At 42.5% G+C, this 57,671-nt stretch carries 48 protein-coding genes and 1 pseudogene (1 of these 49 running past the window's edge); 23 read left to right on the forward strand and 26 right to left on the reverse strand.

Annotation, left to right across the window (positions count from 1 at the left end; translation table 11 throughout):
• Positions 1 to 198: 198 nt before the first annotated feature.
• Positions 199 to 1,260: a 1-acyl-sn-glycerol-3-phosphate acyltransferase gene (locus V7K27_RS22305; protein WP_334950258.1), complete on the reverse strand. Its 1,062-nt coding sequence runs from the start codon at positions 1,258 to 1,260 to the stop codon at positions 199 to 201.
• 1,018 nt (positions 1,261 to 2,278) lie between these two features.
• Between V7K27_RS22305 and V7K27_RS22310 the strand changes: the two genes are divergently transcribed.
• Entirely contained in the window at positions 2,279 to 2,533 is a 255-nt protein-coding gene (locus V7K27_RS22310; RefSeq protein WP_334950259.1) for a helix-turn-helix domain-containing protein, read from the forward strand.
• On the opposite strand, the gene V7K27_RS22315 is transcribed toward V7K27_RS22310, so the two are convergent.
• The gene (locus tag V7K27_RS22315; RefSeq protein WP_334950260.1) at positions 2,530 to 2,769 is read right to left on the reverse strand and encodes a hypothetical protein; all 240 of its coding nucleotides are present in this window, start codon (positions 2,767 to 2,769) and stop codon (positions 2,530 to 2,532) included. The two genes, V7K27_RS22310 and V7K27_RS22315, sit on opposite strands and share 4 nt — an antisense overlap.
• 113 nt (positions 2,770 to 2,882) lie before the next feature.
• Between V7K27_RS22315 and V7K27_RS22320 the strand changes: the two genes are divergently transcribed.
• Positions 2,883 to 6,638, forward strand: a complete 3,756-nt coding sequence (locus tag V7K27_RS22320; RefSeq protein WP_334950261.1) for a hybrid sensor histidine kinase/response regulator — start codon at positions 2,883 to 2,885, stop codon at positions 6,636 to 6,638.
• 216 nt (positions 6,639 to 6,854) lie between these two features.
• On the opposite strand, the gene V7K27_RS22325 is transcribed toward V7K27_RS22320, so the two are convergent.
• Positions 6,855 to 7,394 (reverse strand): hypothetical protein, encoded by a 540-nt coding sequence (locus V7K27_RS22325; RefSeq protein WP_334950262.1) that lies wholly within the window; start codon positions 7,392 to 7,394, stop codon positions 6,855 to 6,857.
• A 446-nt stretch (positions 7,395 to 7,840) separates the two neighbouring features.
• Here V7K27_RS22325 and V7K27_RS22330 point away from each other — a divergent pair, with 446 nt between their 5' ends.
• Positions 7,841 to 9,055, forward strand: coding sequence for a ScyD/ScyE family protein (locus V7K27_RS22330; RefSeq protein WP_334950263.1), 1,215 nt, complete (start codon positions 7,841 to 7,843; stop codon positions 9,053 to 9,055).
• 294 nt (positions 9,056 to 9,349) lie between these two features.
• Here the strand turns inward: V7K27_RS22330 and V7K27_RS22335 are convergent, their stop codons facing one another.
• The 6 genes from V7K27_RS22335 to V7K27_RS22360 all read right to left on the reverse strand — a co-directional run bounded on the left by V7K27_RS22335 (position 9,350) and on the right by V7K27_RS22360 (position 13,553).
• The gene (locus tag V7K27_RS22335) at positions 9,350 to 9,745 is read right to left on the reverse strand and encodes a type II toxin-antitoxin system VapC family toxin (protein WP_334950264.1); all 396 of its coding nucleotides are present in this window, start codon (positions 9,743 to 9,745) and stop codon (positions 9,350 to 9,352) included.
• Positions 9,742 to 10,026: a hypothetical protein gene (locus tag V7K27_RS22340; RefSeq protein WP_334950265.1), complete on the reverse strand. Its 285-nt coding sequence runs from the start codon at positions 10,024 to 10,026 to the stop codon at positions 9,742 to 9,744. Before V7K27_RS22340 ends, V7K27_RS22335 begins: the two co-directional genes overlap by 4 nt.
• A 112-nt stretch (positions 10,027 to 10,138) precedes the next feature.
• Positions 10,139 to 11,344 (reverse strand): aspartate aminotransferase, encoded by a 1,206-nt coding sequence (locus V7K27_RS22345; RefSeq protein WP_334950266.1) that lies wholly within the window; start codon positions 11,342 to 11,344, stop codon positions 10,139 to 10,141.
• On the reverse strand, positions 11,341 to 12,531 hold the full coding sequence (locus tag V7K27_RS22350) for an iron-containing alcohol dehydrogenase family protein (protein WP_334950267.1): 1,191 nt from the start codon (positions 12,529 to 12,531) through the stop codon (positions 11,341 to 11,343). The genes V7K27_RS22345 and V7K27_RS22350 overlap by 4 nt, the downstream gene beginning before the upstream one ends.
• A gap of 31 nt (positions 12,532 to 12,562) precedes the next feature.
• Entirely contained in the window at positions 12,563 to 12,730 is a 168-nt protein-coding gene (locus V7K27_RS22355; protein WP_334950268.1) for a hypothetical protein, read from the reverse strand.
• Positions 12,731 to 13,031: 301 nt separating this feature from the next.
• Positions 13,032 to 13,553 (reverse strand): Ycf51 family protein, encoded by a 522-nt coding sequence (locus V7K27_RS22360; protein ID WP_334950269.1) that lies wholly within the window; start codon positions 13,551 to 13,553, stop codon positions 13,032 to 13,034.
• 191 nt (positions 13,554 to 13,744) lie between these two features.
• On the opposite strand from V7K27_RS22360, the gene V7K27_RS22365 reads away from it, so the two are divergent.
• Both V7K27_RS22365 and V7K27_RS22370 read left to right on the forward strand, forming a co-directional pair.
• Positions 13,745 to 13,921: a DUF6888 family protein gene (locus V7K27_RS22365; RefSeq protein ID WP_334950270.1), complete on the forward strand. Its 177-nt coding sequence runs from the start codon at positions 13,745 to 13,747 to the stop codon at positions 13,919 to 13,921.
• A complete protein-coding gene (locus tag V7K27_RS22370) occupies positions 13,914 to 14,102 on the forward strand; it encodes a DUF6887 family protein (protein WP_334950271.1) in 189 nt (62 codons plus the stop codon). The genes V7K27_RS22365 and V7K27_RS22370 overlap by 8 nt, the downstream gene beginning before the upstream one ends.
• Positions 14,103 to 14,235: 133 nt before the next feature.
• On the opposite strand, the gene V7K27_RS22375 is transcribed toward V7K27_RS22370, so the two are convergent.
• The 3 genes from V7K27_RS22375 to V7K27_RS22385 form a co-directional block, all read right to left on the reverse strand.
• Positions 14,236 to 14,754 (reverse strand): hypothetical protein, encoded by a 519-nt coding sequence (locus V7K27_RS22375; RefSeq protein WP_334950272.1) that lies wholly within the window; start codon positions 14,752 to 14,754, stop codon positions 14,236 to 14,238.
• A gap of 523 nt (positions 14,755 to 15,277) precedes the next feature.
• Entirely contained in the window at positions 15,278 to 16,630 is a 1,353-nt protein-coding gene (locus V7K27_RS22380) for an O-antigen ligase family protein (protein WP_334950273.1), read from the reverse strand.
• Positions 16,612 to 17,454, reverse strand: coding sequence for a YaaW family protein (locus V7K27_RS22385; RefSeq protein ID WP_334950274.1), 843 nt, complete (start codon positions 17,452 to 17,454; stop codon positions 16,612 to 16,614). Before V7K27_RS22385 ends, V7K27_RS22380 begins: the two co-directional genes overlap by 19 nt.
• Before the next feature lie 116 nt (positions 17,455 to 17,570).
• Between V7K27_RS22385 and V7K27_RS22390 the strand changes: the two are divergent.
• From V7K27_RS22390 to V7K27_RS22420, 7 genes and pseudogenes are all read left to right on the forward strand, one after another.
• Positions 17,571 to 17,701: pseudogene (locus tag V7K27_RS22390) on the forward strand (NAD(P)-binding protein); the annotation flags it as partial.
• 193 nt (positions 17,702 to 17,894) lie between these two features.
• Positions 17,895 to 18,314 carry an STAS/SEC14 domain-containing protein gene (locus tag V7K27_RS22395; RefSeq protein WP_334950275.1) on the forward strand — a complete coding sequence of 140 codons (420 nt, stop codon included), beginning with the start codon at positions 17,895 to 17,897 and terminating at the stop codon, positions 18,312 to 18,314.
• Positions 18,315 to 18,568: 254 nt separating this feature from the next.
• Positions 18,569 to 18,898 carry a lecithin retinol acyltransferase family protein gene (locus tag V7K27_RS22400; RefSeq protein ID WP_334950276.1) on the forward strand — a complete coding sequence of 110 codons (330 nt, stop codon included), beginning with the start codon at positions 18,569 to 18,571 and terminating at the stop codon, positions 18,896 to 18,898.
• A 938-nt stretch (positions 18,899 to 19,836) separates the two neighbouring features.
• Positions 19,837 to 20,772, forward strand: coding sequence for a bestrophin family protein (locus V7K27_RS22405; RefSeq protein WP_334950277.1), 936 nt, complete (start codon positions 19,837 to 19,839; stop codon positions 20,770 to 20,772).
• 100 nt (positions 20,773 to 20,872) lie between these two features.
• Positions 20,873 to 21,709, forward strand: coding sequence for an alpha/beta fold hydrolase (locus V7K27_RS22410; protein WP_334950306.1), 837 nt, complete (start codon positions 20,873 to 20,875; stop codon positions 21,707 to 21,709).
• 56 nt (positions 21,710 to 21,765) lie between these two features.
• Entirely contained in the window at positions 21,766 to 21,921 is a 156-nt protein-coding gene (locus tag V7K27_RS22415) for a hypothetical protein (RefSeq protein WP_334950278.1), read from the forward strand.
• Positions 21,922 to 21,927: 6 nt separating this feature from the next.
• Entirely contained in the window at positions 21,928 to 23,649 is a 1,722-nt protein-coding gene (locus tag V7K27_RS22420; protein ID WP_334950279.1) for a serine/threonine-protein kinase, read from the forward strand.
• A gap of 257 nt (positions 23,650 to 23,906) precedes the next feature.
• On the opposite strand, the gene V7K27_RS22425 is transcribed toward V7K27_RS22420, so the two are convergent.
• From V7K27_RS22425 to V7K27_RS22445, 5 genes are all read right to left on the reverse strand, one after another.
• Positions 23,907 to 24,281 (reverse strand): hypothetical protein, encoded by a 375-nt coding sequence (locus tag V7K27_RS22425; RefSeq protein WP_334950280.1) that lies wholly within the window; start codon positions 24,279 to 24,281, stop codon positions 23,907 to 23,909.
• A gap of 168 nt (positions 24,282 to 24,449) precedes the next feature.
• Complete coding sequence (locus V7K27_RS22430; RefSeq protein WP_334950281.1) at positions 24,450 to 25,238, reverse strand: ABC transporter permease; 789 nt, start codon at positions 25,236 to 25,238, stop codon at positions 24,450 to 24,452.
• A 57-nt stretch (positions 25,239 to 25,295) separates the two neighbouring features.
• The gene (locus tag V7K27_RS22435; RefSeq protein WP_334950282.1) at positions 25,296 to 26,288 is read right to left on the reverse strand and encodes an ABC transporter ATP-binding protein; all 993 of its coding nucleotides are present in this window, start codon (positions 26,286 to 26,288) and stop codon (positions 25,296 to 25,298) included.
• Between the two features lie 254 nt (positions 26,289 to 26,542).
• Complete coding sequence (locus V7K27_RS22440; protein ID WP_334950307.1) at positions 26,543 to 28,189, reverse strand: ABC1 kinase family protein; 1,647 nt, start codon at positions 28,187 to 28,189, stop codon at positions 26,543 to 26,545.
• Positions 28,190 to 28,451: 262 nt separating this feature from the next.
• Positions 28,452 to 29,516 carry a mannose-1-phosphate guanylyltransferase gene (locus V7K27_RS22445; protein WP_334950283.1) on the reverse strand — a complete coding sequence of 355 codons (1,065 nt, stop codon included), beginning with the start codon at positions 29,514 to 29,516 and terminating at the stop codon, positions 28,452 to 28,454.
• 116 nt (positions 29,517 to 29,632) lie between these two features.
• Between V7K27_RS22445 and V7K27_RS22450 the strand changes: the two genes are divergently transcribed.
• From V7K27_RS22450 to V7K27_RS22460, 3 genes are all read left to right on the forward strand, one after another.
• On the forward strand, positions 29,633 to 31,153 hold the full coding sequence (locus V7K27_RS22450) for an LCP family protein (protein ID WP_334950284.1): 1,521 nt from the start codon (positions 29,633 to 29,635) through the stop codon (positions 31,151 to 31,153).
• Between the two features lie 172 nt (positions 31,154 to 31,325).
• The gene (locus V7K27_RS22455; protein ID WP_334950285.1) at positions 31,326 to 31,832 is read left to right on the forward strand and encodes a pentapeptide repeat-containing protein; all 507 of its coding nucleotides are present in this window, start codon (positions 31,326 to 31,328) and stop codon (positions 31,830 to 31,832) included.
• A gap of 304 nt (positions 31,833 to 32,136) precedes the next feature.
• Entirely contained in the window at positions 32,137 to 32,751 is a 615-nt protein-coding gene (locus V7K27_RS22460; RefSeq protein ID WP_334950286.1) for a Uma2 family endonuclease, read from the forward strand.
• A 113-nt stretch (positions 32,752 to 32,864) separates the two neighbouring features.
• Here V7K27_RS22460 and V7K27_RS22465 read toward each other — a convergent pair whose 3' ends face one another.
• Positions 32,865 to 35,882 (reverse strand): GAF domain-containing sensor histidine kinase, encoded by a 3,018-nt coding sequence (locus V7K27_RS22465; RefSeq protein ID WP_334950287.1) that lies wholly within the window; start codon positions 35,880 to 35,882, stop codon positions 32,865 to 32,867.
• Positions 35,883 to 36,626: 744 nt separating this feature from the next.
• On the opposite strand from V7K27_RS22465, the gene murJ reads away from it, so the two are divergent.
• The 3 genes from murJ (at position 36,627) to V7K27_RS22480 (ending at position 39,594) form a co-directional block, all read left to right on the forward strand.
• On the forward strand, positions 36,627 to 38,231 hold the full coding sequence (gene murJ, locus V7K27_RS22470) for a murein biosynthesis integral membrane protein MurJ (RefSeq protein WP_334950288.1): 1,605 nt from the start codon (positions 36,627 to 36,629) through the stop codon (positions 38,229 to 38,231).
• 235 nt (positions 38,232 to 38,466) lie between these two features.
• Positions 38,467 to 38,979: an outer membrane beta-barrel protein gene (locus V7K27_RS22475; RefSeq protein ID WP_334950289.1), complete on the forward strand. Its 513-nt coding sequence runs from the start codon at positions 38,467 to 38,469 to the stop codon at positions 38,977 to 38,979.
• 318 nt (positions 38,980 to 39,297) lie between these two features.
• Positions 39,298 to 39,594, forward strand: coding sequence for a hypothetical protein (locus V7K27_RS22480; protein WP_334950290.1), 297 nt, complete (start codon positions 39,298 to 39,300; stop codon positions 39,592 to 39,594).
• Between the two features lie 677 nt (positions 39,595 to 40,271).
• On the opposite strand, the gene V7K27_RS22485 is transcribed toward V7K27_RS22480, so the two are convergent.
• The 5 genes from V7K27_RS22485 to V7K27_RS22505 all read right to left on the reverse strand — a co-directional run bounded on the left by V7K27_RS22485 (position 40,272) and on the right by V7K27_RS22505 (position 45,479).
• The gene (locus tag V7K27_RS22485) at positions 40,272 to 42,968 is read right to left on the reverse strand and encodes a DUF3769 domain-containing protein (RefSeq protein WP_334950291.1); all 2,697 of its coding nucleotides are present in this window, start codon (positions 42,966 to 42,968) and stop codon (positions 40,272 to 40,274) included.
• Between the two features lie 384 nt (positions 42,969 to 43,352).
• Positions 43,353 to 43,469 carry a photosystem II reaction center protein I gene (locus V7K27_RS22490; RefSeq protein ID WP_334950308.1) on the reverse strand — a complete coding sequence of 39 codons (117 nt, stop codon included), beginning with the start codon at positions 43,467 to 43,469 and terminating at the stop codon, positions 43,353 to 43,355.
• A 497-nt stretch (positions 43,470 to 43,966) separates the two neighbouring features.
• Positions 43,967 to 44,668 carry an acyltransferase gene (locus V7K27_RS22495; RefSeq protein WP_334950292.1) on the reverse strand — a complete coding sequence of 234 codons (702 nt, stop codon included), beginning with the start codon at positions 44,666 to 44,668 and terminating at the stop codon, positions 43,967 to 43,969.
• Positions 44,661 to 44,831: a hypothetical protein gene (locus tag V7K27_RS22500; RefSeq protein WP_334950293.1), complete on the reverse strand. Its 171-nt coding sequence runs from the start codon at positions 44,829 to 44,831 to the stop codon at positions 44,661 to 44,663. Before V7K27_RS22500 ends, V7K27_RS22495 begins: the two co-directional genes overlap by 8 nt.
• 483 nt (positions 44,832 to 45,314) lie before the next feature.
• The gene (locus V7K27_RS22505) at positions 45,315 to 45,479 is read right to left on the reverse strand and encodes a hypothetical protein (RefSeq protein WP_179063512.1); all 165 of its coding nucleotides are present in this window, start codon (positions 45,477 to 45,479) and stop codon (positions 45,315 to 45,317) included.
• Between the two features lie 444 nt (positions 45,480 to 45,923).
• Between V7K27_RS22505 and V7K27_RS22510 the strand changes: the two genes are divergently transcribed.
• The 3 genes from V7K27_RS22510 to V7K27_RS22520 all read left to right on the forward strand — a co-directional run bounded on the left by V7K27_RS22510 (position 45,924) and on the right by V7K27_RS22520 (position 50,961).
• On the forward strand, positions 45,924 to 46,247 hold the full coding sequence (locus V7K27_RS22510; RefSeq protein ID WP_334950294.1) for a hypothetical protein: 324 nt from the start codon (positions 45,924 to 45,926) through the stop codon (positions 46,245 to 46,247).
• Positions 46,248 to 46,909: 662 nt separating this feature from the next.
• Complete coding sequence (glgP, locus tag V7K27_RS22515; RefSeq protein ID WP_334950295.1) at positions 46,910 to 49,477, forward strand: alpha-glucan family phosphorylase; 2,568 nt, start codon at positions 46,910 to 46,912, stop codon at positions 49,475 to 49,477.
• 641 nt (positions 49,478 to 50,118) lie between these two features.
• Entirely contained in the window at positions 50,119 to 50,961 is an 843-nt protein-coding gene (locus V7K27_RS22520; protein ID WP_334950296.1) for a zinc-dependent peptidase, read from the forward strand.
• Positions 50,962 to 51,055: 94 nt separating this feature from the next.
• Here the strand turns inward: V7K27_RS22520 and V7K27_RS22525 are convergent, their stop codons facing one another.
• Complete coding sequence (locus V7K27_RS22525; protein WP_334950297.1) at positions 51,056 to 51,700, reverse strand: class I SAM-dependent methyltransferase; 645 nt, start codon at positions 51,698 to 51,700, stop codon at positions 51,056 to 51,058.
• A gap of 121 nt (positions 51,701 to 51,821) precedes the next feature.
• On the opposite strand from V7K27_RS22525, the gene V7K27_RS22530 reads away from it, so the two are divergent.
• The gene (locus V7K27_RS22530) at positions 51,822 to 53,480 is read left to right on the forward strand and encodes an ArnT family glycosyltransferase (protein WP_334950298.1); all 1,659 of its coding nucleotides are present in this window, start codon (positions 51,822 to 51,824) and stop codon (positions 53,478 to 53,480) included.
• Positions 53,481 to 53,592: 112 nt separating this feature from the next.
• On the forward strand, positions 53,593 to 54,552 hold the full coding sequence (locus V7K27_RS22535; RefSeq protein WP_334950299.1) for a ribonuclease Z: 960 nt from the start codon (positions 53,593 to 53,595) through the stop codon (positions 54,550 to 54,552).
• A 46-nt stretch (positions 54,553 to 54,598) separates the two neighbouring features.
• On the opposite strand, the gene V7K27_RS22540 is transcribed toward V7K27_RS22535, so the two are convergent.
• Positions 54,599 to 55,810: an RNA-guided endonuclease InsQ/TnpB family protein gene (locus tag V7K27_RS22540; RefSeq protein WP_334950300.1), complete on the reverse strand. Its 1,212-nt coding sequence runs from the start codon at positions 55,808 to 55,810 to the stop codon at positions 54,599 to 54,601.
• A 726-nt stretch (positions 55,811 to 56,536) separates the two neighbouring features.
• Positions 56,537 to 57,671, reverse strand: partial view of an RNA-guided endonuclease InsQ/TnpB family protein gene (locus V7K27_RS22545; RefSeq protein ID WP_334950301.1) — the 3' portion only. It continues 383 nt past the right edge of the window; only the last 1,135 of its 1,518 coding nucleotides appear in the window; its start codon lies beyond the right edge, outside the window — the gene reads right to left on this strand; it ends in the stop codon at positions 56,537 to 56,539.

Raw genomic sequence — 57,671 nt, forward strand, 5'->3', positions numbered from 1 at the left:
GTTTCCCCCCTTATAAAGGGGAGGGAACCGGATTTTCTTGTTTCCCCCCTTTATAAAGGGGAGGGAACCGGATTTTCTTGTTTCCCCCCTTATAAGGGGGAGGGAACCGGATTCTCTTGTTTCCCCCCTTTATAAGGGGGGATTAAGGGGGGTAATCATTCGATTAGTATCACTACATACCACTTTTCAAACAACCTCTTACAGCGTGGATTTATTTACCATCAAAGTAATTTTAGTTTGCAGTTTTTCTCGTAATTGTTGCGCCTGTTGATAGATTGCTGCACGCCCTTTAGCGGAGTGAGTTTTTAACCCTACTTGTTCCAAAGGCTGAATAAAGTAACGTAGGCGAGTTCTCATTGCCCAAATTCCCATTGAAGGAAACAGAATTAAGACAAACATTAAAGGCGAGAAAGGTAAGAATGGTAATTTGACTAGTCGTTGCAATTTGGTGAAATTAACAGCCCAAGGATGTAAAGATTCACTACCGATGCAAACTACTGGCAGAATGGGAGTTTGATAGCGATCGCTCAACTTAATAAAACTCACATCAAACTTTTCTAGTTGATAGCGTCTTTTCCAACCTTTCAGAGGGCCGCGGATACCTTCGGGTGCATATAAGAGAATTTTACCTTGAGGGTTTGCTGTTGGCGTTGGCACTGCGATCGCTACCTCAAAATCATCTAATTCGGCTCGCACACCACCCAAAACCTGCGACCATTTAGGTGGTAGCCACCAAATCACCCAAGGATGCTCAAATAATGCTGGACTTGCTACGGGTTGGACTGTCCATTCTCTAGCTTCACTTAATAAATAACCCAAGGTCAAAAAATCCCAAGGAAAACACATCCCGGCGTGATTCATTGCCACAATCAATGGCCCTGTTGGCGGTAAGTTTTCGACTTGTTGCAATTCTCCCCGAAAATAGTATTTAACGATGGGGCTGAGAACTTCTTCGCTAAAAGCTTGTTGATATTTGGGATCAAATTCACCAACTTCTTTTCGGGGTGAACGAAAACCAAGACGCAACCAACGACTCAGCAACGCCAGATAAAATCCGCCTGGAATTAAAAATAATCCATATTCTGGCCAATTCCAACCATCTGGATCGGTTTGATAGTGCTGCCAATGGCGGTTGAATAAAATTAGCCAGCCTGGAGGATACCAAAGACAAAACCAATCAAACCAGCTAAATATATAACCTTTACTTCGTGCATTTTCAAGTTGAGTGTTTAGGGGCTTTTCAGAGTGTTGATTAATCAAAATAGTGATATGAATTAGGCAAAAATTTTATTTAAATATTATCATATTTTTACAGCTTTGCCATTGACATCTTACCTGAGAATTAAAATTAACTACATATTTTTTTGATAAAAATTTTAGATAGTGTTGCCAAAATTAGCGAGGATTTGGAAAAGCTTATAAATGCCAAGTATTAAACAGGACTTACGCAAACAATAGCCAAAACCCTTATTTTCAGGTAGGGGCAATTCATGAATTGCCCCTACAGCGTGTAGTTTTGCGTAAGTCCTATTAAATAAAACCTCACCCCCAACCCCTCTCTTTGGTAAGGAGAGGGGAGATAAAGCATAACCCCTCTCTTTGGTAAGGCTACGGTGTACACAAGTTTCTCTTGACGCAATTTACAGTTTATCGAATAGCCCAAAGAAACCTCACCCTGGTTCTGCTACGCAAAACCTGTCCCTCTCCTTAGTAAGGAGAGGGATGTTAGTAAGGACTCTTTGAGGTTTTGTTTTGGGTTAAGCATTTCTTCCTTTTCTTCCTTTGCGTTCTTTGCGTCCTTAGCGGTTCGTTAAAAAAATTGACTTTGAGAAAAAGTTAAGTGGGAGATAAAACACAATCCCCTCTCCTTACTAAGGAGAGGGAAGATAAAGCACAGCTTTATCGGGGTGAGGTTAAACTGTACAATGTAATGCACCACCCATAAATTGTTGGCGGTGTGTGATGGCTGAAAATTATCAAATCGCCTTGCATAATACTATTGTGGCATCATATACCAGACAAAGTTTAATGGGAGCATCTCAATGAGTGTAAAAAGCCTTATAAAACCTCACCCCAACCCTCTCCTTGGTAAGGAGAGGGAGCAAGAATTTTATTTCTCTTCTGGTATATTTGCTTTCACTGAGATACTCCCACAGTAACTAATGAAAACTGATATCGGTATTCCACCAAAAGATGAAATTGATAACTACTGATGACTGTTTAAATTCTTCCTCAAGCTGGAGACAAATGGCGAGACAACTGTCCTAATCTTCTTATTATGGAACTAGGAAAGCCACTAAAAACTTCAGATTTAATCCGTGAACTTCGGCAGCAACTCGATCTTTCTCAGGAAAAGTTTGCAGCTAAGTTGGGAGTTTCGGTGCGAACAGTCAATCGCTGGGAGAACGGATCTACATTGCCTTCACAGATGGCACTTAAGCTAATTGAAGAAATGTTACACAAGATGGGCAAAGCAGGCAAAAAACTAGTGAACGAGTATCTCCCAAAAGCAGAGCAACGGGAGGACTTCTAAAATGATCGTGAAAGTACCCGAAAAAATTTTGATGATGCGTTCTCGGTTAACGTGTCGCGGAAGTCCCTACCTTCAATGTACTCAGAAGGTGGGGATTGTGAGCGGGGGATGAGGATTTCATCTGGAATTGATTTAAAACTCAAGTAAAAACTTTCTTCCAGATGTATGACGAATCCCCACGATTTTCTGGTAGGATAGTGAATATCTTGACCATCAATGCCACAAGCGAAAACCATTAGCTTTTAGGTATATGTCGCAAGAGAAAGATTTGGGTCTTGGGAACCAGGACTCCTGCCCTTGGAGGGAATGTCAGACCAAAAAAACTACGGAGTTTTTGAGGCTATTCCCAATGAATTGGGAAGCCCCGTCCGTCTTAGGTTGGGGTAGTTCACTAGCTTATGGTGTGATGATTCTGGCAGTGATAGCGGCGCTGCTGCTGACGCGATTGTTGTTGCCAGTCTTCGATCCGAGCGTATTTACATTATTTTATGCTGCTGTGGCAATCAGTGCGTGGTATGGCGGCATGGGACTTGGAGTGCTAGCGATCGCCTTATCTGTTACAAGTGCCTTTTACTTTTTTATCGAGCCAGTCTACTCGTTTGATATTGTTAGCCTGAGCGTCTTGGTACGATTAACCACATTCTCACTAGTCTCTTTCTTAATTACTGCCCTCTCTTCAAAGTTGCGAACTGCTAGACGCAAGGCAGAGACAAGCCTGAAGTTGTTGCAAAATAGCGAAATGCGGTTTAGCCGACTGGCAGAATCTAACATCATTGGGGTGATTGTAACTGATATGAACAACGGCTCGATCATCGAAGCTAATGATGCTTTTCTGAAGATGGTCGGCTATACGCGAGAAGATTTGTCTGCTAACCAAATGAACTGGCGCAAGATTACCCCACCTGAGTATCTTCTTTCAAGTGAACGTTCAGTAAAAGAACTGAAAACTACCGGAGTCTGTAAGCCCTTTGAGAAGGAATATATTCGTAAAGATGGCGATCGCATTCCCGTTTTGCTCGGTTCTGTCCTTGTGGGAGATACTCAAGAAACAGTCATTGGCTTTGTTGTAGATTTAAGCGAACGCAAACAAGCAAAAGCGGCATTACAGCAAGCCAATGAGCGGAACACGCGCACTCTGGAAAACATGAGTGATGCATTTGTTACTCTAGACAGGGACTGGCGAATCATCTACCAAAATGCTGAAGCAGAGCGAATTAACGGCAAACCCCGGACAGAGGCGATCGGTAAGTCGCACTGGGAGGAGTGGCCTGCATCAGTAGGTACGAATGTAGAACGCCAGTACCGACGAGCGATCGCCGAACAGATTCCCGTCCACTTTGAGCATCACTACTACTTCCCAGCCAAGTATGACCTGTGGCTGGAGATTCACGCCTACCCCTGTGAAGATGGTCTGGACATTTTCTACCGTGACATCAGCGAACGCAAGCAAGCAGAGAAGACAATCCAAGCAAGCGAAGAACGCCTCAGAAGTTTTGTGAAAGCAAATGTAGTTGGCATTCTCTTTGGTGATGTGAATGGTGCGATCGCTGAAGCCAATGACGAGTTTTTGCGAATTGTCGGCTATACTCAAGAAGATATCCAAGCAGGTAGATTAAGCTGGAGTCAGATCACGCCTCCTGAGTACCAATATTTAGATGAGTTGGCTATTGCCGAGGCCAAAGCTAAGGGAACTTGTACTCCCTATGAAAAGGAATGTATTCGCCAGGATGGTTCCTGTGTTCCGGTTGTAGTTGGCTACTCTCTATTAGGAGAATCTCGCCAGAACTCAGTTGTATTCATTCTCGATATTAGCGATCTTAAACAAGCTAAAAAAGCGCTGAATCAGAGTCAAGAGCAATTTCAAGCTTTTATGGACAATATTCCAGCCGCAGCCTGGATTACAAATGCAGACGGACGCGTACTTTATCTCAGTCCAACTTATCTAACCACATTTGATTTAGCAACAAATAAGGCGATTAATAAAAACATTTTTGACCTCTACCCAGCCGAAATCGCTCAACCTTTGCTGGATAACATTAGAATGGTTGCCGAGACGAATCAGGTTGTGGAAACGATCGAATCTGCCCCACGCACAGATGGCACACTGGGGGAATTTTTGGTATATAAGTTTCCCATTGCAAATGCATCTGGACAACGTTTGGTAGGAGGGGTTGCAGTTGATATCACCGAACGCGAACGCGCCCTTCGTGAACGCCAGCTTGCAGAACAAGCCCTGCAAGAGCGCAGTGAAAGACTGAAACTTCTCTCTGAAACAACCAGCGATTTGCTTTCAACCGAGCGCCCCTTGGATTTAATGAACAGCTTGTTTAGCAAACTCTCGGCGCAGATGGATTTGCATTTTTACTTCCACTATCTAATTGATACACACGAAAATAAGCAGAAACTTCGGTTAGTAGCTTGGAACGGGATTAGTGATCAAATATTTCAAGCAATTGAATACCTAGAATTTAATCAAGGGATGTGCGGACTAGTGGTGCAAGAACGCCGTCAAATCGTCGTTAATGATGTGCTGCACTCTACTCATCCAAATGCCCAGATCCTCAATGATTTGGGAATCACAGCCTATGCAGGTCAACCGTTAATTGCTCAGGGAAAACTGCTTGGTGTCCTCTCCTTTGCCAGTCGCACCCGTACACACTTCACTTCTGGGGAAATTGCTCTATTACAAGCAACCTCCGATCAGGTGGCGGTTGCTCTGGAACGCGCTCAATTAATGGCTTCGTTACAGCAGCAAAAAGAGCAATTAGTCCAAGCTAACCGGATCAAAGATGAATTTTTGGCGGTTCTTTCTCACGAACTTCGCACGCCGCTAAACCCGATTTTGGGATGGTCGAAGTTATTGCAAACTAAAAAGTATGATGAAGCAACTACCACTCGCGCTCTTGAAACCATTGAACGCAACGCCAAGCTTCAGACGCAATTAATTGAAGATTTGCTGGATGTCTCTCGGATTTTGCAAGGTAAACTCAGTTTAAATATTGCTCCTGTAAATCTGGAAAGTGCGATCGCCGCAGCAATAGAAACTGTACGTTTAGCTGCTGAAGCCAAATCGATCAATTTGCGATTGACGATTTTAGACTTTCCTGCGGAACGCTACGCGAACGGCTTGGCTCAGTCGAACGGCTTCGGCTTGGCTCAGTCGAACGATTTTGGATTAGGAAATCCTCACGATTTTAACAAGGAACCTGACAATCTCAAATCCGAAATTTCAGTTGCGCTGGAAGCAGACCAAAAGGGCGACTCCAAATTTCTAGTAACAGGTGATTCCGGTCGTTTGCAGCAAGTTATGTGGAATCTCCTTTCCAATGCGATTAAGTTTACGCCCCAAGGTGGACAGGTAGAAATCAGTTTAGAGTCTGTTGGTTCTCAAGTTCAACTTCGAGTCAATGATACAGGTAAGGGAATTAGCCCAGATTTTTTACCATTCGTATTTGACTATTTCCGACAAGCTGATGGTGCAACTACCAGAAAATTCGGCGGACTGGGATTAGGATTAGCTATTGTCCGTCACATCGTAGAGTTACATGGCGGCACAGTTAAGGCAGAAAGTTTGGGCGAAGAACAGGGAGCAACCTTTACAGTCATACTACCACTGATCAAGATTCATCTAAATAGCCAGCAGAATGTCTATCAAGCTGATGATTTGCCTGATTTAAATGGGGTGAAAGTTCTGCTTGTGGATGATGAGCGTGATACGCGAGAGTTAATTGCTTTCATTTTGGAGCAATCTGGCGCCATAGTAATCCAGGCTGCATCGGCTGTGGAAGCACTGCGAGTTATGCCTGAGTTCCAGCCAAATCTGCTGTTAAGCGACATTGGAATGCCGGAAGTAGACGGTTATATGCTGATGCGTAAAATTAGGGCTATGTTACCAGAACTGGGAGGGGAAATTCCCGCGATCGCCATAACCGCTTATGCAGGTGAGGCTGATTACCAGCAGGCAATTGCCGCCGGATTTGGGCAGCATATCACCAAACCTGTGGAGCCAGCGAAATTAATTCGAGCGATCGCTAACCTGATTTGTGATTGTAGCGATTTGAAAACTAACTTACAACCCTTGGAAGCTCGAAAAAAACATAATTAAAGAAGTCGGAAGTCGGAAGTACAGTTTTGTAACGGGGATAAAGACTCATTGCCACAAAACTTGCGGCTTCTTTTGTAGCCGGGGACTTAAACCCACCGAATGAAAGTTAACGATGAATGGCACGCTTGAAAAGCCAAAACCCTTGTGCTTTAAGCAATGACAAATGACAAATGACAAATGACAAATGACTAATGACAAATGACTAATGACAAATGACTAATGACTAATTTTGCTTAACCAAATCACTAAATCATCTGCATCAATTGCTATCTCATGTCCTAAAGTTTTGACATACAGAATTCCATCACTAATGATTAAATCTCTGATTGGATACCATGAATCTCTTGTCTGGATTAAAAGATCCGATTGAATTCCTAGTTGTAAAGCATTCTTGCGATATTTCCACCAAGTTCGCCATAAAATGACAGATTTAGTACATTGCAACCTATAGTTATTAGGGATTTGGCAGTGTTGATAGTGATAGAAACCATGACTATCTATGTTTCCTTTTAAAATATAATTAGATTCTGGCAAAGTCTGATTCAATAATTCCCAATGGGATGAGTTAGACAAAATCAAGAATTCAGTTAGTGGGCTATTTAGTTGGACAGTGGCGATTACGCCTTCAGCCTTTGTTGCCAGATTGCTAATGTTATGAACTGTTTGTGCTGTTAAAGAACGATTTGCCAATAAAATATCTTTTTTCTGGATAGAGCTGCCGACAAATTCTCGAACTAAATCTAAATTAGATAACATAAAATTATTTATACTAAATTAACTACTGGTGTAATTTCTAGAACACTCTGTAGATTAGTAAATACACTGCTGTTATCCGCAAATCAGGATAGTTTTTCAAATCGTCATAAATCTTGCTCTTTTCAAACCTCGTTTCCAGCCAGAGGCTGGAAATGCTGCTCGTTGCGGCTCTGCCGCAAGTCTTGAGGCGGCAGCCCTCTCGGAATGCATTCCCAGTCGGAGACTCTTGACGAGACAATCTTAAAAGCTGCTTAGAGACTGGCTTTCACGTTAAGTTGACACGCATGCCCCATGCCCCATGCCCAAAAACTCAATTCCCTTGAGTGGGTGGAGTTTTTCATGTGTTGCAAAAATTTTTATCAATGGTATAATGCAACTGAAAATTAAGAAATTCAGATTTCAACTGGTATATTCTATTACGCAAATTTAATTTTCGGACGGGTTTAATGAAACTAAACCAATTTGGGATTACATTTTTGAGTCTTTGTATTGCGGCTTTTTCGGGAATGAAAGCAGCAGAGGCGGCATCGTTTTCGGTAATTGCCGATGGTCTTAATAATCCACGGGGTCTAACTTTTGGACCTGACGGCAGCCTCTACGTCACAGAAGCAGGAACAGGCGGAAATGGAGCTTGTGTTCCTTCACCGAGCGTTGAAAACCAATCTTTATGTTATGGCACAACTGGTGCAGTGACAAAAATTGGAGATGGTACGCAAAACCGTATACTTACAGGACTTCCTTCTTTAGCACTATCAGATGGTACTGATACTTCTGGGCCTCAAGATATCAAATTTGATGCTACTGGTAAGCCTTATATTGCGGTTGGGTATGGTTCAAATCCCATATTTCGCGCCAGATTAGGTAACACTGACTTAGGAAAAATCATCACTGCTAATTTCAATACAAATTCCTGGACTAGTGTAGCTGATTTAGCTAATTATGAACTTGCAAATAATCCTGATAAAGGCGATGTAATTAGTAATCCCTTCTCTCTTCTTTTACAGGGAAATAATATTGTTGCAGTTGATGCCGGTGCCAATGACTTATTCAGTGTCGGGACTGATGGAAGTAATCTGAAGGCGATCGCCACAATTCCCCGGCAGACATTAACTAATCCAGTTTTTCCCTCTGGTGCATCGTCATCGCCATTTGAAATCCAAGCAGTACCCACAAATGTCGCCAAAGGCCCAGATGGTGCTTATTATATTAGCGAATTAACTGGTTTTCCTTTTCCAGAAGGTAAAGCAAAAATCTATCGAATTGGTTCTGATGGTAAACCAACAGTCTATACTGATGGCTTTACCCAACTTACTGACTTAGCTTTTGATCCTGATGGTAATTTATATGCTTTGCAATATGCTAATCAGTCACTCTGGAAAGGTAATCTAGATGGTTCTGTGATTAAAATAGCGACCGATGGAACTCGCACAACTATTCTTAGTGGCAATGGACTAGAGTCTCCTACTGGTTTGACTATTGGTGCTGATGGTGCTATTTATGTGGCAAACCGAGGCGATCGCCCTGGACTTGGACAAGTTCTCAAAATTGAGAATCCCACGTCTGTTCCTGAATCTAGTTCTACTTTCAGCTTATTAGCGCTTCTTGGCACTGCAAGCGTTACTTTGTTGCACAAGGGTAAAGCCACTGGACTTAAGAACTAATTAATACAGGACTTACGCAAACAATAGCCGAAACCGTGATTTTCTTCTTAGGGGCAATTCATGAATTGCCCCTAGAGGATGTAATCTTGCGTAAGTCCTATAATAGTAAAGCTGAAGCTGCGATCGCGCTCTCGTCCGCCTACGCGGAGTAAGGGAAATCAAGGGTTTTGAAGCCTGGGTCGGCAGGCTTTGTTCAGGTAGCCGCGATTTTAATCGTTAGGTGCAAGATATGAGTTTACCAATTTTTGAGCGTAACGCCTACACTATAAAATTAGCAATCGACGCACTTAACATTCAGGGGAGAATTCTTTTTACATCAGAATAAGCAAGTATTTTTTCATCTACACTCACCAAAGGAACATTATAGATTCTTGCTGTTGAAACGATAATTCTATCAGCTGGATCTTTATGAAAATTACCTGGAAGTGAGTAGGAATCAATGGCAATTTGGGGAGTGATTGATAGAAGAATTACTCCCTCTTGTGCCAAAGCAATATTAAACCATTCTTGAATCGAACAGGGAAGAATTAACTTATTTTGGGTAACAAGTCTGCTAATCTCTAACAAACTGATGGAGCAAACACCTAAACCATGAGGTCTTTCCCTATTTATTGCTTCACGGTGGGGAGGAGTCAACTTTGAATCATTGTGATTCCACCAAACCCAAATATGAGTATCAAGAACGATCACAAATCATTCACTTCAAAATTGAGATTCATTTCCCAATCATCAGGAGAAATAACGGGTTCATTCGGATCTGCTAAATAAGCGTAGGGTTGCATTTTTACAAGCGGATTAATGGCAAATTTGCCTTGATTCTTAGAAGAATAGCTAATTTGCCCAAACTTTTCTTGAATACTTTCCCTCAAAATAGAAGAAGCTAGTTCTTCAACAGATATTTCTTTTAAAGCCGCAGCTTTAATTAGAGATTCTTTAGTTTCCTGACTGATGTAAATATTAGTACCAATCATTTTCCACTCTATCTACTTTTTTACATGATATCAAACATCATCAGCAAAAATTTTAGTTATGCAATGTTGGGTTTCCTGACTCTAATCAACTGACAAGATCAGCGATCGCTTCTCAAGTAGAAACTACAGCTTCAGGTTGATAGCGAATGCCAGCTTGCTTGAAGCGATGTAAAGCTTCACCCAAGCGATCGCAGTCGGCAATCAAACTGATCCTGACATAACCCTCACCCGCAACCCCAAAGGCATTACCTGGAGTCAGCACAACGCCTGTTTGTTGCAACACGTTCAGGGCAAAATCTGTGGAACCAATGCCAACGGGACACTTCATCCAAAGATACATTGTCGCCTTAGTTTTGGGGATATCCCAACCCAACTCTCCTAATCCTTGAATCAGGAAATCGCGGCGGGTACGATAGCGTTGTTGTACCTCGTGCAAATACACATCTGGCAGTTGTAAAGCTGTTTCGGCTGCTGTTTGCAATGCGGCAAAAATGCCGTAATCCAAGTTAGTTTTCAGCGTCCGCAAACCTTGAATTACATGGCGATTACCCACCACAAACCCAACGCGCCAACCAGCCATATTATAGGTTTTAGATAAGGTGTGAAATTCCACACCAATATCTTTGGCACCAGGAATTTCTAACAAGCTAGTGGGTTGATAACCATCAAAAGCTAACTCGGCATAACACAAGTCATGCACCAACAAAATTTCATATTTCCGGGCGAAAGCGACGATTTCTTCAAAAAATTCGCGGGGTGCGGTGGCAGCAGTGGGATTGCTGGGATAGTTAAAATAGAGAATTTTAGCTTGTTTTGCAATCTCGTCAGGAATCGCAGCTAAATCAATTAACCAGTCATTTTCTGGTTTGAGAATCAAGCTGTGGATTTTCCCGCCTGCGATCGCAGGGCCGCGAAAATGTGCAGGATAAGCTGGGGAAGGAACCAGAACTAAATCACCAGGGTTAACAAAGGCGATCGCTAAATGGGTTAATCCTTCTTTAGAACCGAGTAGCGGTAAAGCTTCACTATCAGGATCGAGAACCACACCATAGCGGCGATGATACCAGTTGGTGATCGCACGGCGGAAACTAGCAGTCCCCTCAAAAGGAGGATAACCGTGATTAGCGGGATCTTTCAAGGCTGCGATCGCCGCTTCTACCACTGGTGCTGGTGTTGCACCATCGGGGTTTCCCATACCCAAATCAATTAAATCTAACCCTTGTTCCCGTGCTTTCGCTTTTAGTTCATCTAAACGGGCAAATACATAAGGTGGCAGTTTTTGTATGCGTTCTGCTGGCACAATCCAATTTAAACTCATAAAACCTCGTCACTGATTCCCTGGGGCGAAACTCGATTTATAGTATCTCTACTATCTATAGGTGCAGTGGTAGAAACCATTGCCGCCATCAACTGTTCTGGCGCGACTTTAAATGGTAGTCGATGGATGTCAGAATTAGGAACTAGAGCAATTTCAGTGGCTGTTTGCAACTGCCCTAATGTAATATTGCCCAATCCCAAATCGCTTAATTTTTGGGGTAGTCCAATTTCTGTGTAGAACTTTAACAACTGTTGTCGTGCTGATGCTGCTAGTTGATTGCCTTGTAGCATTTCTTCTAAACGCAGTTGTACCAAAATTCCAAAAGCAACCTTTTCGCCATGAATACTCTCATGTCCCGAAATGTGCGTTAAACCATTATGCACCGCATGGGCCGCAACTGTACGACACTGCGCCCCTCCAAGTCCCCCAACTACCCCAGCTAATAAAACAGTGGCGTCTACGACTTCTCGCCAAACTTCACTACCTGGTTCTTTCAAGGCGGCGGCTGACTTTTGCAAGAGGATATCTCGCAAAACTCGCGCTTGTTGCACCGCCGCAATAATTAAAGTATCTTGCAAATGCCCACTGCTAACTGAGGCTTCATACCACTTAGCGATCGCATCACCAATTCCAGCTACTAAAGTACGTTGTGGTGCAGTTTTAATCAAGTCATAATCGAGTATCAATAAATCGGGACAACGAGACAGCCCCACATCGTAGAGAAACGCCCCATCTTCGGAATAAACATTCGACAAAGCACTCCAAGCTGCACAGGTAGCCCCGGAAGTCGGAATTGTCACCACTGGTAACTGTAACTGCTGCGCGACTAATTTCGCTGTATCTAGGGCTTTGCCGCCACCAACACCGATAATCACATCAGTTTTATGTTCTTTTGCCGTCTTCTGTAAAGATTTCAGGCTAGCTTCGCAGCAATCTGCACCATAGGAAGCTTCGACAGTATGTAACTGTTGCGTTTCTAAAACTGGTTGCAAATTCTTTCGGCTGATGGCGAGAGTAGACTCACCTGCCACAATTAAGGGACGACTTCCCAAACAGGCGATCTCGGCTGCGGCTGCTTGCAACACCCCAGAACCACGGATTACTTTTGCTGGGGAAACTGTGAGGGTAAAAAATGAACTAGAGGTTTGAGTAGACAAAGAAGGTTCAGTAGAAAATTTATTAGGCATATAATCTAGTTTGCCAAAACCTTGATATTTCTTAAACTAATAGACAGGCGATCGGGGATACTTGTTGCCAAGCTGGTTTTTGGATGGCTCCAATCTTACACCCGGTTGATTTGGATTTGAGCCAAGCAAGGAAATAGACAAAGCTTGTTGCCGACTGATTGAGTAGTTTCACGACCTTGCTTGAATCTATGATGCCCATTCACCTGAAATTCCGAACTATCAAAGTTTTGAATAACCGTATTAATTAATTAACATTACCATTGTCAGATTCTCAAGAAAAGCGATCGAGAATTGATCATCTGTAGATAGTCATGCTATTTCAGACAATCCTTAGCTATAAATACATAGGTAGGGGCGTGCAAATATACGCCCCTCTGATCCTCTTAACAAACTCCGTGGGTTTAAGTCCCCCGGTTCTATAACCGGTAAGTTTTGGGTCGGGGTCAAATCCCCGTCCCAAAACTTTACTTCCGACTTCCGACTTCCGACTTCCGACTTCTTTAAGCGGTAGGTTTTGGCAATTGGGCGAAATTGTCTGTATAAATTTCGACTGTGATTGGGGAATTTTGATGAGAAGCGAGCGATCGCTTCACCTCACCCAAGTAAACTGGTACAGAGATCCCTGTTTCCGGGTGGACAATGGTACGGGCGCGAACTGTCAACTTGTCGTCTTCCTGTGTACCTGAGCGACCATAAGAAAATAGATTACTAGCTGCTTGACGTAAAGTTGCTTCTAATTGTGTGGGTGTAATTTGGGGTGATGTGGCAATCACCGCTTGTGTTGAGCCATTGTCATAAACTAGAGTGTAGCGGACTGCTCCGGGAATCACAGTCCGACTCAAAGGAACTATCGAGAGTCCAAATAAACCAGCCGTCACCACTAGCATAAAGCCAGTTGCACCCACCAGCCGAAAGCGGATGCCCCATTTGAAAATAAAAGCCAAAACTACTAAGGCAGCAAATACCAAGGTAGCTATACCTGACCATTGGGTGTACTGAAGAAAGTTAGCTGTTGTGAGCATAAGTTGGTTAGTGAGGCGTATTTTTTTCGTTACCGACACACCTATTTTACCGAAAGCTTACACCATAAGGGTTATCGTAGTCTTTGATGCCAATCAGAAATATTGGGCGCGTAGACGCAGAGCGGCTTGTCGTCAGACATCGCAGTCATAATAAAGTTTAAACTTGCGTTTAGCCTAAGTTTAGGGGTGAAATGGAGCCAACCTCAGAACAATTGAAACAGTTATACAGAGTCTTGACTTGGCTAACGCGAATGTATCTCCCGGTTTATTTAGTTACCTTAGATGAGCGAACAGATAACATCGTAGTAATAGCAGGTGAAGAGACAGTTGTAGTAATTAATCCAGAAGCAGACGTTGATTATGAATAAGCCTAACTTTAGAGAAATGACACGCAAGCAATTGCGAGATTATATCTTACAAAATCGTGGCGATACCGAAGCAATTCACGCCCTAGCATTACACGTTCAGTCTAATGGCAAACGTCTCAATTCAGTAGAAGAGCTACAACAAGTCATTCAAGAAAAACGCCGCCAAGGTTTAGAGCCTTAACTTGCTTCCCGGAGGGTAACTGAGCGGAGTCGGAGCCACCCCGCCTCCGAGCTAGGTGTTGATGTTGCGGGTCTTCAACCCTTTAATTTACGATAGCTAAAACTGGTATTACTTTTCCAAATTCCTCAGTTATTCAGAACAGTATTGGCTCACCAGAGACGATATGAGAATTTTTAGATGTCTGCAACTTAGTTTGAACACTATCAATGATTGCTAGCCAGTCAGCATCTTTGTTCCATTTGGAGTCAATCCGGGTTTTAGTCGCCGCGTCGTAGACGTTACAAAAAACTACATTTTCTTCTCCAGCAGTTGCAGCGATAATCAGGGGCTTGGAAAAGTCCTGGATTAGCGATACAGCTAAAAGGAAACTTTTAGCAAAGTTCGTTTCTATTCCAGTCCTAATAATATAAATTTCATCGGCTCTCACAACAATGTCTAATTTAATGTTGTCCCTTTCTCTAAATTCTTTCGTCGTTAATTTAAGTTCTGATATATACCCAGTCAGACCTGTCTGTTGCACAGGAATAGTGATTTTATTATTTATATCATAGTTATACCACAGGTAGGATTCCCCGCTTAATTCTCCTTTCTTCACATACAAATAGATTGGTTCTGGCGGGTTACAAAGACCTAGTTTAATTTCAGCAATCATCTTCAATGTTCCTTTATGAAAGATAGAATTTTTGTAGATATTCCATCAAATTGAATATTTTTTACAATTGTGCTTAACTGAAGAAAAATAATACAGCAGAATTCAGAATTCAGGGGTCAGAATTCAGAAGTAAAACAGCTTTTACACCAGGGTTTGAGACTTTGGTTGTGTACCTCACCAACTTGAAATGCGCTGTAAATATACAAAAGGGCATCTACAAGAGATGCCCGTCATGCAGGAAAAACCGAAAAGGTTCTCCCTACACCTTCCCAACAATCAGCAACTGTGACTAATTAAGTATTAGCCACGCTGTATAGTAATATTATTTACTCAAAAATTCCGAATGTCCTGAGTGTATACACTGAAAAGTAACTAATAGCTACTCTCAGTGCCTAACTGACTTGAATCAAAAGACCTCTAAGAGGAAGGGAGCATCTCAGTGGGTGCAAATATACCAGATGAGAAACCTCACCCCAGCCCTCTCCGAACCCACGGAGAGGGTTGGGGTGAGGTTTTACCCCCGTTACAAAACTGTACTTCCGACTTCCGACTTCCGACTTCCGACTTCTTTAAAACGATGTACTACTCCACAAATGGCAGCCAAAATTAACCATGAGAGCGCATTTAAACGCAACTCGAATATAGTTACGTCTACTGTATTGAATAGAACCCACGCCACAAAAGCCAGAAGATAACTGAAAAATATCAATCTGTCTTGTGTATTGATATATTTTGACTTTCGCAGTAATTGGACACCTATAATCAAAATCCAAGCGAGTAAGCCACAAAATAAAAAAGTACTCGGAAAACCAGTTTCAGCAGATAACATCAAAAACAAGTTATGGGGATGACCCAAGGGAATCTGCATCTGTGCTTTGTAGAGTCCACTAAAACTGCGTAAGCCCCAGCCAGTCCAAGGATGTTCCTCAGCTAAAGACCAGGCAAACTCCCACTGAGTTTTTCGCATTAAAGCGACTGGTCTATCTGGATACATATCGTCATTTAACCTTGCCCAAAAGAAGGCAGGAACGTACTGACGAAAAAATTGAGCGACTGGCGAGGGCGCAAAAGCTGCCAAAAGCACGCTAGAGACGATCGCAGCGACGCCACCCACAAGAATGCGCCAACCTTGGTAGAGTGCATAAGCTAAACAGGCAAAAATAGCGATCGCCCACCCATTGCGCGAGTTGGTGAAAATCAAGGCAATGAAATTCGCAATCACCGCCACGGTTAGGAAAAGAAAGGGGAGTGGCAAGTGGGGAGGAAATGACTGTTTATTCTTGACTTTTAGTTGCTGGTAGTTTTCTAGCCACAATCCTAGACCAAGGATGAAAACTATCGCTAGATAAGCAGCGAAGGTGTTAGCGTGCATGAAGAGTGAAGCGATGCGACCTGGCGGATTTCCTCCTGGTCTGATCGTCCAAGCAAAGACAATCCACAAAATCTCGAACTTCAAACTCCAGCCCAAAAATAACTGTCCCAAACCGATAATTATCACTGGCATGGAACCGATCACCAAAATCCAAGCCATTTGTCGCAATTGGGCAAATGTTTGAATCAGAGTGCTATGAGCAGCGAAAACTAAAAAGAATGGTAATAAATTAAGTAAGCCGACGAAAGCTGTTGTCTTGTCTTGGGCAAACCCAGCAGTCACGATTAGCAACACACTCAAAAGGGCAAATCCCCAGTTGAGGGGGCGGCGACTAATTTTGCGGTATTGTTTAATCCAAGTTATTAATGAGACAAAACCTATAGTCACCGCCCCCAATAAAGGACTCACTGAGAAGATTAACAGTCCCCATAGAGAGTAGTTCCAAGAAGATTGCCAAGGAGACTTGAAATAGTAAAAAACCTTGTTCAAGCTGGCTCCCAACATTCCTCACGAGTGAGGCGAATTTGAGCTAAGGCGAAGATGGTAGGGATGATCCGACCATAGTTAGTGGCGATCGCTCTCCACCCCAAATCTGCAAAAAACCAAGTCCACATTATCGGCCCAATCACGGCAAACATCGTGCGGGCTGCCCCATAACGAGCTGCACTCACAGTCATACCCCGTCGAGCCATTTGCATAGCTACATAGCTTTGAAATTGCGTTGTAGCGGCTTCTGAGCCTGTAATCACTGCTTGTTTGGCTACTTCATAGGTAGCAAAGTGGATGGCAAATTGACGGGCAATTTGCTTAAGTACAAGTGGTTGGAGCATCGAAGTCACAGCGATCGCACTACCGCCTTTGAAAAGTAACCCCAAGGGGTCACGTTGCAATAAAAGTGGTAGCGGTTGTTTTAGTTCTGATTTGAGCAGCTGACGCTGCACCTGTACAGTCAATTTTTGCTTTTCCTCTTTAGGCAATTTTTTCCACACCTGTCCTAGCAGATGCAAAAATACTTCTGCTTCTAAATCAATAGTTGCCAGTTGATTAGAATAGGGAATTTTTAGATACTTACATACTTGAACTAACGCTTGTCGATAAGTTACCTGGCTTGTGCGTCCCCGCAATACCGTCATCCCATCTGCCGCCAAAAAGCGAAAGCGACCCTCTAGTGAGTCTAGCCAAGCTTTGCGGTCTTGGCTTTGTATTTCGATAGGTTCGGGTGTGTGTACATAGTCTAGGGGATTGAACTTACGACTAAATAGAATTGCCGTTAAGTCTTGTAATTCTTCTTCGGTCGCTAACTCTAGCGCCACCCTCATTTCATCCAATTTCCCATCCTCCCTTCCGTGCAGCTTTCTGTACCTTATTCTATTATTAGCTTTCAGCAGTCATTAGTAGTAATTTTGTCCTTTGATAATAACCAATAACTAGGGACTATTGAATCATGACTGATATTGCAGTCATTGGTGCCGGAATAGCCGGTTTAGTCTGCGCCAGTTAAGTCAAGCTGGATATTCGGTGCTAGTGGTGGAAAAGTCCTGTGGTTTGGGAGGAAGACTGGCTACAGGCCGCTTGGATGAAAGATTAAGTATCCTGCTCTTGGGGTGTAAACTTTGACAAGTACTAAGTTCAAATTATATTACCTGGCATCGCACTTTCATTTAGTCAAGATTAGGAGTGCGATCGCTTAACTATTTTGCCTTGCAAACACTCACTGTTATGAGTCAGTTGATAGAATATCAATAAGTTAGCTGGTGAAATCTCAAAAATGTCAACAGTGAAAGTTGAAGTACAACTATCTTCTGAAGAACTACTAAAGGCAGTTGAGCAGTTAAATCAACCAGATTTAGAGCGATTTGTATCTCAAGTTATCGCCCTACAAGCGCAACGAAAAGCTTTTATTTTGCCACGACGCGAGGCTGAATTGGTATTCAAAATTAATCAAGGTATTCCTTCAGATACTCAGAAGCATTACAACGAATTAATTGTTAAAAGAGAGGCTGAAAATCTTACAAACAATGAGTATAGAGAGTTATTACACTTAAGTGAACAAATAGATAAACTGCAAGTACAACGCATTGAATATTTAGCATATTTGGCGCATCTGCGGGGGATTTCACTGATTGTTTTGATGGAAAATTTAGGAATTCAGACGCAAATGTATGTCTCGGTTGAGTCGAATGAATAAGGATAGGTGCGATCGCACTTCTTATTTACTTCATATTTTGCAACTTTCTCTCTATAATATTTCATATTTTTCTCTTGATATAACCCAAAATTTACTTAGATAAAATTCTAATTGTTATAACTGTATACTTAAATATTCTTACTCTAACTTTATCGGAAACTTTTACGGCTTTTACTACTGACAAATAAATTATTATCCTCATAATCTGTATCTAAAGGATTACAAAGAATGTAGTCCGATAGAAGAGGTAAATCATGGCTAAAGGGGATCATATCTACGTCAGTTTTTGGATTGACGGCAATCCTTTGACTCATCATGGAATTGATAGCGGTAATGATACTGTTATTCATTATGATGGTAAAAAAATTTGCAGAGTATCTAAGACTGAGTTTGCTAAAGGCAAGACGATTTATACCAAGGAGTATGGAAATTGCGATCCACCTGATGTTGTACTTCAAAGAGCAAAATACAATTTGTATGAGGAAAAGTACAAGCTAATTTTAAACAACTGTGAGCATTTTGCCTCTTATTGCAAGACAGGTAAGCATAAAAGTGAGCAAGTGAATAGGGTTGCAGTGTGTTAGGTTTCCGAGGCTTTGATGTTACGAAAAATACTTTTCAAACATCCTCTTAGACTAGATTGCTGATTTTAAACTCCAATAATTAAAAAACTCCAGAAATGTTTGTGGCAAATCTGGAGTCAGGAAAGATACGCATATACCTGTATCAACTTTTAACCATCAGATAACCCTACGTCATCAGGGTATACACTCAAATCTAGATAAAGGTGTCTGAGGATAAGCCACTGTGCTTCTGGTTTACACACCTTCTGTGTTGGAAGTACGCAAAACAGCCCCAGTTCATCTGAGGCTGTTTTGCGAGAGTTGTTTGGCAGGAGGGGTATATCAATAAGTGATGCCCCATGTTAGATATAGATAATTCAGTATGTATCCCTATTCAGCCGTGTTCTAGCACATCCGGCTGATTTGCAAAATTCTGATTGCTTTTTCCAAAAAGAAACTCCAGATGCGCTTAAGGCATTCTGGAGTAGTAACAGGTTTCTAACATCAATCTATTCTTACCTATGCGATCGCCAGATGTCGTTGGGGTATATACTCAAATGTATTTTATGTCGGATCATCCGCCAATTGAACAGCAAGTCAACTTAACGTTAAATCGGCGGTTAGAAACCGCACGCCAGTCGTCTCTCCCTTTGGAGAAGGGAAGACGCTACGAGAACAACAGGGGAAATACGCACAGCGCTGACTCGTCTACACGAGGCTTTACCCACCTCCGTGGGTTTCAAACCCTTAATTTTTCCTTAGTCCGGCACAGAGAGAAGTCTGAGCGCCGGAAGCCCTCGCTCAAAAATTCTCCTATGGTCGATGTTGCGCGAACGGAGCTAACTTCGTTTGTGTAGCTGCGTACTCCTAGGTCGAAGCAAGCTACGCGTCAGCGTGCCGGAGGCTCTATTCTATTTGTCCAGGCTCAATTTGACTAAATATTCTCTAAGGGTGATTGTATGACAGCCGAAAAAATCACATGGCTACGCACAACATTACAACTTAAAGGTTCGGTGATTAAAGCAATTTATAAACATATTTTATGGTGCGGAGCTTTCGGATTTTTGATTTCTCTACTTTCCCATTTTGATGTCCCTGTATCGCAACCGATTTTAGGAAGTGTTATTCCTAGTATTGTATTAGGTTTGTTACTTGTATTTCGGACAAATACTGCTTATGAGCGATTTTGGGAAGGGAGAAAATGCTGGGGTTCTCTAGTAAATAACATCCGAAATCTGGCCCGGCAAATTTGGGTATCAATTGACGAAATTTCTCCAGAAGATAAAGAAAATAAAATTACAGCATTAAATTTATTGGTAGCTTTTGCTGTGACAACTAAATTACATTTGCGGGGAGAAGCAGTCAATAGCGAGTTAGAAGATTTAATGCCATCTAGTAAGTATATAAAACTGAAGATTATGAATAATCCCCCCATAGAGGTTGCCTTTTGGATAGGAGATTATTTACAGGAGCAGTATCATCGCAATTGTCTTAATAGCTACCAGTTAACATCTATGCAAGAATTATTGAATAATCTTGTGGATAATTTAGGTGCTTGCGAACGTATTTTAAAAACACCTATGCCATTAGCTTATTCTATTCATCTGAAGCAATTATTGTTACTATATTGTTTCCTGTTTCCATTTCAAATAGTGGAGAGTCTGGGTTGGTGGACAGGTTTAATTGCTGCGTTCGTTGCTTTTACAGTATTTGGGATTGAAGCTATCGGCTTGGAGATAGAAAACCCCTTTGGTTATGACCCTAATGACTTACCTCTAGATGCGATTTGCGAGACAATGAAACGCAATATTGACGATTTAATTACTCTAACTCCAAATGCGCGATCGCATCCAGCTAATTTGACTGACCGATTGAGAAAAGAGCATCAGGTTTGAATTTTAAGGCTTGGTTATAGCTGTCAACTCCCATCTCACCATCTTTTTTCGCAGTATTATATAAACGCGAAACTATCTCTTCATTGGTGGATGTGCAATGATGCCTGTACGTCAAACATTATCAAAGCCTGATATCCAACTTTCTTACTTAGAGTGGAACCAAGGTCAAGAACCTTTACTGCTGTTACACGGCTTAGGCGACCATGCTCTAGTGTGGTCTAATTTAGGAGATTACTTAGCGGCAGACTACCACATAGTTGCACCAGATATGCGGGGACATGGCCAAAGTAGTAAGCCTGAGAGAGATTATAGCTTTGAAAGTGCGATCGCAGACCTCGAAGCACTAATGGATCATCTCGGATGGACTTTTGCCCATATTGTCAGTCACTCGTGGACAGGCAAATTAGCCGCTATCTGGGCAAGGCAAAACCCAAAGCGTTTGCAGAGTATAATTCTAGTCGATCCGATTTTCATTTGGAAAATGCCCAGCCTTTTCAGGCTAACTTTTCCGATGTTGTATCGCTTCTTGCCTTTTCTCAAAAGCATGGGCCCCTTTGCCAGCCATGAAGAAGCCGAACAACAAGCACAGCAGTTAAAGCAATATCAAGGATGGAGTTCCTTACAGCAGCAAGTTTTCCAAGCTGGAATAGAACAAAAACTCGATGGTAGTTGGGGCAGCAAATTTACTATAGCCGCCCGCGACGGTATTTTTGAGGAAGTCATGCAAGTGCCTGGTTTTACAATCCCCCTTGATACCCCTGCCCTCTTTGTCCAACCAGAACAAGGTCTAAATCGCCAAGATTGGCAAATCAAACCCTACAAAACCTATCTCAAAAACCTCCGCATCTGCCAAGTTCCCGGCAATCATTGGCCATTTTTGACACAACCAGAGGCATTTAACCAAACTGTAGCAGCTTTCTTAGCAGAACACAGATAGAAAATCTGATATTAGACGGGATTATCATTACGACAACAGAAGAATTAATAGGAGCGATGTCTAGGGGAATTGGGCATGGCGCAATTCCATTTTGGATTTTGGATTTACGATTTTGGATTAAATTTCAATCTAAAATCTCAAATCTCAAATCTCAAATTCTTACTCCCTCATCTCCCCCACTCCCCACTCCCCATTCCCCACTCCCCAGTTAGCCACTCATGAGCCTTTGTATCAATCCCGTTTGCCCTAAACCAAATCACCCGAATAATCATCAAAACCGCTTTTGTCAAAGCTGTGGTTCCCATCTGGAATTGCTAGGGCGTTATCGGGTGACGTGCTTATTGAGTGACAAAACAGGGTTTAGTAAAGTTTATGAAGCATACGAACAAGATACCCCTAAAATCCTCAAGATACTCAAAGAGAATCTATCAGGCGACGCCAAAGCAGTAGAACTATTTCAGCAAGAAGTAACCGTATTGCGACAACTCAAGCATCCCGGCATTCCCAAAGAAGATAGTTACTTCCAGTATCAAACCCGAAATGGTTTAGTTTTGCATTGCATTGCAATGGAAAAAATCGATGGGTACAACTTAGAACAGTGGCTACAGCAGCATAATCAGCCTATTTCTCAAGAACAAGCGATCGCCTGGTTAAAACAGTTAATAGAAATTTTGGATTTAGTGCATAGCAAACATTACCTGCATCGAGATATTAAGCCATCTAATATCATGATTAGATCCCCCCTTGGGAAGAGTTGGGGGGATTTGGTACTGATTGATTTTGGCACCGCCACTGAAATTGACAGAACCTACCCAGACCAACTCAGCAACGGCGACGGGATGACAGCACTTATGTCATCTGGCTACAGCGCTCCAGAACAAATGAATGCTCAAGCAGTACCGCAATCAGATTTTTTTGCCTTGGGACGCACCTTTGTATTTTTACTCACAGGATACCATCCCTTAGATATGTATGATATGCAGCACAATTTGTTACACTGGCAAAATCATGCTACCCATATTTCACCCTTACTATTGAATTTAATTGATTGGCTAATAGCAACTGATATAGAAAAGCGTCCTGCGAATACTCAGGAAATTTTACACCGCCTAGAAGAAATTGAAACCCAACTAACAGAAACTACTTCTACAAATATTAATTTAGCAGGCAATCTTAACACCGAGCAGTTGTCCCCGCCAATTACTAAAACTTTGTCGCCTCCAGATAAACAGCCAGAAGAAGTACGACTACTGGCATTTTTTGCAGCCCTGCTAGTGATATTAGGATTACTTAGTATAGTGGCTTTAGCAACGCGGACATCAAAATTTACTTTGATGGCAAATTCCGAACAATCTCCAGATAAAAAAGGTAAGATTGATTATTTTCCTTATAAAGAAGGTAGGGACAGTCAGGGGAAGGTAGCGGAATTTAATATAGCTGTTTTATCACTAGAATATAAATGGCTTTTAGGTAGCAATTTTCAAATTAAATATAATGATGAAATTATTAGCCTAGACCTTTTAAAGTTGAACTTAGAACAAGAAGGTATACAAAATATAATGGAAGCTCCCAGTGAGATTATCTCTGTAGGTACAGCTTCTTGCAAAGGTAATACAGCAGTTCAAGAACGTGTGGCTTTAGAACGTTCCAAACAAATACAATATTTAGTGAAAAGTTTATTTATTAATACACCAAGCGTCAAAGGTTATCGGATATTAAATTTGGGACAATTTCAACGGAGTGATTGTCAGGCAAATCAAGATTTAACTAAATATCAGAGAAGTATTATAATAATTGGGGTTAAAAAACAATCAGCAGGTTTAATTCTGGATGAGGCATTACGAGATAGGTTGGAAAAGAAACCTTTTGCTGATTTTAAGTTAGAAGATTATTCTTTGGGGTCGGCGGAAAAATTTAAGACGATACCAAGTAATTTATAAAATCTCTCGCAAAGTATATAGGACTAGTATTTGATTTTTGAAATGCACGTAGTGGACCCTCTAGGCTAAAATAGTGGATTAGACGTAGACGTAGGTTGGGTGGAGCGGAGCGCAACCCAACATATATATGTCAGGTATATCAGGATGTTGGGTTACTCAAAGCCTCCACCCAACCTACAATTTTTTGGAACTTACGAATAATTGCAATTTCACTGTTTATAGCTTAACCGAACCGTATTGGGAGATTGGAGATTGGGCTAAATATCAAAACTTTTTGTAAGATGAGCTTTTAACTGTTCTCGATAATCATCTAAGCTTTTGGATTGACACGATATAGGATGAACTTGTATCATCCCTCTCCAATACTTTATTTCTTGGTCGTCCAGTAACATCTGAGGTTTTGGCAAAAATGCCTCAAAAATATCTAAAATTCCAAGTTCCCTTGCAGTATTCTTCGCATACTCTAAACCACCCGAACTCCAGCAATAGAGTTTAGCCCCCTGTTTTTTAAGTTCTTTGACATGTTTTATCGTTGCAGTAATTGGTATTCTTTTACCACCATAACTTCGGACTAACGTGTCATCTATATCAACATAGATATAAAATTCTTGTGGTGAGTTGCTACTTTGCATGGATTTTTTTGCTAGCTTCGTATTAGAAAGCGCTTGAGTTCAGCAAATGATGAGGTGAGATATGTCAGTGTTCGAGAAATCTTCTTTTATCAGGAAATTTTTCAACAGGCACGGGAAAAAGCGATATGAGAGGAGAGGCTATTGACCATTGAACTGGTTTTGGAGTATTTAAGCTCCCATCCCAGAATACCGCTTCAAACCCGCACGCCAAAGCAAGCGATTCGCACCCAAAAATACTAATATCCATCCCAGTATTGACCAAAATCCCCGCCCTATATCCACGGGTAGCCCTACCAAAAGACTCGCAGGAAAATTAATCAAATAGGGAAAAGGCGTAAACATCACTATTTTCTGCACAGGTTCTGGAAAGACCTCTAAAGGTGCTATCAAACCAGATAAAAATAAATAAAACAACAACCAGAAATTTTCTAAAGCGCTAGCCCGTTCTGTCCAAAAGGCGAACATGGCAAAGGTGTACTGAATCATAAACCGCAAAGCAAAAGCTAGCACTGCGGCCAATGTAAATAGCAAAAATCTACTCAAACTTGGTACCCAAAAAGCCTGGGGATAGAGAATAAAAAACAATGCCACTAAGAGAAAAGCAAACATTAGGCGGGCAAATCTTTCAGAAATATGCCCCGCAACATGATGCCATACTGGGTCAAGTGGTTGTAGCAACCTGGGTGAAAGCTTGCCTTCCACTACCTCTCTTTCAAAGTCCCAAATTACCCAAACAACTGTGAGTTGTCTAACAATGAAAACCGTGATAAAGTAACGGGCAAAATCCACAGGTGATAGCCCAAACTGTCCCCCTTGTGCCGCCTGTATCCAGACACCCATGAGGATAATCGGTAAAGACCCAGCTAAAACCCATAAGATTAGTTCTGCCCGATATTCAACCATATAGGCGTAGTATACTAACAGCAAAGTTAGAGCTTTTCTAATTATCCGCTTCATTTATTCACTTCCCGCGACAAAAATTACCCAGAATTATCCACTCTTGTACAGACGCGATTAATCGCGTCTCTCCACAACACCTGCCTGAAAAACTCGTCCAATTACTTCCTCTACAGGCGGCTCGGTGACAGTTAAATCAATTACCTCCAAATCCGCCAAAATCTGAGAAACGGTGCGGGTGAGCGCCTCTCTCGACACCATAAAACGCACCGATCGCCCTTCTAAAAGTTGTACATTACCATAGGTCATAAGTTTTTCTATCGGTAGAGGTTGGGCTAACTCTATATGGACTTCCCGATAAGGAGCAAAACTTTCCAGCAGTCCATTTAAGCTACCGTCATACATCAGCTTCCCCTGGTGAATCAACAGCACCCGTTGACACAAAGCTGTGATGTCAGCCATGTAATGACTCGTCAACAGCACTGTAGCTTGATAACGCTGATTGTAGTCGCGCAAAAAATCGCGCACTGCTGCTTGAGCATTTACATCCAATCCTAGCGTTGGTTCATCTAGGAATAATACGTGGGGACGGTGCAAAAGTGCTGCTAGCAATTCCGCTTTCATTCGCTCACCCAAAGAGAGTTTCCGCACTGGTTGGGTAAGTTTGCCTTCTAGAGAAAGCATCTCTGTTAATTCCCCTACCCGCCGTTGGAACTCTTTATCAGAGATGTCGTATACAGCAGCGTTAATTTTCAAAGAATCCAGCGCTGGCAAGTCCCAAATTAGCTGCTGCTTTTGCCCCATTACCAAGGTAATTTTTTGCAAAAATGCTTCTTTACGATGAAACGGAATTTGTCCAGCGACTGTGACTGTACCGCTAGAAGGATGAATCAGCCCTGTGAGCATTTTGAGTGTGGTGGTTTTACCAGCACCATTTGGCCCCAAAAACCCCACTACTTCACCAGGGGCAATTTCAAAGGAAACATCCTGAACTGCTTTAATTGAGCGGTAGGTGCGGTGAAAAAAGTGGGTGATTGTACCTTTAATACCCGGACTTTTAACTGCTACTGGATAAGATTTACTCAGATTTTCAGCAATGATGATTGACATATTTTTTATATTAGAATCACAGATGTAAGTAAGTGGGCAAGAATAAATTAAACGATGTTACGTAATATAAGTTTAATTAAATTGGCTATTAGTAAGGACTGGAGCCGCTTACTACAGTGAGCATCTCAATGAGTGTAAAAGCCTTGTAAAACCTCACCCCAACCCTCTCCTTGGTAAGGAGAGGGAGCAAGAATCTTGTTTCTCATCTGGTGCTAGTGACAGCGTTCATGATTTCCTAGCACAACATATAGGTTTTACCGTAAACGTCCCGATCGCAATGTACTGATAATTAACCACAAACCCAATAAACTAGCGACTGCAAATAGAATGCTGCTTAAAAAAGATAGCTCTGTTGTCTGCGCTCTGGTGGAAATAATTGCTGCACCCATAATCAGCGAACCCACTAAAATACTAAAAGATAGTCGGTTAGCTGCATCGTCCATAGTCCGCCGCACACCATCTAATCCTCGCAGCGATAGATTCCACTGTAAGGTTTCTGAGGTAACTCGGTCTAATAATAGTTCTATTTGCCGGGGAGATTGGAGAGACAGGCTTTTAATATCCAAGGCTGTTCTGAGGAGCGATCGCACTGGATTATCGCCTAGTAATTGCCGACGAAACAAGTCTGTAATTAATGGTTTAACTTCATCAAAAAAATTAAGCTCCGGGTTGAATGTCCGCGCCACACCTTCTAAATTCGCTAGGGTTTTGGCATACAAACCCATATTACTAGGCAGCCTAATTTTATTGTTGCGGGCAACTTGTAAAACTTCATAGATTATCTGACTGAAGTTTATTTGCGTTAGGCTGACGTTGTGATATTTTCGTAACATGCGATCGTAATCATTTTCTAACCGCGATAAAATTACTGGTTGAGCAGAATCTGAGAGCTGTAAAGTTAACTGAGCGCACCTTTGAGCATCTAAATCAACGATCGCTAACAACATTTCTGTTAATATCTGCTGTGTACGCGGATCAAGTCTTCCCACCATGCCACAGTCTAAGAGGGCAACACGACCATCTTTGAGATAAAACAAGTTCCCCGGATGGGGATCAGCGTGAAAAAAGCCATCAATATATAGTTGCTGAAAAAATACCCGAAATAACAAAGTAGTTATTTCTTTACGCTTTGCGGCAGGGTCTTTAACGTTGGCGTCACTTTCCAAATCCGCCGACAGGAACGGCACTCCATCCAGCCATTCCATGACCAGTAATTTTTCTGTGGTCAATTCCCAGTTAATTTCCGCAACCACTATTTGTGTCGGATCAAACCAACGACTTTTAGATAAGTTACGCCGCAGTTGGTCTGTAAAACCCGCTTCCCGTTTAAAATCTAATTCAGCTTCTAGAGCTTTGGTAAATTCTTCGGCGATAGATTTGATTTCGTAGGTTTGCCCAAACTCAGTACGAGCCACTAAATCGGCAATCCCTTGAATTAAGGCAATATCTTGAGCAATAGTAATATCAATTCCCGGACGTTGCACTTTCAGAGCGACTTCTCGACCGTCTGCTAATGTAGCGCGATGTGTCTGAGCAATTGATCCTGCCGCTACGGGGATTGGGTTAATTGTGCTGAAGGTTTCTGCTAGTGAAAGTTTTAATTCTTTGCGGAGGACTATTTCGATCTCTGACCAGGGAACTGCTGGTACTTCATCTTGAAGAGTTGACAGTTCCTCAATGTAGGCGGCGCTAAGTAAATCTGGACGGGTGGAGAGTAGCTGACCAAGTTTAACATAAACTGGCCCCAAGTCTACCAGGATATTTTTTAAAACCGCAGGTGTAGGTAGCTGGGGTTCATCAGCTTTGCCACCAGTAAGTAGCCTTCGCATATAGTCCCAGCCATTGCGAAGGAATACTTCCAGGATTTCTCTTTGACGGGGAACAGTTTGGGTGAGGAACATTTTGGGGAGTGGGGAGTGGGGAGTGGGGAGTGGGGGAGATGAGGGAGATGAGGGAGATGAGGGAGATGAGGGAGATGAGGGAGATGAGGGAGATGAGGGAGATGAGGGAGATGAGGGAGATGAGGGGGACAAGGAAAGAATTTTCCCAATGCCCCATGCCCAATGCCCCATGCCCCATGCCCAATATCCAATGCTCTGCTTTTGGACAGTCAAGTTATAATGGAAAAATAGACTTTTTCGCCTCTGCCAGGGGTTTTAACTTTTATAGCAGGTCGGTAAATCGGGAATCGTTTTGGAGAATTTTGAGGATCTGCTTGATTTCCTGGGTACGTTCTTTTTTAACAATAAGGGTGACATTGCGATCGCGCACAATCACCACATCCTCTAAACCAATAGTAACAACTACGTCTTCTGGATTTGAGGCATAAATAATCGCCCCCTGCGTATCCAACCCTATGTGAGTAGCCAGTTCGACATTGGGAGTTTCTTCTGTCTTCAGTAAGCGTTCGATCGCATTCCAATCTCCTAAATCATCCCAACCAAAATCAACTGGCAAAACGTATGCTAGAGTTGTCTTTTCCATTAGCGCATAGTCTATACTTTTCTTAGGCAACTGGGGATAGATATCAGGACCATGTTGCTCTAAAGGTTCGATAATTTCTGGAGCATGGGTATGTAGTTCCTTGAGAACAACCCCTGCCCGAAAAACGAACATTCCACTATTCCAGCTAAAGCGTCCCGTAGATAAAAAAGTTTCTGCTGTTTCACGGTCGGGCTTTTCAGTAAAACGGTTGACGTAATAAGCTGGCAACTCATTAAAGCTACCTATTTTTTCACCTTGTTCAATGTAGCCATAACCGGTTGATGGAAAAGTAGGCTTGATCCCCAGTGTAACGATCGCTGCTGTGCTTGCTGCCAGTTGCGTAGCCGCGCTTAATGCGTCTGCAAACGCTTTTTGGTCAGCAATCCAGTGGTCAGCAGGGAAAAAGCCAATCACAGCGTCTTCTCCATAGCGCTGTTTGATTTCTAAACTTGTCCAAGCAACGGCGGCGGCTGTGTCTCTTCCTTCCGACTCGATCAGTAAGTTTTCAACTGGTAGATCAGGTAATTGTTGTCGTACCCCTTCAGCTATCTGACTAGAAGTGATAACCCACAAGGAATCCCAACCACCTCCGAGTGCTAACAAGCGATCGGCGGTTGCTTGTAATAAGCTTCTAGAGCTACCATCAAGACTTAAAAATTGTTTGGGTCGGTCTTTGCGACTCAGAGGCCAAAAACGTTCACCTTTACCACCAGCAAGGATTACGGGGAACAATAAAGTATTCATGTTGTCATACACGCTTACCGAAGAACATTACAAGTTTACAGTGACCTTTTCCACTGGCAATATTTGTAGCTTGGATTAACATAACTTTTAGGGAGTGGTTGAGTGGGGAAATAATTGTGATAAAACAAGTCGAATGGTCGGAAAATCCGCTTACATCTCAGCAAGTAGTAGAATTTGAAGCTGAAGTGCGATCGGCGCAACTTCAACGAACGGAAAATCAAGTAACACCTGTACCAGTAGCCGATTCAGAGGAGGAAGATGTCAAACTAAACCCGCTAGCGAATCCGAACCGTAGCGTCGTTGAATCTGTGAGTGACATTCCTAATCAGCTTTACGAGAGACTGGGCTTGACCATGCCTCGATGGCTGTTGTGGATCATGACGGTTGTCATCGGCATCATCTTATCTGGGTTACTGGTATCAACATTAGCGCTGTGGACTCCGTTATGGAGCAATCTAGATCGAACAGATGAAGATTTAGGAACTACTGCTAAAGACGAGGTAAAAATACCACTACCTGGGGAGTTATGGAGCAAACTCTCACAGTACCAGCTTTCACGACCGATGAATATTTTAATTATGGGGATTGAACCAGTCAGTGGTACTGTTGATGGTTCACCAGAAAGCTTTGCTGGCAAAAGCGACACCATGCTGCTGGTACGCCTCAACCCTAGTGACAAATCTGTAAGGGTGCTTTCCATTCCCAGAGATACAATGATCGCCATCCCCGAAAAGGGAGAAAAAGGATTAACTAAGGTATCTGATGCCAATACCAAAGGCGGCCCAGTCTTGGCAGCACGGGTAGTTAGCCGTACCTTAAACAATGCCCCAATCGATCGCTACATCCGTATTTCTACCAGTGGCTTACGGCAGTTAGTCGATCAGTTAGGCGGAGTAGAGGTCTTTGTACCCAAATCAATGGAATATAAAGACTCTAGCAGTCGGCTGTCGATTAATTTAGTCAGTGGCTGGCAAACCATCAACGGCGAACAAGCAGAAGAGTTTGTCCGATTCCGCGAACCAGGTTTGGGAGATTTGCCGAGAGTGCAGCGTCAGCAAGCACTAACAGCAGCGCTGCTGCAACGCTTAAATAGTCCTACCGTCTTACCCAGGTTGCCTCAATTAACTCGCTTGATGCGAAAATACTTTGATACCAACCTGAAGATGGAAGAAATGATGGCGTTGGTGAACTTCGGTCTGAACTTGGATCGAGATAATTTCCAAATGACCATGTTGCCTGGTACGTTTAGCCGTTTTAGCAAAGATCCTGATAGCTATTGGCTGAACATGACTGGACAACAGAGCCTGTTGAATGATTATGTTGGGGTAAATGTACCTGGTCTGAAACCAGATATGCGCCGGGTTCCTAACCTCAAAATTGCTATTCAAAATGCTTCCAATCAACCTCAGCTAACTGAAAAAGTTATTGCTTATCTCAAACAGAAAGGCTTTACTAATATTTACAAAGTGCCTGATTGGCCAGATACCCAACGTCAAACTCAGATTGTTGTCCAAAAAGGCAACCGACGAGTTGGAGTTGATTTGCAAAAAGTCTTAGGCTTGGGTCAAATAGAAGTGTCGGCGATCGGTGATTTAGAATCTGATCTGACAATCCGCATTGGTAAAGATTGGAAATAGGTAAGAGTCATTAGTCATTAGTCATTAGTCATTGGTTAAATGACAAAGAGAGAAGTCTGAGCGCCGGCTTCCGGCGCTCAGAACTTCTCCGAAGGGAGAGGCTGCGCGTAGCTTGCTTCCCCGAAGGGGTACGGGGACTAATGACAAAGGACTACTGAAAAATAATAAAGTTATGAAAAAGATTTTACTCAGGTTTTTTGGTTTGATTGCGATTTTGACACTAGCATTTTTGTGGATAATACTTAATCCCAAACCGGCTTTTGCTCAAGTAAACACAATCAACTACAACAATATAAATTTAGAAAATCGTGATTTTTCTCATGCTGATTTGGCAGGTGTGACTTTTGTGGCAGCAGAAATGCGGGGGGCGAATTTCCAAGGGGCGAATTTAAGCAATGCAATTCTGACTAAGGGAATTCTATTAAAAGCAAATCTGGAAGGTGCGAACTTGAGCGGCGCTTTAGTCGATCGCGTGACTATGGATAGTGCTAACCTGAAAAATGTCATTTTTACAGAAGCAACTTTGACGAGCAGCCGTTTTTACGATGCTGATATCACTGGTGCTGATTTTACAGATGCATTAATTGACCGTTATCAAGTGTCGCTGCTGTGTGAAAAAGCCGATGGCGTAAATTCGGTTACAGGTGTGTCAACGCGAGATAGTTTGGGTTGTAAGTAAAGAATCTCCGCGTTGAGTATAAAAGCAGAGACATTTTAGCGAAAAAATGCCACTTTCTCAACATCAACTGTGCGATCGCATCCCAAATTATCCTAAACTAACGTGAGTTCGATGAACCTCTCCCGGACAGCCTCCCTCTCCGAAACGGAAAGGGAGGAGCAACGAAAAATTAAGCTTTTTACTCCCCTCTCCGCTTGCCTAAAACGGCAGGCTGACGCCAACGGAGAGGGGCTGCTCTTGAGAGGTCAAATAAGATTTGTCGAACTCACGTTAAACTATATTGAGTATAGACGAAGGTAGCAACATGACTACAACTAAACAAATAGTTACCTTTGACCAATATTTAACTTATAACGATGGCACTGACACACGCTATGAACTGGAACGGGGAGAATTGATACCAGTGGCTCAACCTCGTGGTGGACATGGTGAAGTTATGCACTTTCTAGAACGTGGTTTGACAACAGAAATTGAGCGACTGGGACTAGATTGGGTTGCGCGTCAAGCTGCTATCGGAGTCAGAGTACCTCAAGTTGGTAGGCGAGATACTTCTAGAGTTCCTGATGTCACAGTTTTGCCTTTGGAACAGTGGAAAAGTCTGAGAAACAGAGAAGCCGTCATTGAACTCGATGAACCCCCACCACTTTTGGTTGTTGAAGTAGTGAGTGCAGGAACTGAAAGCCGTGACCATCGAGCCAAAAGAGCAGAATACAATATTCTTGGCATCCCAGTTTATCTGCTGGTTGATTTTCTGGACTTTGACCAAAATGGCAAAGTGATAGATAAGCGGGTAACAGTTCTAACTTTGGTTGAAGGTTTTTACGATGAAGCAGTCTATAGGGGAGAACAAATTATTGAAATTCCCACATTCCCTGAACTGAAGCTGACTGCTAACCAAGTTATTAATGCTGGTGTATAGGTATAGGCGTAACGCAATACGCTGTATGATGCCTTCGGGGAACGGAGGAAACCTCTGCTTATCCTGGCTCCCCTACTTAAGATTAACTGAGAATTGTCGAAAATCAGTCACCTTTAACTAGTGGTGGGAATTTCAATCAAAAACTCTGTTCCTTCTCCTGGTTTAGAGGAACATTTAATCTGACCATGATGTTTTTCAACCACGATTTGATAACTGATAGATAATCCTAACCCTGTACCTTTACCTATTGCTTTGGTGGTAAAGAAGGGGTCAAAAATGTGCGATCGCACCTCTTCTGAAATCCCCAGACCATTATCAGCTATTCTAATTACAATCTGGTTATTAACGGCTTGCGTACTAATCCAGATAGTTAAGGGTATTATCGGACACGTTTGGGATAATTTCAAATACCTTTGCTGTATAGTTTTAAGCTTTTCCTCTAATGCATCAATACTGTTACTCAAAAGATTCATAAACACTTGATTTAATTGCGCGGGATAGCATTCGAGCAAAGGTAAACTACCATATTCTTTAACAATCTCAATAGCTGGGCGTTCATTATTATTTTTGAGACGATGCCCTAAGATTAGCAAAGTACTATCCAATCCTTCATGAATGTCTACTGGCTTCAATTCAACCTCATCTGTACGAGAAAAGTTACGCAGTGATAGCACAATCTCACAAATCCGCTCTGTTCCTACTTTCATTGACTCAACGGTTTTGGGTAAATCTTCCATGAGAAAGTCCAAATCAGTCTTGTCAATTTGCTGTTGGAGAGTTGGCAAGAAGGAGGAGTTTTGACGGTAAAGTTTCACAACATTTAACAGTTCTTGAGTATATTCATTTAAATGTATGAGATTGCCAGAAATAAAACTGATAGGATTGTTGATTTCATGGGCGACTCCAGCAAGTAGTTGTCCTAAACCTGCCATTTTTTCACCCTGAATTAACCGGGTCTGAGTTTGTTTTAATTCTTGCAGGGCTTGAGTAAGTTCTAAGGTTTGACGTTTAGTTTGTTCGAGTAATTCCGCTTGCTGAATTGCAATTCCAAATTGCACCCCTACTTGAGCCAGCAAATTAATTTCTTCCTGTTTCCAATAACGCGGTTGCGAATTTTGATAAGCAACTAATAATCCCCATAATTTTTCACCTTCCCGAATCGGAACAAAGGTTTCGTTACGCGGAAGTTCGTTATCGTCGTCTGTATCCTCAAAAGTTTCTCTAATCATTGGTTGGGTTGGTGTAAGAGGTTTCCAACCATCTTTAAAGGAATCTGCCACAAATTTACCGCTCCAATCTGAGTTGAAGCGGTAGATTGCAACTCGCTCGACTTTGAGCAACTCTCGCACAGATTGAGTAGTAGTTATAAAAATAGTTTTAATATCGAGTGACTGGCGGATTTTATCAATGGTTGCAGCCAGCAATTCTTGCCGTTCCATTGATTTCTCCCGTTCGGTGGCTTCTGCTAACTGGACAACCTGCATTTGAACTTGCTTTAAATAAGAATCCTGTTTTAATGCGACTCCCAATTGCTGGGCTATTTGACTGGCAAATTCAATTTCAGAGGGTTGCCAGTTACGAGGAGCGTTACATTGGTGAATACACAGCAATCCCCAAAGTTCACCTTTTTTCAAGAGAGGTGCGACCATATTTGCACGCACTTGAAATTTTTCTAGGATTTGGATATAGCAACCTGGAAACTTTGCTTGATGAATGTCAGCGATCGCATTTACTCGACCTTGCGCGTAAAGGGTCGCAAAGTTTTCACCGAAGCAATAATCATAAACTTTTTCTGCTATTACCGAATTACATCCAGGTACTACATCCTCAGAAATAAATTCTCCTTCCCAATCTTTTTGAGGGTCAAAACGAAACACTGCCACTCGGTCTACTTGCAGCATTTGCCGTGCCTCGGTGACAGTAGTCTGGAAGATTGTATCTAAATCTAAAGACTCCCGAATTCGAGTAATCACGCTAGTTAATGTCTTTTGTTGCTCTGCTTGGTACTGAGCATATCCCAGCAACTTATAGTGTCGCAGTGCCACACCAATTTGTCTGCCGATTTTGATCAATGATTCGACTTCATAAGATTGCCACTGTCTGGGTGAGGTATTTTGGTAGGCAGCGATGACTCCCCAAAGTTGATCTCCTTGGAGAATGGGGGCAGTTGCAAAGGATTTTGCTTGGAATTGCTCCAACAGGGTTATATGACAGTCTGTTAATCCGGCTTGATAAATGTCATTAGCTGTAAATGTCTGCTTGTCAACGTAACGTCCCCCTTGGGTCTGTTGTAAATAAGTATCAGCGATCGCAGGCTCAATGCCAACTAAGGGAGTCCAGCCTGACGCAAATGATTCAGCAACAAAGTTACCACTCCAATCTGGATTGAACCTAAAGATGGCAACTCGATCAGCTTGCAGCAGCTTGCGTATTTCTTGAGTTGTGGTTTTAAAGATGGCTTCAATATCAAGGTGTGAGTGAATTTCATCGACAATCTGAGCAATTACTTGGTCGCGTTGAGTCGCTTGAGCCAATTTTGCGGCTTGTAATTTGACTTCATGGAAATGCTTTGCTTGTTGAATCGCCACAGAAAGATGGTCAGCAATTTGACGAATAAACTCAATTTCCGATTCTTTCCAGTCACGAGGCTGACTGCACTGATGAATGCAAAGTAATCCCCACAGTTCGTTCTCCTGCAATAGAGGGACAACGAGATTAGCCTTTACCTGAAATTTACTCAAAATTTCGGCATGACAATCACTCAGTCCCGCTTTGTAAATATCTCCGACTGCTTGCACTCGACCTTGTTGATAACTGGCAGCAAATTGTTCTCCAAAACAGTGGTCGTAAACTTTTAGTGCCATTGCTGAGTCCCAGCCAAGTGCAACATCCTCAGAAATAAATTCTCCTTCCCAATCTTTTTCCAGGTCAAACTGGAAGACTGCTACACGGTCAGCATTTAGCAACTGACGCACTTGGGTAACGGTCGTTTGAAAAATTGTTTCTAAGTCAAGAGACTTCCGAATTCGCACAATTACACTCGCCAGAGCCTTTTGTTGCTCTAGTTGCTCTTGAAGTTGATCGCTTGACAAGAGAAGTTGATTTTCTGTGAAATTTGAATTTGGTTCCATTGCTCTGGATTATTAATGATTCCTCATCCCAAACTTCATGGAGTTAAAGAGCCTCAAAAATATGACAACCTGCAAAAATTTGCAGTCTTCAACTATTTCCCAGAAGATGGTTATTGTTATAGTTCCCCAATCTTTATCTATCTTCGTAATCGGTTAAAAAATAATTTTGGTTTGTATACAGCAGAAAACATGACTAAGTACAGCTTTGCGTAAAATCATAGCGAATTCTCTGCGCCCCTACCCTGGCGATCGCGCCGCGCCTATGGGTTTACAGCAGAAATCATGTATTTGAACCACATCTGTCGTAGGGGCACAGCAATGCTCATACGTGTCAACTTAAGCTAAAAGGGCGGTTAGAAACCGCGTCTACACAGGCAAAACCCACCTTCGTGGGTTAAGAACCCTTGATTTTGTATTAGTCCACGAAGGTGGACTTTGTTTGTGTAGCCGCGAATTCTATTCGCCAAGGCTTAAGTTGACACCAATGAGCAATGCTGTACCCCTACCGCGTGGTCTATTTACCTGAAAATAGCTGTAAATTTCAACCCTCAATTCGCTGTATCATAGCAATCTCAGGAATTGAATTTTGGGCGCAGGCGTAGCCCGCACTTCGACAAAGCTCAGTGACCACCGCAGGCATCGCACTTAAAATAACTAATTTGTCAAAAATTACCTGACAGACTGCGGAATTTCAGGTTAAATGTTTTAAGATATGCACTCTGCTAGAGTTGTCGGATATTATTCGTGACACAACAAGACCAAAAACCCTCTCGTTCTTTCGCTGGAATTGCTGGCATTGTTGCCGCAGCCACATTAATTAGTAAAATCTTCGGTTTAGTGCGGCAGCAAGCGATCGCTGCCGCTTTTGGTGTTGGTGCTGCTGCCACTGCCTATAGTTATGCCTATATTATACCTGGCTTTCTATTAATATTACTCGGTGGTGTAAATGGGCCATTACACAGTGCGATCGTCAGCGTTTTAGCCAAGCGGCGGCGAGAAGAAGCGGCTCCCCTAGTGGAAACTGTGACAACGCTGGTGGCTGGAGTGCTGTTGTTGGTGACAGTTGCTCAGATTTTATTTGCGGATGCGATCGTTGATTTAGTCGGTCATGGTTTGGAAGCGACAACCAGAGCGATCGCTATTCAACAACTCCGCATTATGGCACCAATGGCTTTATTTTCGGGATTAATTGGCATTGGCTTTGGTACTCTGAATACAGCCAATCAATATTGGTTACTCTCCATTAGTCCTTTATTATCCAGTATTACCGTTGTTGCCGGTCTTGCTATTTTGGCTATGCAACTGGGCAAAGACATTATTAAACCGGAGTACGCTTTAATCGGGGGAATGGTCTTAGCTTGGGGAACCTTGGCAGGAGCCGTTCTCCAGTGGTTAGTGCAGCTAATTGTCCAGTGGCGGTTAGGATTAGGCACATTACGCCTGCGGTTTGAGTTTAAATCCCCAGGCGTTCAAGAAGTAATTAAAATCATGACTCCGGCAACAGTTTCCTCTGGAATGATGCCAATTAATGTTGCCACTGACCTTTATTTTGCTAGTCCTATCCCTGGTGCGGCGGCAGGATTTAACTATGCCAATCTATTAGTACAAACTCCTTTAGGGATTATTTCTAATATCATTTTACTGCCCCTATTACCGATATTTGCCAAACTTGCCGGACCCGAAAATTGGCCAGAGCTAAAATTACGCATTCGCCAAGGACTGCTACTCACTGCCTTCACCATGCTACCGCTAGGGGCGCTGATGGTGGCGCTATCAGTACCCATTGTGCAGGTAGTATATGAGCGCGGTGCTTTCAAACCAGAAGCCACACAGCTAGTTTCATCATTGTTAGTCGCTTATGGAATTGGGATGTTTGTCTATTTGGGACGTGATGTTTTGGTGCGGGTATTTTATGCTTTAGGCGATGGACAGACACCTTTTCGCATCAGTATTTTTAACATCTTGCTCAACATCTTATTAGATTGGTTTTTTGTTAAACCTTTTGGTGCTCCTGGTTTGGTGTTAGCAACAGTGGGTGTAAATTGCAGTTCAATGTTAATGCTGTTATGGTTGCTCGATCGCAAACTTAATGGTTTACCTTGGCGTGAGTGGAGTTTGCCGATTTTGGGTTTGACTGCGGGTAGCGTTGTCGCTGGTGTTGCTAGCTATGGGACATTGGTTACTTGTCAGCAATTCTCAGATAAAGAAGGTTTACTGATTCTGGTGTTGCAGTTGTGTGTATCTGGCTTCGTGGGGATTGCAGTGTTTGCTGCGATCGCTTCATCGATGAAAATACCAGAAGTGAATAGATTTATATCTCGTCTGCGTCAGCGCTTTTTGAAGAATTGAAGAAGAATTCAGGAGTCAGGAGTCAGGAGTCAGAATTCAGAATTCAGAATTCAGAATTCAGAATTCAGTTTAGATAAAATAACTGTCATTTGAATATTTTAGTTGGTACACCCAAGTGGGTGAACAATAATTCAGCCAGTAGGGTGAACCAAATGTGCGAGGTTACATTTTGTAAAAAAAGAGATTCTAGTACTAGAGAACATTGATTTTACTTAACTCTGGTGAGAAGAATCCTATGAAACTTACAAAATTAGCTGCCTCTGTATTTGCTGTTGCTTCAATCGTCCTTTCGGCGGGAATTGCATCTGCTCAAACAGCCGGTACAAACGGCAATTACATCGGTGCTGGGATTGCGGTTGGTGCAACCAGTGGCGGACAAGGAAACGATGAAGCACAAGTTGGTGGCAATATCCAAGGACGTTACGCCGTTCCCAAAACACCTCTTTCAGTGCGGGGTTCTGTGCTGTATGGTGGTGATGCTGCCGCCATTATGCCCATAGTGACTTATGATGCGCCCATTGCAAAAAATACTAATGTTTACTTCGGTGGTGGTTATTCTTTTGTAACTGACGAAGGTCAAAAAACCCCATTGGGCAATCAGAATGCAGCTGTAGTCACCCTTGGTATTGAATCAGAAGTTAGCAACAATGTCATTGCCTATGGCGATACTAAATGGGGTATTGACGCTTACAGAAATAGTGATGCTGATGCCCTGAGCTTCCAAGCCGGATTAGGCTATCGCTTCTAGTGATTACGAGCTAGAAAACACCTTATTCGCAAGCTAAAGCAATGATGTTTGCCAGCCGTAATATAGCGGTTCTCAATTGCATAGAATACAGACCATTCGTAGGGGCACAGCAATGCTGTGCCCCTACCGTGTATTTCATCCAAACGAGAGATGTAATAGTAATTCCTTCTGTGGTATATGAGTATGGATACTCAGATATGAACCATTTTTTTAATCATTTTAATTTATGATTTTGATAAACAATTATATTGGCTATTATTCAGTAGTTTCTCTTAAAGTTAAATAACCAATTTTAAATATGCATAAAAGATATTACTCATGGAAAACATTAATCCCATTCCAGAAATAGTTGGTGAAACAACTGACGTGGAATCTTGGCTGATTCGAGCGGGGCTAAGATTTTCAGACTTAGGTAACGATGCTGCAAGTATTGCAATCCGCAAGCAATGGCGAGAGTACCAAGCCGCAGTGCAAAGATGCTGTGCAACCCTACACCAACCACCGTCAAGTGTTCAACTAAGCGGCGACTATGCCAAGCTGAGAATACCTAGTACCGCAGGGCGGAATTCAAAATTCAAAATTCAAAATTCAAAATTCAAAATTGAAAAGAGTTAAGTCAATACGGTTCGGTTAACAAAAACGGTTTACTGATATCTTGCATCATTCTCAATTAGCACCATTGCCCGCCCAGAACTCAAGTTCTGGGCTGATAGCTCAACTCCACGCTTAGTGGACTCAAACTTTTGCTCAGTCTTCTTTAGAAGACTTTAGCTATTAGCCTCAGAATGAATTCTGAGGCGGTTGTTGGAACTGATGCAAGATATTGGTTTAGGGACTGACAACAAATACAGCAGAATTCAGAATTCAGGGGTCAGAATTCAGAAGTAAAACAGCTTTTACAGCAGGGTTTGAGACTTTGGTTGTGTACCTCACCAACTTGAAATGCGCTGTAAATTACCCCACAAGAAGTAGTTGAGTATTTTTTTATTTGTCAGTCCCTTAGAGGGTGTTTGAAAAGTATTTAGTTGTGATTTTAGGCACTTCTAGATCCCCCCTAACCCCCCTTAAAAAGGGGGGAACCGGAATCAAAGTCCCCCAATTTATCGGGGGATTTAGGGGGATCTAGAACGTTTTGCTACCAAGAAGAGGACTTTTCAAACAACCTCTTAGTTTAAGTCCCCCGGTTCAATAAAAAAGCAAGTTTTGTGGCAATGAGTCTTTATCCCCGTTACAAAACTGTACCCCAAGCGTTGCCGAAGGGCATCGCTTCCGACTTCCGACTTCCGACTTATTTAATAATTCTCCTGTTGCACGCCGTTTACTACTGGCTTAACTTCCGAAAATGGATCAGTGCCGCCACCCCAGTTAAAATCACTAATTCTGATGCTGAACCCGCCTAACTCTAGCACCGGATTGTAACGCAAGGTGATGCCATAGGTGCGACGGCTATATTCCAAAATGTAGTCTGTGCTAGTTTCTATACCAGTATCCAAGTTAATAGATGTTTGGAAACCTAAGCGAACAGGGCCGTAGATTTGCTGTGATATCCCACCGCTCAACACTTTGTTATCAACGGAGCGATCAAACAAAAAGGGTGATAATCCGTTATTTAAGCCTTGGGAATAACTAATATTAAAGGCGGTATAGTCTAAAAAAGGTCGAGAAAAATGACCAATTTGACCTTGTAAGCCAATTGTACCAGTTAAGATGCTTTGGTTATCACCATTGCTGTAATAACTGCTAGTGCCTGTGATGGCAGCGATCGCTTGCAAGTAAGGAACTACAGGTTTAGCCGTGTATCGTAATCCCTCAGTGGCAGTGGGTGGTAATGGTTTTCCTTGCCACAGTAACAACCCACGACTGAGGGTAGCGCTGGCTTGTAAACGACCTAGTGAGATGCGATCGTTTTGACGCTGTGGTTTTAGTAAGTCTTGGCGATCGGTGTTGGCATCGATATACTGAGCGCTAGCCTGATAGTTGAGGTTAATGCCACTTTTTCCTAAAGGAATCACAGGAGAGGTAATAATGCCGCCAAAACTGCTCTGGACAGTTTGAAAGCCGAGGCTACCATTGTAGAGGCGATCGCGGTAGTTATATTGCAGATTCAAGATATAGGGAAGGCGATCGCCTAATGTCTGGCGCAATGCCAAGTTCACCCGCAAATTGTCTTCCACCTTGTTCAAGTCAAAACTAGTTAACTCCCCAGTCCCCTCAACTATTGTCCGTGGACTCAAAACGGAATTTATCTTTGTCTTCACAGCAAACAGTGCGCCTAAGTCACCCGTGCCTTCTTGTACAGCTTTCTGTACTAATAACTGGGGCGTGATCGTCCAGCGAGTCTGGTCTGTATTGATCACTGGAAAGCCACGCTCAACATACAACCCACCCCGCTTATCTCCATCATAGCCAGGGGAGACTATAAAGGGTGTAACGTCCCGCTCCCGGCGGTCAATAGTCTGCTCATTCACCGGAATTGGTAAGGAGAGTGTTTGATCAAATACCAAACGCTGCTTCTGTGTCCTGATCCGATCTACCAAGGGTGATTCTCGCGTCAGAGTTACTTTATCTGCGCGTAATTCTAGTTCTGGGGGCGAAAAAGGATCATTGGTGATGCGGACATCGCTTGCTTGCCAGCCTTGCGGATAAAAGTCAATGTGTTCAGCTTCAAACCTGAGCCGATTGACTACACCCCCACTTTTCGGTGGCGGGATGTTGGTAGCATTTGCCTGGCCACCAATTGTCACATCAATTCCTCCAGGGCTGCTCACACCGGAAAGGGGCTGATTGGCTCGAATGCGATCGCTTGGCGGAAGTTTTGAGACTCCACCAGCAGTTACATCGGTGGGTGAGAAAGCAAAATCTGTTTGTGCTGAAGGTACATAAATTTCTCCTCTACCATTTTCCAGTTCCCCACTATCTTGAACAAAGTTATAGGTAAAGCGTTGTCCACGCAGTATTTGATCGCCCCGGGTTAAAGTTACGTTGCCTTCTCCGGCAGCGATCAAATTGTCCAAATTGACTTGCAGGCGATCGGCATCCACCACCGCCCCATCAAATCGCACAACTACATTACCTACAGCTGTAACAATTCGCCGTTGCTCGTCATACTCTTGCCGATCTGAAGTAACTTCCACAATTCTCGGTCTGGCTGGCGGCGTGCTAGCTGGTGCAGTTGTACCAGATGGTTGACTTTCTGGCTGATTAGTGGTATTGACCTGTGGTGTAGATGTTGGTACTTGGCTTTGTTGCTGGCTTTGGGACTTAAATTCTACAGTGATGGGCGCCGAGAGTTGGTTTGTCGGGCTGCGAGACTTGAATTCTATAAAATTTTGTACTGATTGAGAACTCGGTGCAAGATCAGTAGCAGATACAGAGATATTCTCTTGTCCTGAAGACTGTTGTGCAGTAATATTACTTTGCTGTTTTTGTTGGGTTAACTTTTCAGCTAAAATTTCCGCCTTTGACTCAACTAACTTGTCAGTGTTTGTGACACTTGGAGCAACGTCAAGAGGAGGCAGGGGAGCAGAGAACATGGAGAATGGGGGAAGTTTCTCCCCCTCTGTCCCAATTCGCGCTCCGTAGGGGTTTTGAGTCTTACTGGTCTGATCGCTATTAGGGGCTAGAACTTTCTGCATGGGATAACCAACTACCACCGACTGCCCCAAAAGTGCAGCACTCCTAGAAGCGGTAAGGGGGGAAAATTCTAGTGGAAAGGTTTCTGGTGAATGAGGTATAGAGGAAGTTTTGGCAACTACCAAGTCATCCTGAGTTGAGTTGATCACAGTTGGCAATGGCGGAGCAATCTTGGTGTCATCCGCAATTGCCAACTGAGCCAAAGCCTTGGGCTGCTTAAATTTGTCTATCTTTTCGTGTATTCCAGTCTCGACACCTGAAAGAAACTTTGAATGACTAGCAGATGAGGCGGGATTTACGGGTTGTAAAGATTCGAGGATCGGAGGCGGATCGGGCGGCAGAACTGGATGAAGCATATTTGAGCAAAATCGGGCTAACAAACAGCCAAATGACGGACGGAAGGATAAATATACATTTTGCCTTCCGACTGTCGTCTTCTGCTACCTGGAGCAAGCCACTTGGGAGAGGAAACTTACTAGGCGAAAGTTTAGTAAGTTTCCGTGGCGTTTAGTATCTTCCGCCTTCCAAAGTCGCGGATGATTTATCGAACAGAATAAAGGCGCCAGTCGTCAGAATTCAGAATGAATTCTCTACGATTGGCGGATGAATAACCGGGTTTAAGACGCCACCAAATCTACGATTTGGTGGTGCAACAATTCAGTGGAGGGTCCCAATCCCCGACTAATTGATTGCAGAATTCAAAATGAATTCTGCATTCTGCATTCTTCTTCAACGTTCTTTTACTCTGAGTCCCGACGGCCGGGGTTACGAGCAGGATCGTTCGATAAAAATCCGAAGATGAAGAGAGCGACGAAGAAGGCAACAACAATATAAACAGCGATTTTTAAAGTCAGCATAGAAATATCTCCAACGGGTAAGACTAAAGAGAGCTTTTCTTTCAGGATCTGCCATGCAGAAAACATAGCTCCTTTATATTACCCAAATCTCGTCCCTTTTTTAGAGGACTCTGGGGACTTGGGACTAGGAATTGGGGACTGTGGACTGGCACTACCTATCCTACGGTTATTGGAATGGTGCAAGGTGTTAGTTGTCTGACTTTTAGATGCCCTTAAGAAATAACTCAGAGACGAATGGCACTAAGTTAAAATACAGCCCTTGCCCTGACCGGAGGTAGAACCTCTCGGAATACATTCCCAGCCTGGAGGCTGGGAACGAGGCAACGAGGCAACACAAGCCTTTGGGCTTTACAAGCGTGCCATTCAACTCAGAGACTGTTTGCTCTTGTGACGTTGACTAACAGCAAAGGTTTCTTAAAAAAAGGGAACAGGTTACAAGTTACAGGGGATAGTTATTATGCCCAATGCCCAATGCCCAATGCCCCATGCCCCATCCCCTATTTCTCAGCTTGAACAATGCTTAAGTCTTTGCCAATTCGGTTTTTGATTACTCGTGCAGGTATACCTACAGCAACGGAGAAAGGAGGAATATCTCTATTCACAACTGCTCCCGCACCAATAACACTGCCTTTGCCGATAGTAACGCCATCTAATACTGTTACCCCATGTCCTAGCCAACAATCATCCTCAATCACAATTCCCTTGCGAGTAACACCTTGGTATTTAATCGGCTCTATCGGATCTGCAAAATTATGATTATTGGCATATATCCCTGAGTGGGCAGCAATCAAGCAGTGTTTACCAATTTTAATGTCTCCTGGCCCCTCAATAGACACGTTGGGAGCAATGAAGGTGTCTTCATCAATATGTATATACGTATCTGACAAAGACCCTATATCAACGTTACGCTCAATAGCGACTCTATTTCCTAGATGAATTCTATTATTTTTGTGTCCTCTAGCATCCATCCGCACACCCTTGAAAATATAGACTCCACTGCCGATCTCAATACAAGAAGTACCGTTAAATTCAACACCATTTTGAATATACACTGGGCTACCTATCTGGGCAAAAATACTACGATATCCCAAATTACGCAACTTTGTCCCCAGAAGAAGTGTCGGAATATCTCCTAACACCGTAGTTACTAAAAGTTCTTGCACGCGCTGCAATTTTGAAAAATATTGCTCGTTAGGCATGGCTACATATCTCTTTAATCAATTGTTGTTGACAGTCTTGAAAGTTGTTTTGGCTGTATCCTAATTTTCTGCCAATACCAACAGTATTAGTATTCATTAACACCGAAGGTAAATTGGCAATATTACCGAATTTTCCCCATATTTTTAGGTGGTTTTCCAACATTTGAAAAACCAGAGTCTGGCTTTGACTATGTGAACAATTCTTGAACTTAGGTGTGTAGAATCACTCAATTGATATGCAAAATTGCGTTAATTCGCTAGAAGCTTTTGGGGAGCATCTCACTTTCGTAGAAAGCCTAAACCTCACCCCAGCCCTCTCCTTAGTAAGGAGAGGGAGCAGGAATCTTCTTTCTCCTATGGTGTAGTGTATTTGCAAAAAAATTTGCTGGTTTAAATAGGATACTGTTTTGGTTATCCGGCAAATTTGCAAAGCTTGTTACGCAACTAGGGATAGAGTTGTTTGCTTTGAGGCTACTTTCTCTCAAGCGGTTTTAGTCTTTTGAAACAACTCAGTTCCACAAGCTATTTTGCAACAAAAAATACATTTGACTAGACTATTTCAAAGATTTAGATAAAATTTCTGCCTAGCATGACAATGTAATTATTGTTGGATTTTTCTGGGTATTTTTGCCCAAATAAAACCCAATTAGGGTGGATTATCTCCCACATCAGCCATCACATTGAAGTTAACCATCGGTGCAAACAAGTAAGCGCTTCCCCGACTGCTATGACGGCTTTCTTGCAACGAATTTCTAGAGTATGCTGCTCCAATCATGTTGCACACGGATGATTTACAGACTAACCAATTCACGTTTATAATTAGATGAATGGTTTTTAATAACAATTGTTTTTAACGATAACACATTTTATTTTTAGTGGAACACTCTTAATAAATAAGTTGATTTCCAGGTTGCTTGTTAATGAGAATGGTGGAAATCAGTTAACTTTTTTACTGGAGCAATGCCTAGTTTAGGCAAAGTTTACGCTACTCCCAAATAATTTTATACACTTAAATAAAATCCCTTGAGGATCGGGAGTTGAAAAATACTCTAAGCGGTTAATTGGCATTTTTGTCTACAAATTGTAAATCACCCATTCGGGTGAGCCAAGCGGGGGATGCGTTCTTAATACTACTTATTATAAATTCTATTGAGAGAGAGCTAAAACGTAGCTTAGTTTTCAGGAGAAGTCCACAACAGAAGATCAAACACGCAAATTGAGGTATCGGTTTTAACTCACACACTTGGTTCAAATTATGGCTTTAATTAAAAAAATTGTGCAAGAAGCTCTAACTACTGGCTATCTGAGTGTTGGAGCCGAAGATAAACTGCGATCGCAACTTCAAAGTAATTATGACTCAGAAGACCTAGATGCCTGGATCATTTTACAGCGAGCTATTGTCGCAGGTGATATCAAACAAGAGTCGCGCCGAAAAAAAGCTTCCCTCTCTCCTAAAGCCAAGGACACTTCATCGAGTATCAAACTTGCTTATCAAATGGCCGCGGAGATTGCTTATGCAGCAGCTGTAGCTCTGACGATGACAAAAAATACTAAAGATCAGCCTTCATTAGGTGCATAAAATAACACTCTACTAAGTTATTTTCGTGGTTTAGTTTCAATATTTAATACCAAGTAGTTAGCTATTCACCAAACAGTGGACAGAGCTAGACATCTAGTGCTGCGACTGGACAGATAGCGATCGCTATTTCTGGTTAACTGCTTGGTACAGTTTTTACACGATCCAAAGGCGATGTCCACGACGGGCTGTGACGCTTGATGACTCGCTAAGGCTATGCTATCGATGACGCATCACCTTAAGCTAACCTTAACCAAATAATCATCTAAGTCTTTTTTTTCACCCTGCTTCTTTGACAGCTTAAAAAATAATTAAAAATTTAACTTTCCGGGGGACAGCGATGAGGAATTTTCACCCATCAGCCAATACCCTAGAATTGATCCCCGGAAGCAATACTAAAATAAATATAAATTATTTATTCAAAACTAAATTTTTTTAAGTGATATATGCCAGTAAATGATTAAATCTTAATATACCAAATACATGGCTGAGGGTAACGCATAGAATTAGAAACAGCTTGGTGTAAACTTTAGCAATGAGGTTAAAAAGAATTCTCAATGCTTAACAAAGTCATCGCTTTTTCACAAACTACAGTATAAAGAATTGGCAACATTGGGAAAGAGAGTAAACAATAACCATAGCTAAACTTGGAGTTTTGCCAACCTATGCAGCCAATTCGCACATTTAACGTATCCCCTTCACTACCACCGCGACTCGAACCACTGCGGCGGCTAGCATATAACTTGCACTGGGATTGGAACGTTGACACTAAAGATTTATTTCGTCGCTTAGACTCTGACCTGTGGGAGTCTAGCCATCATAACCCGGTGTTGATGCTGGGTACTATCTCTCAATCGCGGCTTCTGGAAGTTGTCGAAGATGAAGGCTTTCTAGCGCAAATGGATCGATCTGACCGTCAGTTAGAAGATTATTTGCAAGAGCGCACTTGGTATCAGAAACAACGGGAACAGAAACCAAAAGAATGCTACGCCTATTTTTCGGCGGAATTTGGACTTGTAGATTGTTTGCCCGTCTATTCTGGAGGCTTGGGCGTTTTGGCGGGGGATCACCTCAAATCTGCTAGTGACTTGGGGCTACCGCTTGTAGGTGTAGGTTTATTGTATCAGCAAGGCTACTTTGCCCAGTATCTCAACGCCGATGGCTGGCAGCAAGAACGCTACCTGCTCAACGATTTCCACAATATGCCCTTGCATCTAGAACGCAATGCCGATGGTTCAGAACTGCGGATTGCGGTAGATTATCCAGGACGCAAGGTGTATGCCAGAGTTTGGCGCGTACAGGTGGGAACGGTGCCGCTATATCTGCTAGACACCAACATTGAACCTAACATTACTTACGATCACGACATCACAGATCAGCTATACGGTGGCGACATCGATATGCGTATCCACCAGGAAATCATGCTGGGGATCGGTGGTGTGCAAATGCTCAAAGCCTTGGGGCTGAAAGTCACCGCCTACCATATGAATGAAGGTCACGCCGCCTTCTCTGCCTTAGAGCGCATCCGCTTGCTGATTCAGGAAGAGGGACTGACTTATGCTCAAGCTAAACAGGTGGTAGCTTCTAGTAATATCTTTACCACCCACACGCCAGTACCAGCAGGGATTGACTTGTTCGCTCCCGACAAAATGTTGTACTACCTGGGGTACTATGCAGAGATATTTGGGTTGCCCAAAGAGCAATTTTTAGGACTGGGGCGCGAGAATACAGGCGATTTATCTGCGCCTTTCAGTATGGCGGTGCTGGCGTTGAAGATGGCGACATTTTCTAACGGTGTCGCACAACTGCATGGTGTGGTGTCGCGGCAAATGTTCCAAGGCTTGTGGAAGAAGGTGCCAGTAGAGGAAGTGCCGATCGCAGCCATTACTAACGGTGTCCATGCTCGCAGTTGTGTGGCGAAATCGACTCAAGAATTGTACGATCGCTACTTGGGGCCAAACTGGTCATCAGCACCACCAGACAGCCAATTGTGGGAGCGGATGGAAGCCATACCCGATGAGGAGTTGTGGCGCAATCACGAACGCTGCCGCTTAGATATGGTTTTGTATGTGCGAGAGCATTTAGTCAAACATTTGCGCGATCGCGGCGCTTCTGCCTCCGAAATTACCCAGGCACAAGAAGTTTTAGATCCTTACGCTTTCACCATTGGCTTTGCCCGTCGCTTTGCCACCTACAAACGCGCTACCCTCTGGATGCGTGATTTGGAACGGATTAAGCGGCTTTTGCTGGGCAACAAAGACCGAAAAGTGCAATTCGTGATTGCTGGTAAGGCACACCCCAAGGATATTCCCGGTAAAGAACTGATCCGCGATATCAATCATTTTATCCACGAACAACACTTAGAAAAACAGGTAGTGTTTGTTCCCAATTACGACATTTACATCTCCCGGTTGATGGTTGCAGGTTGCGATATCTGGTTAAACACACCGCGTCGTCCACGGGAAGCCTCTGGTACCAGTGGCATGAAAGCCGCAATGAATGGATTGCCGAATTTAAGTGTACTAGATGGCTGGTGGGATGAAGCTGATTATGTCCGCACGGGCTGGGCGATTGGACATGGAGAGAATTACAACGATCCTAACTACCAAGATGAAGTAGAAGCAAATGCTCTCTACGAGTTGTTAGAAAAGGAAGTTGTACCGCTATTTTATGAGCATCGGGATAGTGATGGCTTGCCTCGTCCGTGGGTTGCCAAAATGAAGGATGCAATTCGGTTGAATTGTCCCTTCTTTAATACAGCGCGGATGGTAGGAGAATATGCTGGGAGAGCTTATTTTCCGGCTAGCGATCGCTATCATACCCTGACAGTTGATAACTATGCGCCAGCTAAAGAACTAGCTGCTTGGAAAGAAAAACTGGAAGAACACTGGTTCAACATCAGAATCAAAAATGTAGACGCATCGGCACCTTCAGACGACATTGAAGTTAACCAAACCGTTGCTGTCAAAGCCCAGGTTGACTTGGCAACTTTGACGAATGATGATGTGCAGGTGGAGCTATATCAAGGTGCGATCGATGCCAATGGTGAGATTGTCAATGCTGTGCAAGTGGTGATGGATTACCAAGGTGAGGATGCACAGGGATTGAGTATTTATACAGGTAATATCACCTATACCGCTTCTGGTTTGCAAGGCTTGTCTTTGCGTGTATTGCCGAAAAATAAAAATCTGGCTAATCCTTATGAACCAAGGTTAATTGCTTGGGCAGAATAAGAGTGCTGAGTAGTTATTAAATACTCAAGAATAGGCGTTGCTGATTTAAGTTTAGCAACGCCTTTTATCTCAAAGAGGTATTAAAATAATTCGTAATTCGTAATTCGTAATTAAGTTTTGTGACGGGGATTTCAATTAGGCTTCAATTCGTGCTGCCGTCGTTAGGCAGGGGAATTAAACTGAACATACTTTGTTCAAAGCCTCTCTCCGCTTGTCTGACGACAGGCTGACGCCAACGGGGAGAGGTTTGGAGAGGGGTGAAAAATTTAGTTAGTGAGCCACAACAGGAACAATATTTTATTTAAATACAGCAGATTTCAAGTTGGGTGTTGTACACAAGCTAAGTCTTTAACCCAGGTATAAAGCCTGTTTTATATCATGTCCGCATAATTAGTTATGATTCCCACAGTCATTGCACCCCACACGCCAGATGCTCCACTTGGGGAGACCCAAGACCGCACTGGCTCCCCTTAATCCCCTCCCCGCTCTTCGGGAGGGGAGACGAAGCGTAGCTTTGGCGGGGTGGAGTTCTTCGGGTTTAATAAGTAATCAAGCGGACATGATTTTACTTCTGAATTCTGACTCCTGAATTCTGAATTCTGAATTCTGAATTCTCCTGTATGTAAACTGCTCAAAAGTCAATGATTAAAACAATAATTTTCTTTCTGATCATTGGGCTGATTATCACTGGGATTTTAATCAATCCCATTCTAGTTAAAAGGCGAAGAAACCGTCTGAAATATCGTCCTTTTCCCCCACTTTGGAATGCCATTATTGAGAATAATCTTCCGATTTATCCTTGTCTTTCTCCCGATGAACTCAGACGACTTCAGGGACATATTCAAGTATTCTTAGCAGAAAAGCAATTTATTGGCTGTAGAGGATTACAAGTGACGGAGGAAATGAAACTGACCCTTGCATCTGTCGCCTGTTTACTCCTACTAAATGAACGTGGGCAGTACTTCCCCAGACTTCGTTCAATTCTGGTATATCCCAATGCTTATTTTGTTCAGGAAACGACTTCCGTCGGAAATTATGTTGTTGAAGAAAGGCGTGTGGCAAGACTAGGGGAATCGTGGACAACTGATCAATTAGTAGTGTCTTGGGAACAGGTGAAACAAGACACTACTAATTGGAGAGATGGACGTAACGTTGTACTTCATGAATTCGCCCATCAGTTAGATCAAGAAGATGGTAAAGCTGAAGGAGTTCCTATACTGCAACACAACTCAGACTATCCTATTTGGGCAAAGGTGATGACAGAAGCATATCAGCAACTTTGTAATGATGTTCTACAAGGCGTAAAGACGGTAATGGATAGCTATGGTGCAACGAATCCCGCAGAATTTTTTGCCGTAGCGACTGAGACATTCTTTGAGAAACCGCACCAATTGCTATCCAACCATCCGGCACTTTATGAGCAACTGCAACGTTACTATCAATTAAATCCTGTGCAATGGGCGTCACACAATTTTGGATTTTAGATTTTAGATTGAAAAGAGTAATCAAGTTACTGGCTCTGTCATTTAACGTCACAAAACTTAATTACGAATTACGAATTACGAATTACGAATTATTTTAACTGCGGTAAGCGATAACGGCATAAAACGGATCTCCTCCAGCTGCACCCAACCACTGTAAGAAATTCGGTAATGTTGACTTATGAGCTATAACTTCTGCGGTTGTAAATCCTGGAACTGAGGCGAAGTAGGCTTTGACTAATTCCACTCGCTCTGCTTCTGAAGCCTCCCGCCAAGCTTGAATTGCCTTTTCAAAAAACATCCGGTTAGAAAAGCTGATAATTGCCACACCACCGGGTTTCAGGATGCGGTAAATTTCGGAAAATACTGCTTCTGGATATTGCACATACTGCACAGATACGCAATTGAGAACAGCATCAAAATCTTCATCTGGTAAAGGTAGCTGGGGATTTTCGTTAAGATTTTGGACAAAGTAATGATTTAAGCGGGGATTTCGTGCTAGTTCCTCGGCGTTGAGTCCGTGTCCCTCCACATGGTCAAACTGCATCTCTTCTGGCAGATGAGACACCCAACTGCTCATCATATCAAAAATGCGGGTGTTGGGTTTGAGGCGATCGCTATATAAATCCGTTAGCTGTTGAATAAATCCTTCATCGACATGGGTGACGAAGCGGGGATAAGCATAGAACAGCTTATCGTCTGTGTCATCTAATTTCAGGCGTTGATTCGGTCTTAGCTGCATAAATCTCTGTTATGGAAAACTTTTTCCCCAGATGGCGACAATTTCAGGTATTTTGAAATAAGTACTATGTAACATATTATAAAAATTAAAAATTATTCGCGCAGCGTCTTTCATCAATTCAATGTTCTATAAACTACACTTCTTGCGGCATATTTGGCAACAAATTCGCCTAGTGGGATCATTACCCTATTTTAGTTTGTTAGTTTGGATACTGCCCTTATTATTATTTAATTCTGGGCACAATAGTCTGATGGCACATGATGAAGGGCTTTACGCATCGCGTGCGCGTCTGATGTTTGATTCTGGTAATTGGATATCTCCTTGGGAACATGCACATCATAAAACCCCTGGCCCTTATTGGTTAATTGCCAGTTTCTACAAGCTGTTTGGTATCAGTGATACTAGTGCGCGTCTTCCTAGCATGATTGCTGGCATTTTTAGCTTATGGCTTGTGTATGAAATCGGCAAAATTATGCTAGGTAAAAAATTAGCAAGGCTTGCTGCTGCAATTTTAAGTGTGGAATTTCTCTGGCTGCAATACTCTCGCTTAAGTACACCTGATCTACCGATGGTTCTCTTGGTACTTTTAGCTATTTGGTCTTTAATAAAAACGGAATTACATCCTAAATATCGCTATTTTTGGAGTTTTCTAGCTGGTTTAAGTTTAGGTTTAGGCTTCTTAGTCAGAAGCTTTATGATTTTTTTACCAATCATAGCTTTATTTCCTTACTTAATTTGGGAACATCGCCGTCATCATCATCTTACTAACCCAATTTTATATTTAGGCTTTTTCGTAGGTTTAATACCTACCTATATTTGGCTGTGGTTAAGTTGGCTACACTACGGAAATCAGAGTTTTGAGGAGTTGTTCAATTTTGTTGTGCAGCTAGGTTCTGAAGATCGTTATAATAACGGGATGCTGTTCTATATATGGAATATCCCTTTAACAGCATTTCCTTGGGCTTTTTTCGGGATTTTAGGTTTAGTTTTAACTCTCCGTCGTCCTATTGTTCGTTATCAGTTAATATTAGTTGGCTTTCCGCTTGTCTTATTTTGTGAACTTAGTCTTTTTACCACTCGTTTCCCTCACTATAGTCTTTGCCTTTATCCGTTCATAGCTTGGTTTGCATCTGTGGGTTTAAACTGGTTAGGCAATATTTACCAAACATGGATTCCCTCACAATTACCTCTTGAAAACGGTAAAATAAATATATTAAACCTTTTCGCAAGGAAGAATCTTCCTCGAAATCTCAGTTATGGCTTTGGTGGGTTAGGTGTTTTACTTATAATAGCGAGTATTGGCGTTTTTAGTTGGGGTGGTTATGATATTCGCAAGTATGCAACTATTGGCTTGGCTATGGGCTTGGGTTGGTTAATTTTGCCTGTGGTGTGGATTAGTCGTTACCACTTTGGCAAAAAGTTTCTCACAGCCCGTTACTGGATTGCAGGTTGGTTAATTCCCTGTTGGCTGGCTTTGGCGACGATGGGTAGCATCGGTCTGTTAAGTGACTATAACCCTGTTTTGAGAACTTTTTTACAACAAAGTGCGATCGCGTCAATTATCCAAACTCATCCGATCTATTTTGTGCAACTAGACGCTAAAACCAAAGTACTGCTTAATTTCTATCTTTCTACTCGCCCCCAACCAGTAGTCTCTATTTCCCAATTGCCAGCTTTGAGCTATGTTTTGATCTATACTGGCCAGTCACCGAAATTATCTAGACCTCACCGGATTATTGGTACAGTAAAACAGTACCAGTTGGTTCAAATCCTTCCCTAACAGAGGTGGAAAATCTAAAAGGCGACTTCCTCTCAAAAGTATTTTACTCATGAACCGTGTCACTATAGAAAATATCGCTGCAAATTGAGCAATAGGAAGACTAAAGAACACCGTGCAGATAACATTCTTAGGGACGAGTTCCGGTGTACCGACGCGATCGCGCAATGTTTCCAGTGTCGCCCTGAGATTACCCCAAAGGGCAGAACTGTGGCTATTCGACTGTGGCGAAGGTACTCAACATCAAATTATACGGAGTGAACTGAAAATCAGTCAACTCTCCCGAATTTTTATCACTCACATGCACGGCGACCACATCTTTGGCTTGATGGGACTTCTTGCTACTTGCGGCTTGGCTGGTAATGTAGAACGAATTGACATATACGGACCACCTGGATTAAATGATTACATTCAAACCGCCTCACGTTACTCTTACACACACTTTTCTTACCCGATTAAAGTTCACGCCGTCCGTCCAGGGGTAATTTATGAAGACGATGACTTCACCGTTAGCTGCGGTAATTTGCATCACCGCATTACAGCTTTCGGCTACCGCGTAGCCGAAAAAGACCGATCAGGACGCTTTGATGTGGAAAAAGCCAAGGCGTTGCAAATTCCTCCTGGTCAGATTTACGGTCAACTCAAGCGCGGTGAAATTGTTACCCTTGCTGACGGACGGGTGATTGATGGTACTCAATTATGCGGCCCTAGAGAAATTGGTCGAAAGATTGCCTATTGTACAGACACAATTTATTGTGATGGTGCAGTGGAATTAGCTCATGATGCAGATGTATTAATTCACGAAGCAACCTACGCCCATCAAGATGCAGATATGGCTTTTCAGCGATTGCATTCCACAACTACAATGGCAGCGCAAACAGCTTTAGCGGCTGGGGCACATCGGCTGATTATGAGTCATTTTAGTCCCCGCTATGCTCCCGGAAATACCTTGGAGTTGAAGGATCTCCTCAAGGAAGCCCGTGCTATTTTTCCCCGTACTGATATGGCTTACGATTTCATGATTCATGAAGTACCCAGGCGACGGGAAGTTGAGTTAACCAAGGTAGGGGTTTGAATTTTGGATTTTGGATTTTAGATTGAACCCTTCTAATGTGAACTACCTACACCGCCCTAGCGGGTCGGTGCAGGCTTCCGGTTTCATCGACAAATGCCTTTCCACCTTGCGGCTTGTTGGTCTTACTTCGCCTCGACTCGGCAAGAACGGGGTTCCCTCCGTCCATAGATAATATCCGAAGTCCTTCTGTTCTTATGTTCTGGCTGGCGTTTCCATCACGATCGTGATGACTACCACAACTCGGACAATCCCATTCTCTGATATCAAGTGGCAATGTATCCATGATATGTCCACAACACGAACAAGTTTTAGAACTGGGGAAAAATCTACCTATTTCTACAAGTTGGCAATCATTGTCTTTCAACTTGTAACTTAGGAAATTAACAAACATTCCCCAACCTACGTCGGATATACTTTTTGATAGCTTGCGGTTCCGTATCATTCCCTTGACGTTGAGGTTTTCAACGACAATAATTTGACTTTCATTAACCAACTTTCTGCTGAGTTTATGCAGAAAATCTTGGCGGGAATTTGATACTCGCTCATGAACTTTTGCTACTATTTTCTTCTGTTTCTGTCTGGATTTACTGCCTTTTACTTTTCGAGCAAATTTTTTCTGCTTGCGGGTTATATTTCTCTCGTGACGTAAAAGGCATTTAGGGTTGGAATACTTGGTAACTTCCTCTCCATCATGGACAATTGCAAAGTCTTTTAATCCCAAGTCAATGCCGAGTATTTTATCTCCATCCAATTTATTATCAGTAGATTCTACTTGAATCAGAACTGAGGCAAAGTACTTGTCAGTAGGGTTTTTGCTAATAGTGACAGTTTTAATTGTTCCTTTGATTGGTCTGTGAAATACTGCCTTCACTTCACCAATCTTAGGAATCTTTAACTTATCACCTACAACAGTGACACTTTGCGGATACTGAATAGACTGCTTATCAAATTTTGATTTAAACTTTGGAAACTTAGCCCGTCCATCAAAAAAGTTTTTGTAAGCTTTATCTAGATTAATAGCTACGCACTGCAAAACGGATGAATAGCAGTCTTGCTTTAACCAAGAATACTCTACTTTTAGTTGAGGTAATAAGCCCTTGTATATACTCAAGCTTTTTGACTTGCCTGTTTGGTCATAGTGTTGAATGCAAGCATTTAAAGCATAGTTCCAATACCATCTAGCGCATCCAAAAGATTTTGATAATGCTGTTTGCTGCTCAGTTGTTGGATATAGTCTTACTTTAATTGCTTTCAACACTTTAATCACCTCCTTGTTATCAGAAAAATGGGTTTAAAACCCCGTGCTTCTAGCGCGGCTTTAAAGTAATGAGTAAGGATTGACACTCCCCGGTCTTTAGACCGGGGATTCTTAATCAAACAATTGCAAACACAACTGCTCGAATAATATCCGCTTTTCAGGTATTACCTTAGATGTACGGTTCTTGCCCTGATCCCGAATGCCTAGAATGGCGGAATCATCTCTGACAAGCGTTACTTTTCGAGAGTCTTAGTCGTAACTTATGATATAATAATGAAAGTAACGACTAAGAATTATGGCAGACATAGACATAGAATTTTTATCATTCAAAATTTGTTACAAGTGTAATTTAGAGCAACCCTTAATATCTTTTACTAAGAATAGAACTAAGAAAGATGGTTTAAATCTTGAGTGTAAGAAATGTTCATCGGTTAGATCATTAGCATGGAAGAAAGACAATCCTCAAAGAGCTAGAGCGAATGATCGGATAAACCAAGCTAAAAGGTTAGAGCATGGATTATGTAGGTCTTGCAGTAATACTCTCATGCCCAATCATAATAGGATGTGCGAAAAACATTGGTATATTCAAGCTGCGGATACTGCAATGGGAAAAGGAACAACAATAAATGGAGCAAAACTTCGTGAGAAGATGGTGCGCCAAAATTATATGTGTCCTTATACTGGAGAAAAGTTAGTCCCAGGTGTGAACGCTCATTTAGACCATATTTACCCTAGACATCGTTTCCCCGAACTAGAAGGAGAGATGGATAATCTAGAGTGGGTTTCTGAAACAGTTAACTTAGCAAAGCAAGTTATGACAAAAGATGAGTTCATAAGTTTTTGTTCTTTGATTGTTTCCAGATATAAAGCGAAACCGTCATAGTCCCCCGATAGCTTTTTTACGTCTTTAGTGACGAACTTTAAATTAGCTCTACGCAAAATTGTACGAGAAGCTTGAGTATCAGCATGGTCGATATGACCACAGTCTTCACATAAGAACTTCTCCCCATCTCGATTTAATTTACTGGTATGACCACACGCTGAACATTCTTGTGATGTGTGCCTTGGATTAATTGCAAGGACTGGCTTACCTGATTTTGCCGCTAGCCAATCAATCTTAGAAAATGTGTCGCCCCAACTTGCATCAGATATAGATCGGTTTAATCCGCGCTTTGCTGATTGACCATTGGGCATGAACCGACCCAAAATCTTGCGTGGTTTGCAACGCGACTTCATGGCTGCAATATTCAAATCTTCTCGAATAACTGCTTCCGCCGTATTTACAACTTTGTTAGCTGCTTTCCACTGATAGTCATTACGTTTATCCGCAATTTTTTTATGAAGTTTAGCAACCTCGATTCCAGCTTTTCTGCGATTCTTGGAACCCTTGACTTTCCGATTAACTCGCCGTTGCCTAATTCGTAGCTGACGGCGAGTTTTCTTGTTTGTCGCAAATCTGGGATTCTCAATAAAAGAGCCGTCAGATAGTGCAATGAGTTTGTTAATTCCCATGTCGATTCCAACAGCAGAAGTAACTGTTTCAATCAGCGTAACTTCTGGTAGCGATTCCGGTAGATTTAGCAACACGCTCATGTACCAACCGTCTGCCTCTTTCATCACCGTAATAGTTCTGATATCAGCATCAGGAGGGATAGTGCGACTATCCAAATATCGCATATCCCCTAAACCGGGGAGATAGACATGAGAATAACAACGCTTTTTCTTAGACGTGCGGTTAACTGTTAATTTTGCGGCTCCCGGTTTGTACTGAAAACTATTAAAGTTTGAAGCTCTGCGAAACGCTGGAAAACCTCGCTTGTGCTGGAAGAATCCCAAATAAGCAGCATCTAACTTAGCTAGG

The organism is Nostoc sp., from assembly GCF_036919575.1.
Lineage (GTDB): Bacteria > Cyanobacteriota > Cyanobacteriia > Cyanobacteriales > Nostocaceae > Nostoc.

What these genes read in the sequence shown, in the direction of transcription:
- V7K27_RS22465 (WP_334950287.1), bottom strand. Translation starts at nt 35,882, where the DNA reads ATGGAACCAAATTCAAATTTCACAGAAAATCAACTTCTCTTGTCAAGC.
- V7K27_RS22360 (WP_334950269.1), bottom strand. Translation starts at nt 13,553, where the DNA reads ATGCTCACAACAGCTAACTTTCTTCAGTACACCCAATGGTCAGGTATA.
- V7K27_RS22455 (WP_334950285.1), top strand. Translation starts at nt 31,326, where the DNA reads ATGAAAAAGATTTTACTCAGGTTTTTTGGTTTGATTGCGATTTTGACA.
- V7K27_RS22430 (WP_334950281.1), bottom strand. Translation starts at nt 25,238, where the DNA reads ATGAAGCGGATAATTAGAAAAGCTCTAACTTTGCTGTTAGTATACTAC.
- V7K27_RS22320 (WP_334950261.1), top strand. Translation starts at nt 2,883, where the DNA reads ATGAATTGGGAAGCCCCGTCCGTCTTAGGTTGGGGTAGTTCACTAGCT.
- V7K27_RS22365 (WP_334950270.1), top strand. Translation starts at nt 13,745, where the DNA reads ATGGAGCCAACCTCAGAACAATTGAAACAGTTATACAGAGTCTTGACT.
- V7K27_RS22350 (WP_334950267.1), bottom strand. Translation starts at nt 12,531, where the DNA reads ATGCCTAATAAATTTTCTACTGAACCTTCTTTGTCTACTCAAACCTCT.
- V7K27_RS22435 (WP_334950282.1), bottom strand. Translation starts at nt 26,288, where the DNA reads ATGTCAATCATCATTGCTGAAAATCTGAGTAAATCTTATCCAGTAGCA.
- V7K27_RS22510 (WP_334950294.1), top strand. Translation starts at nt 45,924, where the DNA reads ATGGCTTTAATTAAAAAAATTGTGCAAGAAGCTCTAACTACTGGCTAT.
- V7K27_RS22485 (WP_334950291.1), bottom strand. Translation starts at nt 42,968, where the DNA reads ATGCTTCATCCAGTTCTGCCGCCCGATCCGCCTCCGATCCTCGAATCT.
- V7K27_RS22310 (WP_334950259.1), top strand. Translation starts at nt 2,279, where the DNA reads ATGGAACTAGGAAAGCCACTAAAAACTTCAGATTTAATCCGTGAACTT.
- V7K27_RS22380 (WP_334950273.1), bottom strand. Translation starts at nt 16,630, where the DNA reads ATGTTGGGAGCCAGCTTGAACAAGGTTTTTTACTATTTCAAGTCTCCT.
- V7K27_RS22425 (WP_334950280.1), bottom strand. Translation starts at nt 24,281, where the DNA reads ATGCAAAGTAGCAACTCACCACAAGAATTTTATATCTATGTTGATATA.
- V7K27_RS22405 (WP_334950277.1), top strand. Translation starts at nt 19,837, where the DNA reads ATGACAGCCGAAAAAATCACATGGCTACGCACAACATTACAACTTAAA.
- V7K27_RS22355 (WP_334950268.1), bottom strand. Translation starts at nt 12,730, where the DNA reads ATGGGCATCATAGATTCAAGCAAGGTCGTGAAACTACTCAATCAGTCG.
- glgP (WP_334950295.1), top strand. Translation starts at nt 46,910, where the DNA reads ATGCAGCCAATTCGCACATTTAACGTATCCCCTTCACTACCACCGCGA.
- V7K27_RS22500 (WP_334950293.1), bottom strand. Translation starts at nt 44,831, where the DNA reads ATGTTGGAAAACCACCTAAAAATATGGGGAAAATTCGGTAATATTGCC.
- V7K27_RS22440 (WP_334950307.1), bottom strand. Translation starts at nt 28,189, where the DNA reads ATGTTCCTCACCCAAACTGTTCCCCGTCAAAGAGAAATCCTGGAAGTA.
- V7K27_RS22480 (WP_334950290.1), top strand. Translation starts at nt 39,298, where the DNA reads ATGGAAAACATTAATCCCATTCCAGAAATAGTTGGTGAAACAACTGAC.
- V7K27_RS22490 (WP_334950308.1), bottom strand. Translation starts at nt 43,469, where the DNA reads ATGCTGACTTTAAAAATCGCTGTTTATATTGTTGTTGCCTTCTTCGTC.
- V7K27_RS22525 (WP_334950297.1), bottom strand. Translation starts at nt 51,700, where the DNA reads ATGCAGCTAAGACCGAATCAACGCCTGAAATTAGATGACACAGACGAT.
- V7K27_RS22340 (WP_334950265.1), bottom strand. Translation starts at nt 10,026, where the DNA reads ATGATTGGTACTAATATTTACATCAGTCAGGAAACTAAAGAATCTCTA.
- V7K27_RS22445 (WP_334950283.1), bottom strand. Translation starts at nt 29,516, where the DNA reads ATGAATACTTTATTGTTCCCCGTAATCCTTGCTGGTGGTAAAGGTGAA.
- V7K27_RS22420 (WP_334950279.1), top strand. Translation starts at nt 21,928, where the DNA reads ATGAGCCTTTGTATCAATCCCGTTTGCCCTAAACCAAATCACCCGAAT.
- V7K27_RS22475 (WP_334950289.1), top strand. Translation starts at nt 38,467, where the DNA reads ATGAAACTTACAAAATTAGCTGCCTCTGTATTTGCTGTTGCTTCAATC.
- V7K27_RS22460 (WP_334950286.1), top strand. Translation starts at nt 32,137, where the DNA reads ATGACTACAACTAAACAAATAGTTACCTTTGACCAATATTTAACTTAT.
- V7K27_RS22325 (WP_334950262.1), bottom strand. Translation starts at nt 7,394, where the DNA reads ATGTTATCTAATTTAGATTTAGTTCGAGAATTTGTCGGCAGCTCTATC.
- V7K27_RS22345 (WP_334950266.1), bottom strand. Translation starts at nt 11,344, where the DNA reads ATGAGTTTAAATTGGATTGTGCCAGCAGAACGCATACAAAAACTGCCA.
- V7K27_RS22395 (WP_334950275.1), top strand. Translation starts at nt 17,895, where the DNA reads ATGTCAACAGTGAAAGTTGAAGTACAACTATCTTCTGAAGAACTACTA.
- V7K27_RS22330 (WP_334950263.1), top strand. Translation starts at nt 7,841, where the DNA reads ATGAAACTAAACCAATTTGGGATTACATTTTTGAGTCTTTGTATTGCG.
- V7K27_RS22400 (WP_334950276.1), top strand. Translation starts at nt 18,569, where the DNA reads ATGGCTAAAGGGGATCATATCTACGTCAGTTTTTGGATTGACGGCAAT.
- V7K27_RS22520 (WP_334950296.1), top strand. Translation starts at nt 50,119, where the DNA reads ATGATTAAAACAATAATTTTCTTTCTGATCATTGGGCTGATTATCACT.
- V7K27_RS22415 (WP_334950278.1), top strand. Translation starts at nt 21,766, where the DNA reads ATGTCTAGGGGAATTGGGCATGGCGCAATTCCATTTTGGATTTTGGAT.
- V7K27_RS22315 (WP_334950260.1), bottom strand. Translation starts at nt 2,769, where the DNA reads ATGGTTTTCGCTTGTGGCATTGATGGTCAAGATATTCACTATCCTACC.
- V7K27_RS22495 (WP_334950292.1), bottom strand. Translation starts at nt 44,668, where the DNA reads ATGCCTAACGAGCAATATTTTTCAAAATTGCAGCGCGTGCAAGAACTT.
- V7K27_RS22410 (WP_334950306.1), top strand. Translation starts at nt 20,873, where the DNA reads ATGCCTGTACGTCAAACATTATCAAAGCCTGATATCCAACTTTCTTAC.
- V7K27_RS22370 (WP_334950271.1), top strand. Translation starts at nt 13,914, where the DNA reads ATGAATAAGCCTAACTTTAGAGAAATGACACGCAAGCAATTGCGAGAT.
- V7K27_RS22375 (WP_334950272.1), bottom strand. Translation starts at nt 14,754, where the DNA reads ATGATTGCTGAAATTAAACTAGGTCTTTGTAACCCGCCAGAACCAATC.
- V7K27_RS22530 (WP_334950298.1), top strand. Translation starts at nt 51,822, where the DNA reads ATGTTCTATAAACTACACTTCTTGCGGCATATTTGGCAACAAATTCGC.